57 protein-coding genes (2 of these 57 running past the window's edge) are annotated in these 56,695 nt (G+C 44.7%); 28 read left to right on the top strand and 29 right to left on the bottom strand.

Features of this window, described 5'->3' with window-relative positions:
• The 7 genes from SOI84_RS08035 to SOI84_RS08005 all read left to right on the top strand — a co-directional run.
• A protein-coding gene (locus tag SOI84_RS08035; RefSeq protein ID WP_320674017.1) for an ATPase crosses the window boundary here: on the top strand, window positions 1-578 show its 3' portion. It extends 208 nt beyond the left edge of the window; the window shows 578 of its 786 coding nt (coding positions 209-786); its start codon lies beyond the left edge, outside the window; its stop codon occupies window positions 576-578.
• A 5-nt stretch (window positions 579-583) separates the two neighbouring features.
• Window positions 584-1,399 (top strand): metallophosphoesterase family protein, encoded by an 816-nt coding sequence (locus SOI84_RS08030; RefSeq protein WP_320674016.1) that lies wholly within the window; start codon window positions 584-586, stop codon window positions 1,397-1,399.
• The gene (locus SOI84_RS08025; RefSeq protein WP_320675432.1) at window positions 1,399-2,109 is read left to right on the top strand and encodes a phosphoesterase; all 711 of its coding nucleotides are present in this window, start codon (window positions 1,399-1,401) and stop codon (window positions 2,107-2,109) included. Before SOI84_RS08030 ends, SOI84_RS08025 begins: the two co-directional genes overlap by 1 nt.
• Window positions 2,110-2,269: 160 nt before the next feature.
• Window positions 2,270-2,599, top strand: coding sequence for a c-type cytochrome (locus tag SOI84_RS08020; protein WP_320674015.1), 330 nt, complete (start codon window positions 2,270-2,272; stop codon window positions 2,597-2,599).
• A 287-nt stretch (window positions 2,600-2,886) separates the two neighbouring features.
• Window positions 2,887-4,440, top strand: coding sequence for a hypothetical protein (locus tag SOI84_RS08015; protein WP_320674014.1), 1,554 nt, complete (start codon window positions 2,887-2,889; stop codon window positions 4,438-4,440).
• A 23-nt stretch (window positions 4,441-4,463) separates the two neighbouring features.
• On the top strand, window positions 4,464-5,144 hold the full coding sequence (locus SOI84_RS08010) for a hypothetical protein (RefSeq protein WP_320674013.1): 681 nt from the start codon (window positions 4,464-4,466) through the stop codon (window positions 5,142-5,144).
• Window positions 5,145-5,418: 274 nt separating this feature from the next.
• Window positions 5,419-5,790 (top strand): hypothetical protein, encoded by a 372-nt coding sequence (locus SOI84_RS08005; protein ID WP_320674012.1) that lies wholly within the window; start codon window positions 5,419-5,421, stop codon window positions 5,788-5,790.
• Window positions 5,791-5,801: 11 nt separating this feature from the next.
• Here SOI84_RS08005 and SOI84_RS08000 read toward each other — a convergent pair whose 3' ends face one another.
• Genes SOI84_RS08000 through SOI84_RS07985 form a run of 4 tightly spaced genes read right to left on the bottom strand, consistent with a single transcriptional unit; the run spans window position 5,802 to window position 9,941 of the window.
• Window positions 5,802-6,659 (bottom strand): PD-(D/E)XK nuclease family protein, encoded by an 858-nt coding sequence (locus SOI84_RS08000; protein WP_320674011.1) that lies wholly within the window; start codon window positions 6,657-6,659, stop codon window positions 5,802-5,804.
• A gap of 3 nt (window positions 6,660-6,662) precedes the next feature.
• Entirely contained in the window at window positions 6,663-7,808 is a 1,146-nt protein-coding gene (locus SOI84_RS07995) for a tetratricopeptide repeat protein (RefSeq protein WP_320674010.1), read from the bottom strand.
• 58 nt (window positions 7,809-7,866) lie between these two features.
• On the bottom strand, window positions 7,867-8,979 hold the full coding sequence (locus SOI84_RS07990) for a tetratricopeptide repeat protein (RefSeq protein ID WP_320674009.1): 1,113 nt from the start codon (window positions 8,977-8,979) through the stop codon (window positions 7,867-7,869).
• Complete coding sequence (locus SOI84_RS07985; protein ID WP_320674008.1) at window positions 8,976-9,941, bottom strand: tetratricopeptide repeat protein; 966 nt, start codon at window positions 9,939-9,941, stop codon at window positions 8,976-8,978. The genes SOI84_RS07990 and SOI84_RS07985 overlap by 4 nt, the downstream gene beginning before the upstream one ends.
• Window positions 9,942-10,052: 111 nt before the next feature.
• Between SOI84_RS07985 and SOI84_RS07980 the strand changes: the two genes are divergently transcribed.
• Window positions 10,053-10,223, top strand: a complete 171-nt coding sequence (locus tag SOI84_RS07980) for a hypothetical protein (protein ID WP_320674007.1) — start codon at window positions 10,053-10,055, stop codon at window positions 10,221-10,223.
• Between the two features lie 374 nt (window positions 10,224-10,597).
• Here SOI84_RS07980 and SOI84_RS07975 read toward each other — a convergent pair whose 3' ends face one another.
• The 3 genes from SOI84_RS07975 to SOI84_RS07965 are packed head-to-tail and all read right to left on the bottom strand — an operon-like array spanning window position 10,598 to window position 20,347.
• Complete coding sequence (locus SOI84_RS07975; protein WP_320674006.1) at window positions 10,598-13,891, bottom strand: DUF499 domain-containing protein; 3,294 nt, start codon at window positions 13,889-13,891, stop codon at window positions 10,598-10,600.
• A gap of 7 nt (window positions 13,892-13,898) precedes the next feature.
• Window positions 13,899-16,814, bottom strand: coding sequence for a DUF1156 domain-containing protein (locus tag SOI84_RS07970; RefSeq protein WP_320674005.1), 2,916 nt, complete (start codon window positions 16,812-16,814; stop codon window positions 13,899-13,901).
• Between the two features lie 5 nt (window positions 16,815-16,819).
• Window positions 16,820-20,347 carry a protein NO VEIN domain-containing protein gene (locus tag SOI84_RS07965; protein WP_320674004.1) on the bottom strand — a complete coding sequence of 1,176 codons (3,528 nt, stop codon included), beginning with the start codon at window positions 20,345-20,347 and terminating at the stop codon, window positions 16,820-16,822.
• A gap of 423 nt (window positions 20,348-20,770) precedes the next feature.
• On the opposite strand from SOI84_RS07965, the gene SOI84_RS07960 reads away from it, so the two are divergent.
• On the top strand, window positions 20,771-21,133 hold the full coding sequence (locus SOI84_RS07960) for a hypothetical protein (protein WP_320674003.1): 363 nt from the start codon (window positions 20,771-20,773) through the stop codon (window positions 21,131-21,133).
• Between the two features lie 184 nt (window positions 21,134-21,317).
• Window positions 21,318-21,797, top strand: a complete 480-nt coding sequence (locus tag SOI84_RS07955) for a DUF1810 family protein (RefSeq protein WP_320674002.1) — start codon at window positions 21,318-21,320, stop codon at window positions 21,795-21,797.
• 16 nt (window positions 21,798-21,813) lie between these two features.
• Here the strand turns inward: SOI84_RS07955 and SOI84_RS07950 are convergent, their stop codons facing one another.
• Entirely contained in the window at window positions 21,814-22,155 is a 342-nt protein-coding gene (locus tag SOI84_RS07950; RefSeq protein ID WP_320674001.1) for a hypothetical protein, read from the bottom strand.
• A gap of 72 nt (window positions 22,156-22,227) precedes the next feature.
• On the opposite strand from SOI84_RS07950, the gene SOI84_RS07945 reads away from it, so the two are divergent.
• From SOI84_RS07945 to SOI84_RS07935, 3 genes are all read left to right on the top strand, one after another.
• A complete protein-coding gene (locus SOI84_RS07945; RefSeq protein ID WP_320674000.1) occupies window positions 22,228-22,725 on the top strand; it encodes a hypothetical protein in 498 nt (165 codons plus the stop codon).
• Window positions 22,725-23,342 carry a hypothetical protein gene (locus SOI84_RS07940; protein ID WP_320673999.1) on the top strand — a complete coding sequence of 206 codons (618 nt, stop codon included), beginning with the start codon at window positions 22,725-22,727 and terminating at the stop codon, window positions 23,340-23,342. The genes SOI84_RS07945 and SOI84_RS07940 overlap by 1 nt, the downstream gene beginning before the upstream one ends.
• Window positions 23,343-23,498: 156 nt before the next feature.
• Window positions 23,499-23,969 (top strand): EVE domain-containing protein, encoded by a 471-nt coding sequence (locus SOI84_RS07935; protein ID WP_320673998.1) that lies wholly within the window; start codon window positions 23,499-23,501, stop codon window positions 23,967-23,969.
• Window positions 23,970-24,076: 107 nt separating this feature from the next.
• Here SOI84_RS07935 and SOI84_RS07930 read toward each other — a convergent pair whose 3' ends face one another.
• The 4 genes from SOI84_RS07930 to SOI84_RS07915 form a co-directional block, all read right to left on the bottom strand.
• The gene (locus SOI84_RS07930) at window positions 24,077-24,331 is read right to left on the bottom strand and encodes a DUF2811 domain-containing protein (RefSeq protein ID WP_414153634.1); all 255 of its coding nucleotides are present in this window, start codon (window positions 24,329-24,331) and stop codon (window positions 24,077-24,079) included.
• Between the two features lie 348 nt (window positions 24,332-24,679).
• A complete protein-coding gene (locus SOI84_RS07925) occupies window positions 24,680-25,060 on the bottom strand; it encodes a DUF1818 family protein (protein ID WP_320673996.1) in 381 nt (126 codons plus the stop codon).
• A gap of 4 nt (window positions 25,061-25,064) precedes the next feature.
• A complete protein-coding gene (locus SOI84_RS07920; protein ID WP_320673995.1) occupies window positions 25,065-25,292 on the bottom strand; it encodes a DNA-directed RNA polymerase subunit omega in 228 nt (75 codons plus the stop codon).
• A gap of 47 nt (window positions 25,293-25,339) precedes the next feature.
• Window positions 25,340-25,624: a hypothetical protein gene (locus tag SOI84_RS07915; protein WP_320673994.1), complete on the bottom strand. Its 285-nt coding sequence runs from the start codon at window positions 25,622-25,624 to the stop codon at window positions 25,340-25,342.
• A 47-nt stretch (window positions 25,625-25,671) separates the two neighbouring features.
• On the opposite strand from SOI84_RS07915, the gene SOI84_RS07910 reads away from it, so the two are divergent.
• Entirely contained in the window at window positions 25,672-27,279 is a 1,608-nt protein-coding gene (locus SOI84_RS07910; RefSeq protein WP_320673993.1) for an Hsp70 family protein, read from the top strand.
• Between the two features lie 27 nt (window positions 27,280-27,306).
• Here SOI84_RS07910 and pyrR read toward each other — a convergent pair whose 3' ends face one another.
• Window positions 27,307-27,849, bottom strand: a complete 543-nt coding sequence (pyrR, locus tag SOI84_RS07905) for a bifunctional pyr operon transcriptional regulator/uracil phosphoribosyltransferase PyrR (RefSeq protein ID WP_320673992.1) — start codon at window positions 27,847-27,849, stop codon at window positions 27,307-27,309.
• Window positions 27,850-27,995: 146 nt separating this feature from the next.
• Here pyrR and gpmI point away from each other — a divergent pair, with 146 nt between their 5' ends.
• Window positions 27,996-29,630 carry a 2,3-bisphosphoglycerate-independent phosphoglycerate mutase gene (gene gpmI / locus SOI84_RS07900; RefSeq protein WP_320673991.1) on the top strand — a complete coding sequence of 545 codons (1,635 nt, stop codon included), beginning with the start codon at window positions 27,996-27,998 and terminating at the stop codon, window positions 29,628-29,630.
• Window positions 29,631-29,688: 58 nt separating this feature from the next.
• Window positions 29,689-29,919 carry a preprotein translocase subunit SecG gene (gene secG / locus SOI84_RS07895; protein WP_320673990.1) on the top strand — a complete coding sequence of 77 codons (231 nt, stop codon included), beginning with the start codon at window positions 29,689-29,691 and terminating at the stop codon, window positions 29,917-29,919.
• Window positions 29,920-30,128: 209 nt separating this feature from the next.
• On the opposite strand, the gene groL is transcribed toward secG, so the two are convergent.
• Both groL and groES read right to left on the bottom strand, forming a co-directional pair.
• A complete protein-coding gene (gene groL, locus SOI84_RS07890; protein WP_320673989.1) occupies window positions 30,129-31,763 on the bottom strand; it encodes a chaperonin GroEL in 1,635 nt (544 codons plus the stop codon).
• A gap of 58 nt (window positions 31,764-31,821) precedes the next feature.
• Window positions 31,822-32,133: a co-chaperone GroES gene (gene groES / locus SOI84_RS07885; protein ID WP_320673988.1), complete on the bottom strand. Its 312-nt coding sequence runs from the start codon at window positions 32,131-32,133 to the stop codon at window positions 31,822-31,824.
• A gap of 230 nt (window positions 32,134-32,363) precedes the next feature.
• Here groES and atpD point away from each other — a divergent pair, with 230 nt between their 5' ends.
• The 3 genes from atpD (at window position 32,364) to SOI84_RS07870 (ending at window position 35,038) form a co-directional block, all read left to right on the top strand.
• Entirely contained in the window at window positions 32,364-33,830 is a 1,467-nt protein-coding gene (atpD, locus tag SOI84_RS07880) for a F0F1 ATP synthase subunit beta (RefSeq protein WP_320673987.1), read from the top strand.
• Window positions 33,831-33,914: 84 nt separating this feature from the next.
• Complete coding sequence (atpC, locus tag SOI84_RS07875; RefSeq protein WP_320673986.1) at window positions 33,915-34,328, top strand: ATP synthase F1 subunit epsilon; 414 nt, start codon at window positions 33,915-33,917, stop codon at window positions 34,326-34,328.
• 38 nt (window positions 34,329-34,366) lie between these two features.
• Complete coding sequence (locus tag SOI84_RS07870) at window positions 34,367-35,038, top strand: transaldolase family protein (protein ID WP_320673985.1); 672 nt, start codon at window positions 34,367-34,369, stop codon at window positions 35,036-35,038.
• Window positions 35,039-35,063: 25 nt separating this feature from the next.
• Here SOI84_RS07870 and SOI84_RS07865 read toward each other — a convergent pair whose 3' ends face one another.
• Window positions 35,064-35,573 (bottom strand): 30S ribosomal protein PSRP-3, encoded by a 510-nt coding sequence (locus SOI84_RS07865; RefSeq protein ID WP_320675430.1) that lies wholly within the window; start codon window positions 35,571-35,573, stop codon window positions 35,064-35,066.
• A gap of 63 nt (window positions 35,574-35,636) precedes the next feature.
• Here SOI84_RS07865 and SOI84_RS07860 point away from each other — a divergent pair, with 63 nt between their 5' ends.
• Window positions 35,637-36,425 carry a TIGR01548 family HAD-type hydrolase gene (locus tag SOI84_RS07860; protein ID WP_320675428.1) on the top strand — a complete coding sequence of 263 codons (789 nt, stop codon included), beginning with the start codon at window positions 35,637-35,639 and terminating at the stop codon, window positions 36,423-36,425.
• A 40-nt stretch (window positions 36,426-36,465) separates the two neighbouring features.
• Here SOI84_RS07860 and SOI84_RS07855 read toward each other — a convergent pair whose 3' ends face one another.
• Window positions 36,466-37,779, bottom strand: coding sequence for an aminopeptidase P N-terminal domain-containing protein (locus SOI84_RS07855; RefSeq protein ID WP_320675427.1), 1,314 nt, complete (start codon window positions 37,777-37,779; stop codon window positions 36,466-36,468).
• A gap of 341 nt (window positions 37,780-38,120) precedes the next feature.
• Here SOI84_RS07855 and SOI84_RS07850 point away from each other — a divergent pair, with 341 nt between their 5' ends.
• From SOI84_RS07850 to ald, 5 genes are read left to right on the top strand one after another with little or no spacing between them, the layout of a single operon-like run.
• Complete coding sequence (locus SOI84_RS07850; RefSeq protein WP_320673984.1) at window positions 38,121-39,119, top strand: CNNM domain-containing protein; 999 nt, start codon at window positions 38,121-38,123, stop codon at window positions 39,117-39,119.
• Window positions 39,116-40,438 (top strand): GTP-binding protein, encoded by a 1,323-nt coding sequence (locus SOI84_RS07845; protein ID WP_320673983.1) that lies wholly within the window; start codon window positions 39,116-39,118, stop codon window positions 40,436-40,438. The genes SOI84_RS07850 and SOI84_RS07845 overlap by 4 nt, the downstream gene beginning before the upstream one ends.
• Entirely contained in the window at window positions 40,435-41,025 is a 591-nt protein-coding gene (locus SOI84_RS07840) for a nicotinate-nucleotide adenylyltransferase (RefSeq protein WP_320673982.1), read from the top strand. Before SOI84_RS07845 ends, SOI84_RS07840 begins: the two co-directional genes overlap by 4 nt.
• Window positions 41,025-42,719, top strand: a complete 1,695-nt coding sequence (locus tag SOI84_RS07835; protein ID WP_320673981.1) for an NAD+ synthase — start codon at window positions 41,025-41,027, stop codon at window positions 42,717-42,719. The genes SOI84_RS07840 and SOI84_RS07835 overlap by 1 nt, the downstream gene beginning before the upstream one ends.
• Window positions 42,720-42,779: 60 nt before the next feature.
• Entirely contained in the window at window positions 42,780-43,919 is a 1,140-nt protein-coding gene (ald, locus tag SOI84_RS07830; RefSeq protein WP_320673980.1) for an alanine dehydrogenase, read from the top strand.
• A gap of 86 nt (window positions 43,920-44,005) precedes the next feature.
• On the opposite strand, the gene SOI84_RS07825 is transcribed toward ald, so the two are convergent.
• From SOI84_RS07825 to SOI84_RS07775, 11 genes are all read right to left on the bottom strand, one after another.
• Window positions 44,006-45,133, bottom strand: coding sequence for a DUF3326 domain-containing protein (locus tag SOI84_RS07825; RefSeq protein ID WP_320673979.1), 1,128 nt, complete (start codon window positions 45,131-45,133; stop codon window positions 44,006-44,008).
• A 13-nt stretch (window positions 45,134-45,146) separates the two neighbouring features.
• Complete coding sequence (locus SOI84_RS07820; RefSeq protein WP_320673978.1) at window positions 45,147-45,344, bottom strand: hypothetical protein; 198 nt, start codon at window positions 45,342-45,344, stop codon at window positions 45,147-45,149.
• 209 nt (window positions 45,345-45,553) lie between these two features.
• Window positions 45,554-46,504 (bottom strand): F0F1 ATP synthase subunit gamma, encoded by a 951-nt coding sequence (locus SOI84_RS07815; RefSeq protein WP_320673977.1) that lies wholly within the window; start codon window positions 46,502-46,504, stop codon window positions 45,554-45,556.
• Between the two features lie 29 nt (window positions 46,505-46,533).
• Complete coding sequence (gene atpA, locus SOI84_RS07810; RefSeq protein ID WP_320673976.1) at window positions 46,534-48,051, bottom strand: F0F1 ATP synthase subunit alpha; 1,518 nt, start codon at window positions 48,049-48,051, stop codon at window positions 46,534-46,536.
• 54 nt (window positions 48,052-48,105) lie between these two features.
• Window positions 48,106-48,654: an ATP synthase F1 subunit delta gene (gene atpH, locus SOI84_RS07805; protein WP_320673975.1), complete on the bottom strand. Its 549-nt coding sequence runs from the start codon at window positions 48,652-48,654 to the stop codon at window positions 48,106-48,108.
• A complete protein-coding gene (locus SOI84_RS07800) occupies window positions 48,654-49,169 on the bottom strand; it encodes a F0F1 ATP synthase subunit B (protein ID WP_320673974.1) in 516 nt (171 codons plus the stop codon). Before SOI84_RS07800 ends, atpH begins: the two co-directional genes overlap by 1 nt.
• Window positions 49,166-49,627 carry a F0F1 ATP synthase subunit B' gene (locus SOI84_RS07795; RefSeq protein ID WP_320673973.1) on the bottom strand — a complete coding sequence of 154 codons (462 nt, stop codon included), beginning with the start codon at window positions 49,625-49,627 and terminating at the stop codon, window positions 49,166-49,168. The genes SOI84_RS07800 and SOI84_RS07795 overlap by 4 nt, the downstream gene beginning before the upstream one ends.
• A gap of 138 nt (window positions 49,628-49,765) precedes the next feature.
• A complete protein-coding gene (atpE, locus tag SOI84_RS07790) occupies window positions 49,766-50,014 on the bottom strand; it encodes an ATP synthase F0 subunit C (protein ID WP_011125758.1) in 249 nt (82 codons plus the stop codon).
• Between the two features lie 167 nt (window positions 50,015-50,181).
• Window positions 50,182-50,907 (bottom strand): F0F1 ATP synthase subunit A, encoded by a 726-nt coding sequence (gene atpB / locus SOI84_RS07785; protein WP_320673972.1) that lies wholly within the window; start codon window positions 50,905-50,907, stop codon window positions 50,182-50,184.
• An 85-nt stretch (window positions 50,908-50,992) separates the two neighbouring features.
• Window positions 50,993-51,466 (bottom strand): ATP synthase, encoded by a 474-nt coding sequence (locus SOI84_RS07780; protein ID WP_320673971.1) that lies wholly within the window; start codon window positions 51,464-51,466, stop codon window positions 50,993-50,995.
• A 53-nt stretch (window positions 51,467-51,519) separates the two neighbouring features.
• Complete coding sequence (locus tag SOI84_RS07775) at window positions 51,520-52,710, bottom strand: class I SAM-dependent methyltransferase (protein WP_320673970.1); 1,191 nt, start codon at window positions 52,708-52,710, stop codon at window positions 51,520-51,522.
• Window positions 52,711-53,127: 417 nt separating this feature from the next.
• Here SOI84_RS07775 and SOI84_RS07770 point away from each other — a divergent pair, with 417 nt between their 5' ends.
• From SOI84_RS07770 to SOI84_RS07760, 3 genes are read left to right on the top strand one after another with little or no spacing between them, the layout of a single operon-like run.
• Complete coding sequence (locus SOI84_RS07770; protein WP_320675426.1) at window positions 53,128-54,342, top strand: putative peptidoglycan glycosyltransferase FtsW; 1,215 nt, start codon at window positions 53,128-53,130, stop codon at window positions 54,340-54,342.
• A 39-nt stretch (window positions 54,343-54,381) separates the two neighbouring features.
• Window positions 54,382-55,101, top strand: coding sequence for a cytochrome c biogenesis CcdA family protein (locus SOI84_RS07765; RefSeq protein WP_414153633.1), 720 nt, complete (start codon window positions 54,382-54,384; stop codon window positions 55,099-55,101).
• Between the two features lie 3 nt (window positions 55,102-55,104).
• The gene (locus SOI84_RS07760) at window positions 55,105-56,394 is read left to right on the top strand and encodes a cytochrome c biogenesis protein ResB (RefSeq protein ID WP_320673968.1); all 1,290 of its coding nucleotides are present in this window, start codon (window positions 55,105-55,107) and stop codon (window positions 56,392-56,394) included.
• On the opposite strand, the gene queF is transcribed toward SOI84_RS07760, so the two are convergent.
• Window positions 56,391-56,695 carry the 3' portion of a preQ(1) synthase gene (queF, locus tag SOI84_RS07755; RefSeq protein ID WP_320675425.1) on the bottom strand. It continues 112 nt past the right edge of the window, so only the last 305 of its 417 coding nucleotides appear in the window; its start codon lies beyond the right edge, outside the window; its stop codon occupies window positions 56,391-56,393. The two genes, SOI84_RS07760 and queF, sit on opposite strands and share 4 nt — an antisense overlap.

The following is a 56,695-nucleotide window of genomic DNA, read 5'->3' as shown; positions in this document are numbered from 1 at the left end:
ATCATGCCTCCAGATCGCAACAAGGCGACCTGCTCACATTGATTGAGCTTCCCCAGTTCCAGGCTCCTCAGCATGCAGGCCTAACGGATATGGATCCTCGCGTCAAAAATCAGCTTGAAACCTTGCAACTTCATCCTGACAGGCATCTCCACTTTGGTCGGGATCCTGAATTGCCAAACAAAGACACATTGGAATTCAAAAAACTTGAATCCTTCAGCCTCAGTCTTAATACCAGCGTCTGGGATCCACCCAGCCTGAATACCTTTTGGTTCGAGCTAGTGAACGGAGCATATGGCGACGTCTATCGAGCTAAGGGCTTGATGAACTTGCCAGATGGGCGCTCTATTTTCTTCAACTGGATCGTGAGCCAAGAAAGCTCACAGTTCCTTCCACTTCAAGAAATTTCAGATCCAAATGGGAGACCTCGCAGCTTGTCTGAGCTTGTTGTCCAAGGAAAACATCTTGATTGCCTGCGCATTCAATCAACGATCGACCTCTGCCTACTAAACGATGCCGTACTTGAGATGCATCAAATGCCTCTTAGGGATCGACAAAAAGAAGCTATTCCCTCAACCTAATCGCCATGCATCACGCAATTGTCTCCTGCCTACACGCCAATCTCCCTGCAGTAGAAGCTGTCTTGAATGACATTGATAAGCAGGGGATTGACACCATTACCTGTCTTGGTGATCTAGTTGGCTATGGTCCCCAACCCAACGAAGTGGTTGAGCTGATACGGAAGCGTGGCATCGCGACCTGCCAGGGCTGCTGGGATGAAGATATCATCGATGGTCTTAATGCCTGCGAGTGCAGCTACCCTTCTCAGCTAGCAGAAAGACGCGGGCACCTGGCCCACCAATGGACAGATGATCAGTTAACGGACGAAAACAAAAGTTTTTTAGCCAGCCTCCCAACATCATTACGTCGTGATCGACTCCTCTTCGTGCATGGCAGTCCCAACAGTCAGCATGAGTATCTTCTGCCAGACATGGATGCATTTGCGGCTCTCGAGCGAGTAGAAACAGCGGGGGCCGATATTCTCTTTTGCGGGCATACCCACCAGCCTTATATACGTGAGTTGAGAGATGGATCTATTCGTGTGCGGTTACAGAGTGCCGAGCATGGCAATGATCAGGGCGAAGAACTAACCCTGCCGATGCGCAAAATCGTCAATGCTGGATCAGTGGGCGAGCCACGTCATGGAAGTACCAATGCCACCTATGTAATTCACAACGATGCAACTGATGAAATTGAGATAAAAGAGGTGCCCTATGACGTTGGCCGAACGTGTCAAGCGATTGTCAAGGCGGGGCTACCGAAAGTCTTCGCATGGCGATTGAGTCATGGTTTTGAATTCGCCGAACAGGCTGAAGATGCAAGTCATGTGTGTGAACGATGATTGAAAGATGGGCACTAGTAAGTGGTCTACGCGGAGATCTCGAGACCTATGACCTAATTCAACGGGATCTAAAGAAGACTCGTGGGGTTACAGCCTTATTTGTCCTTGGAGACCTAGTCGGACCCGAACGCAACTGTGACGCACTCTTAGATCGACTAAAAAATCCCCATCGCGGCGATTTAAAACCAGATTGCATCTATGGTTGGTGGGAAGAGCAACTACTTGCAGAGCGTGGGTTTCGTGGTGAACGCAAAGCTGATGCTCTGCGGCTCAGCCAAGGTGAAGACACAGTCAGCGCACTGCTGAATACGGTTAATCCTTCTCACCTGAAATGGCTGGCATCACTGCAATTTGGCTTCATTGAACTTGACTGTGCACTCATCCATGGGAGCTCTTCAGACGTGGGTGACAACCTCACAGCTGAAACATCTCCACTGATCCTCCTTGATCGACTCACCCGTCTCAATGTGAACAGACTGTTCACAGCGCGCAGTACTAAACAATTTCATCTTGAACTGACTGGAGGAGGGATCAATTCACAAGTAAAGGATCTGAACGGTAAACGTGAACAACAACAGGAAGTTCCCAAACGAAGCGTGATTGGAATTGGAGCTGGCTTGAATTACACCCTTTATGACATTGGTAGCGATAAAACGCACTTCCTTACCGCCGGCAGCAAAACAAATCCCAAAGGGAAGGGTTTCGCATAAACCTCGTCATTATTTTGAGAGAGAGAAGGAGTTACCCAAATTCATGCCAAACAAACACTAGTAGAATTTTTTGAAGAGTTTCAAAACATATCTGTATAAGTAGACTCTTTTGAAAATGCTTTTTTTTGCTTCAAAGTAGTAAAAGATATACACGCCTCGGATGAGAATTCTCCTCTCAAGCTTTTTGGCTCTTTGTATAGGGATCTTCGCTCCACAGATGGCAATAGCAGATGGAGCGGGAACTTTTTCGGCGAATTGTGCTGCCTGTCATGCGGCTGGAGGAAATTTAGTCAACCCAGAAAGAACTCTTTCACAAGCTGATTTAAAAAGCTTTTTAGCTAACTACGAATCAGACCATGAAGCTGCGATTGTTGCTCAAGTAACCAATGGTAAAAATGCAATGCCATCTTTCAATGGTGTTTTGACAGCATCCGAGATAAGCGAAGTTGCAGCTTATGTTGAATCCCAGTCTTCCAAAGGATGGGGTTAATTAGACAGTAACAGTTCATTAGCTTGATTTAGTTAAGTCGTTATGGCTCAGCAGAGCAAAAGCCCTATTAATAGGGGGAAACAATCTGGTGCCTTGCTGAGCAGCTTCTGTTCACACTTTGTTCACACCAGGCAATTCCCCGCAATCCCTTGATATGACTGAAATTAACTACTGGCTAATGAAGTACGTAAGATGAGTGAAGGACTGGGTTTTAAAGGAATCGGATAATTTCATTCCAACTCCATTCCAACTTTGAGTTCGTTTCTTCTTTACTCAAACGCCCAGTAATGCCAAAGATTTTAGAGAAAAGAAAAGTCCTGAATGGGCGTGGAATAGTTGGACAGTTTGGTGTTGGAACCAGCGAGGGGAAGTTCTTTTATCGAGAAAAGGTACAAGGACAGAAAGCTTATAAATTCAAAGTTCTTCCTGATGCCAAGAATCTGGATGAGGCTGAATCCTTAGCGGCTGATGCAGCTATCGAACTAAGAGATGAACTCAAGGATGCAGAACGCATAGTCGAGAACTATGACCCGATGAATTTGGTTCAAAGGGAAGAGAAACTGCTCAAGAAAAAAGAGAAGCTTGCACGAGAACAACAGAAGAAAGAGAACCCCAAGATCTCAATCGAGAAAGCAATGGGTCAATGGTTAATGGAACAGCAAAGAAGAGTGGATGCAGGAACCTTTTCTCAGAACAGTTATGAGCACAAGTTGAACTGTTCAAAACACATCATGGACTTCCTCAAGAAAAGGAAAGTTGTTCTGACAAGCCAAATCACCAATACAACCTTTGATCAATACCCTGAGTTCAGGATGCGGCAAACACAAAGACGCATCGTGATTCATAGAGAGCTTGCAGTCTTAGGTGAATTTATAAAGAGCTATTTGGTTAAACATAAATACATCCCTGCTCACCTATGGCTTGATGGTCAGTTCTTACCACGAATCACAGTCAGAGAAACAGATAAGGACGCCAACCCAGCAATTAATCCAGAAGACTGGAGAACAATTATCGATTACGTCAGAGAAGAGTGGAGACCATTGGCATATGAGAAAGATCAGTTCGGAAGACGTTCAGAGAAGTCGATCTATTTCCGCAACATGTTCTGGCATTGGTTATTAATCGCCAAGAGCACTGGCATGTCCCCCGAGGAGATCTGCAAGATGAAATGGAAGAGTGTCGAGATTATTGATGTCGGAAGGATCAGTAAGTCAAAGGCGATAGAAGAGTATGAGCAGATCCTTGATGAGATCAAAGAAGAAGGGAAAGAAGATGAGATCTATATCGAACCTCCAGACTTAGACGTAAACCCTTCTGATTGGGTTCTCAATCACGATGCTTGGGGACGAGAAGAACGACTCATCTCATTCATCACCACTGTTCGAGCCAAGACTTCAAGAGTTAGGGAGATTCCTTGCAACCTTGGTTATGTCTTTAGGAGATGGAAATACTTTCTAGAGAACGAGATGAAGCACACAGTCAGAGGTGATGACTTTGTCTTTGCTCAGATCCATAACGAGATGAAGCAACCGAATCAAAGAAAGATCCAACAGCATTGGAGATGGGCAGTGGATAAGTTGATGGATGAGGGGAAACTAAAAGGTCATAAATTCTCTGATCGTCCTTATACCCTCTACTCACTACGTTCTACTTTCATTGAAAATCACTTAATGAAAGGAACAGACATCTTTTTACTTGCTCGTATTTGCGGCAACAGCGTCAAGACAATCATGGACACCTACGAACGCATAGACATACGAAAGAGAACGAAGGAAATCACGGACATCGAGTACGGAAAGAAAACAAGTAATGCAGCAATAGTTCAGTTATATGCCGATTAAATTCACAACCAATTCACTCATAAATGAAAAAACTAACCAAACACCAAAGACACTACAGAAAGAAGAAAAAAGAAAGCAAAAGAGACTTCACAAAGGTGCCAAGAGAAGATGGGAAAACAGGTGTTCAAGTCACCAAGAGGCAACTCTGTGTAAGGGTCAATGAAGAAGCTTCTCTGCGACTTAAGGAAGAGGCCGAGCAGCGTCAAATCACTCAACAAGACATGTTGACTTGGATGATCTTAAAAGGCTTACCAAGCCAATCTCAAGGCATTAGAGGGATGGGTACTTCCGGCTACAGCTGGCCTAATCATTTAATGAATGCTGAGGACATTTCTAAGAAGAACAAAGGATCTACAGGGACAAAGCAACTTAATCTCGCCATTACAAGTACAGCTTGGAACAAGCTTCATTGTTTTAGTAATGAGATCGGCCTTTCCAAAGCTCGTATCATTCAAGGTCTCATTATTAATTACACCTTCTGCAGTCCAGAAGAATTAGAGAAACAAAAACAATACAGAGAAAAATGCCGTGACAGAGATGACTTATCTCCAAGGACACCAGCAACACAAGAAGAGATAGACGCTGTCTACAGAGAATTGGAACGACTTCAAAAAGAACGTGAGCAGAAACTTGATCAGTTAATTGAAGAAGCCAAAGAAGAATATGAAGGTCGCCTATCAGAATTGGAGGAAGATGATAGTTAAAGAAAGGGAATTAGGTTCAATGCCTCCCGTATACAGGGGGAGAGGAAAGAAAACCTAACTACAACAATTCCCTTTACTGATGGTTCGGTGAGCGAAGCGAACAACCATCACGAAAGCACCGTCTGTATCTCCCAAACACACAAACCCCAACACTTAATATCTAAAGGTTCAACCCTGATGATCAGTCATGTCCCCTCAATGGACATTCAGCATCATCCTTGTTGAGACTGTATGGGTAAAAGAATAGTTAATTAATTCACAATCACTACTAGCTATGAATAAAGCAGATTTATCAAGGCAAGAAAGATCAAGTATCACAAAGAGACTGCTAGATAAAATCAACAAACAGCACGAACCAACACCGAAAGAAAGGTTCGATCAAGCAATGTTCAACAGAACAACGAACCCTGAAACTATGCCAGCAGAACGGCTAAGAGAGTTTCAGTCACATGGATGGTTTATGGGTTATGAGCCAAGAGAACTAACTCCAGAACAAGCCGCTATTGAAGAAGAAGAGTTTCAGGCAATCGTTAAAGAAGCTTTTCCAAATAATCAAAACCCAGCTACAGATAACCCCTTAACCCCCGAAAGAGCTAAGGAAATTGTTGATGAGGTTTGGAGTAAGAAGAGATTCTCTAAAAGTTAGTATTCCTCCTTTTAAGAAAATAGCGTTCTTTGAATACTCTGACCGCCACTGTTACCTGCTAGATGAACTGCTTTTGCATATTGATCTGCATAAGCACAGTTTTTACAACATTCATTAGGTTCAGGAATTTCGTGTTGATTCATCAGAGCAACCATCTCATCAATTTCCTTTTCGAGTCCGTCAATCGTCCAGTTATAGGGAACGAGATACTCATCAAAGTTCATCGTCTTATGAAATCCATCATCATCTCTCTTGGCATTACACACCAAGAAGTAAGACGTTGGATGAACATCAAATCCCATTCCTTTAAGTAGGTAGGCATAGAAGTTCATCTGAAGTTTGTATCCCTCATGATATGGATCATCTAGATATTCCTGTTTGCTTACTAGTCCATTCTTTGCTTGAGATTTGTAGTCGACAACTATCAATTGTTTAGTTCTTGTGTCCTGCCAAATATCGTCTACACCACCCGTCAAAATGATGCTGGTGTCTTTGTGTCTAAGCATCAATCCACGATGGAGAGAGTTCCTCCAGTTGTCCATTTCTGGATGATCAAAAGGAACTACATGACCTAATCCATTAGAAGCAAATAAACGATGTGGTGTCTGGGATTCTCTGCACTCATCAAACTCTTTTTTAAGTAGAAGGTCAGTTGTTTCATTGAGAGTCCAACCTGGCGTTCCAGGCGGATCAAGACCCATGACTCGATCTAGATAGAAGCATCTTTTACAAGTCAGGAAGTTTGAGAAACGACCTCTACTGATCTTGAAATCTGCTGTTTGATTTGGGGTATAAGAAGAAGTCTCTCTGGCACGAACTCCAGTTGCTTTTACAGGTTCTTTTTTGCCGTTTCTTTTGAGCTCGATCATTGATTAACCATCATGCCAACGTGAATCCTCATGGAGGTCTTCAAAGTGAGCACCACACGATTCAATTAAATCATTGTCATCTACAAAGCCATCATCCTCTCCGTTTGCATCTAGATAAGACAACCGCAACACATATGTAGCCATCATTGGCTCGGCTCCAATTCCACCTGTCTTTTTACATTCTTGAACGAAATCTTCCCATGAGTCTTCCTCACTTAGAAGACCAAGGTCTACACAATAATCTTTATCGACTTCTTCCCAAGCTTCAATATCGTAGAAGTCTGGGTCTGCAAGCATGCATCTTTTAGGAACATAGATAGTCCCCCCATGTTGTTCGTCCCAACAACAAAACCTCCCGTCACCAGAAGGGTCATAAATAATTGCTTCTCCATGATCTTTGCCTCCTGCATCATCATTCCAGGCTTTTAAAAATTCTTTAGCCTCATTTGCAAAGGCAGCTTTATAAATATTGAGTTGCCAGTCATTAATTTCAAAATTATATTTTTCTACAACTTTTTTTTGCTTTGAGCTTTCTGTTTCAATTAGAGGTTCGTCCCCCATATGTCTATGCAGACCTTCAATTAAATTAGGGTGTTTATTAAACCAATCGACTTGCGCTGGATCAGCTTCTTTTTCTAATTGAATTAGAAGTATTAGTTCTTCAGGTTCAAATGTTGCAATTTGGGGTTTTGAAACCCAATCAAATCCTTCTTTCTTTGCTTTAGCAACAATCTTTTCACGTTTTTCTCTCGTTAATTCCCGCTCTTGTGTTATTCCAGTTTTATCTTCTACTTCTTTAATCCACTTTGCTGCTTCCTTGTCTCCTAAATCTGCCGCTTTTTTCCAATCAGCCAGTGCTCCTGCTTGATCGCCTAACTCTTCCTTAGCGCATCCTCGATTGGCATATGCTTCGGTATACGTTGGATAGATTTTTATTGCCTTGGTGTAATCCTCAATTGCACCTTGAGAATCTTTCTTCTCATCTTTGTCACAACCACTATCAAGATATTTGGCGGCTTCTTTTTTCTCTGCAAGGAATTTCTCAACTCTTGCTTTTCGCTCAGCATCCAACTTCTTCTCAACTGCTGCTTTTCGTTCAGCATCTAGCGCCTTGGCTTTTTGGAGGTTTTTAAAGAAGTCACTAGTCATTCTTAATGCTCCTTATCACATCCACGATCAAGGTATTCAGCAGCAGTTTTAGGTTCAGTCATTGGCAATGTTCCTGCAACCATTCGGCAGCACGTTTGTTGCCTGACTCTGCTGCTACTTTCCAATCTTCACATGCACCTTTTAGGTCGCCCTGCTCTTTCTTTAAAGCACCGCGAATTGCATAGATGCTCTTGCCCTGCGGATCAAGTTCTATTTTTTTAGTCAAATCATCAATTGCTCCTTTAATATCACCTGTATTCCCTTTTACTCTGGCGCGCTCATAGTAAGTAAAAGCATGATTAGGATTAATTTCTATTGCCTTGCTGTAATCAGATATTGCTCCTTGATGATCACCTAACTCACTCTTAGCACGACCACTTGCATAGTATGTCTCATGATAATTAGGGTTTAAATCTATTGCCTTTTTATGATCAGATACTGCACCTTCAAAATCCTTTAATTTAAATTTAATGGTCGCACGGTAATGATACATAGTGTCTATTCTAGGATCATCTAACCAATCATATCTTGCTTTGTCTTTGTGATTACTAATAATCTCTATTGCCTTGTCATAATCATATAGTGCTCCTTTATTATCTTCTAATTCGATTTTAATTGCACCTCTTTGAATATAATAAAAATAACAAATTGGATCTAACTCTATTAATTTATTGTAGGTAGTTATTGCACCTGAAGGATCACCCATATCATACTTTGCATTAGCACAGTTTCTGTAAGGGACAGTGTCATTTGGATCAACATTTATCGCCTTGTTGTAGTCCTCAACAGCACCTTTATAGTCACCAAGAGTTGATTTCAAATAACCACGACTATTTAAAGCATGTGTATTTTCGGGGTTTATCTCTATCGCCTTGTTGTAGTCCTCAACAGCACCTTTATAGTCACCAGTTATTTCTTTAGCACGCCCTAATTCCCAATATCGTTCGTCGCCTGCATCAATCTCAAGAAGATTAATATTGGCACTTTTTACTCCTTTTGCTTTTAACATTGCGACACGGAAGTCAACAAGATCTAGTCGCTCAGTACCATCTTGAAAAGTTGAAACATATCCGCAGGCACGCACAATATCTGAGTAATTTGAATCGCCAAGTTCTTTGATTTTGTCTAGTAACTCTTGACCAACAAGAGGTTTATCCGTTGGATTAGTCATTCGCAATGCTCCTTCAATAGTTCTGCTGCCTCTTCATCTCCTAATTCTGCTGCTTTCTTCCAATCTTCACATGCTCCTTTGAGATCATTTAATTTCTTCTTTACTACCGCTCGATTAAAATAAGAATCGATATTATCGGGAACCATTTCTATCGCTTGATTGAAGTCCCTAAGAGCACCTTGATAATCGTTTGATTCATTTAAACAAGTACCACGAAAGTAGAAATACAGTCCGTCATCAGATTTGATTTCTATCGCTTTGTTGAAATCCTTAAGTGCACCTACATAATCACCTTTTTCTTGCTTTTCAATACCAAGATTTATAAGGTCAATACAATAATTCTTTAATGACTCAGGAGCATCTTCATTACCTAATCCTGCTGCTTTTATCCAATCTTCGGCAGCGCCATCGCGGTCTTCAAGTAACGATTTGGAAAGTCCTCTGAAGAAATAAGAACTTGGTATTTCTACGCCTGCTTCTAATGCCTCTGTAAAGTCATTTATTGAATCTCGAAATTCTTTGATTGATCCATTTGCCATACCTCGTTTAAAATATATTTCACCTCGATAACTTGATTTACCAACCCAAGAATTACTTATAGTTTCTCCTATTGCTATCGACAAACTAATTGCCTTTGAAAAATCAATTACTGCCTCCTTATTTTGATCTAGCAAGTGCTTTGCATTCCCTCTATTCCCATATAAAAGAGGATCCTTGGGATCAATTTCTATCGCTTGATTGAAATCATCTATTGCTCCATTTTTATCATCTAGATAGAAACACTTTGCATAACCTCGACTATTCCAAGCATATTTATTTCTAGGGTTAATTTCTATTGCTAAAGTATATTGTTCAATCGCTTCAGGTGTATCTCCTGACTCTTCTTTTGCTCTCCCTTCTTTCCAAGCATCGTAGTCTTCTTTCCCCACATAAGTGTTATTGAGCATATCGCCTAAGTACATTGCCTCGATATTGCTGCCCATATTCTGAAAATAGTTTTCTATGCTTAAAGATACCTATAACTCACTGACTCATCAGAAAGCAGTAAATTTTAGTTATGGGTTAAAGCAAAAATGATATTCAAATCAGATGACGGCAAAACCTTTAACCAAGAACAAGCAATAGATCTGTTGGTGTCCTTAGTTGCTACTGATGCCAACTCGGAAAAGAAGTGGAGAGGGTTCTATAACTCCCTATCTAGTACTGAACTTCAAGGAGAGTGGGACTATTACTGGAAGGCTTAGGGAAATAAGTCCCAAAAAAATTTTCACAGATTTGAGAGGTGGTTTAACGATGTAGTAGGGACGCTCATCACCCCCATACGCCCCTCCCCAAAGAAGCTATGAGGATGAATGGATTGATTCATAGGAATGGTCTCTAACATCTTGAAATCGATCCTTGAAGTCGCAGAAAAGCAACCTTGAATACTCCTAGAAGAAAAGCGAACCAGCTTGGTATTACTAACTATTTATTCAAAGTTGGAATGGATTCACAAAAAGGTTGGAATAATTCCTAATAGCTTTCCTCCGAACCAACTGCTATTACTAGACTTCTCAATTAGACGAGAATTATTGAGAGCAAGGGATTTAATTAAAGCTGCCAATACCATCAACTGCAATTAGTAGAGCCCTGGGTTTTCTACCTTCAACGCTACTGAGTTCTCCAGCACGATCCGCGCTGTCTGCTCATCGATACCAGCAGGAGCTCTGACCTGGACTTCCAAAGTCATCTCAACGTCGGCACCATCCAAAGCCTGGAGATGCGACATCACCTCTTCCATGAAGGTGCTCATCTGAAGGCTGGCCCTTGTTGAGTCGAGCTTCACTGATGCGACAAAGCGCGTTGGCAGTTGAGGCTTCGCAGGTGCTTCTGGTTGAGGTGGTGCCACATTCGCGGACGAAGTGTCTGCTGACGTTGCTCTATGTGCAGTCGAAGTGGACGACACGGGTCTAAGAGATACGTCTACGACATCAATGAGAGTCGCAGAAGCAAGTTGCTGCAGGGCCACTTCGTTTTTGACGACCAGGCTGTTCAGCGTTGGCAATTGAGTGCTGGAAGCTTCTTGAGGTCGAAGGCCTGCATAGCGACCCGATGCCTGATCAACGGAATCAGCAAGGTGGAAGGTCTCCTCTCCAGTCATCGCTGCTTGCGGGTTCACCAAGGCATCGAGGATCACCTGATCGGTGCTGATGCGCGGCAGGTAGAGGTACTTTCGGCACCACTCCACCAACTCACGTACCTCGACATGCGGACGGTCACGCCAGAGGAACGCATTGAGCTTCTCTTTGATCGCCCGTGCACCGAGCTGAGCTGCAAGCAGGTCTTCCTGAATGCATTTCTCAGTCGCTCGCTCAGCTAGTGAGCCTTTGCCACCACTCAGGCGCTTTTCATCCCAATCAGCTCCCTGGGGACCGGGCTGACTTTGGTAGGGCACCAAGAGATAAGACCAAGTCTCTGGAATTCGTAGAGCGATTGCCTCCACTGCCTCCTGGATCTTGGTCGCGGCCTGGTTTTCCTGGTTGACGGTGATCTGCAGTAGCAGCTTCTCGTCGATCACCCGTTGCCACGCACGTCTGTCGGCTAGCGCTTGAAAGAGGTTGTCGAGGTTCTGCTCGTCCGGAGCGAGGAACACCAGCGTGTTCTGAAACTGCCTCGGGCTGTTCCCCTTGCTTTGCAGGCAACTGCTGACCCACTCACGTGCAGGGCTGGTGTCCTGATTGCGCTTGTAGGGGTACTGGGCGGCCAGCAGAACCAAACGCGTTGTGGCTTCATCTGGGATGCCGCTGGTTTCGATCTGGGCTGCGTGGACGCCATCAAATCGTCCGCGCTTGGAGGCTTCCTTCGCCAGCAGTTGGTTTAGCTCAGCCAGCAGCTCGTCCTTTTGGCGCAGATAGCTCTCCCTGTAGTCCTCGGCTGTGCGGTTGAGATTGGGGCTGGTGTCGATCCAATAGCGATCGCCGTCTTGCTGGATGTAGCGACCGCGATCTCCAAGACGCCGCAAGGCATCACCGAAAACAGCAATGGGTTCTCCTGGCATGACGCAGGCGAGCTTCACGCGTTGGTCGTTGATGCCTTTGCGCTCACGGTTGGCTCCAGGCGCAGTGCCCATGTACAGGCTTCTGGCGACACGCTTGCAGGCACTCACCCGGCCGAAGTTGGGGTTCTCTGCATCGAGGCGAGTTGGCACTGATTGGCCGCCATCGACGTCTTGGGAAATGATTGGCTCCCACTGGTTATCCAAGAAACGCACCAGCTCGTTCTTGACGTCGTTGTCATCGATCGGCATTGAGCTGGGCATGATCAGCAAGTCCTTGCTGTCGCCGCTCCAAAGACCTTCGATTGTGAGAGCAAGCAAGCGCAAGACACCACGCGTGCGTTGGAAACGATCGAGGGTGCTCCAGTCTTCGTAGAGACGCTCGAACAGTTCTGGGTGAATCGGATAAGCCGAGGTGAGCAGATCTCGGTAGCCGGGCTCTCGCGCCTCGGAAGGGAAGTCGGCCTTATTCACTGCGTAGAGGTCGGTGAACGACCGAACTACTGCATCTCGATTGGCCCCGTCTTCACTGGTCGCGATCGGCTCGAACAGTCGTCGACGGACGATCTCGTAGCTTTCGTTCCCTGTCGCAGGACGCCACTGATAGGCGAGACGCGTGACCACGTTCTTCAAGCCATCACATGCGATCTGACCATCACTGCCACCGATTTCATTGCGGCTTTGAGGAACAGAGATCAACAAGAGAGCGTTCGAGACCTGTTTGGTGGCTTCGGTGAGCTGCTGCGCAAACGACAACTGGGCGTCGAATGTGCCAGCCGGTAAGTCACCCTGCGAGACGAGGTTGCGGGCATAGGCCACCCACTCATCAAGAAGGATCAAACACGGGCCATGGGCCTCGAATAGTGCTGCAAGTGCCCGGGCACCAGGGGGGACCTGACGCTTGTCACTCTCTGCGATCTCGGCATAACCGGAGGCACCTCCAAGCTGCCAAGCGAGTTCACCCCAGAGGGTGTGGACCTCGGTGCCATCGGGCTTGGTATCGGTCTTGGAAGGGTTGAAGGCTGTGCCCACCAAGACGGCTCTTGAAGCCTTAGGAACACTGTTGATCCCAAGCTCACTGCAGACCTGGTCAAGACCAGGGAGGGATGCCAAGGGGACGCCGGAACACAAGTGATAGAGCGCCAACATCGAGTGGGTCTTGCCGCCACCGAAGTTGGTTTGCAGCTCGATTACGGGCTCGCCGCCCTGGCTGTTGAAGCGCTGCAGAGCTATCTTCAGCAGATCCCTAAGGCCATCGGTGATGAAGGTGCGTCGATAAAACTCCTCTGGATCGGTGTACTCCGAGCTGCCCACACCTCTCTGAACAAGATCCAGATCAGCAGCAAATTCGGCCTGCTGGTACTTCCCGCTGATCACATCTGGGTGGGGAGTGATCACCTCACGCCATGGCTTCAGACCTGACTGAACCTGGTTGGCAATGGTGGCTTGATACCGGGTCTTGTTGCGCGCCCGTTCCGTGTAAACCTGCTGTTGGAGCTCTTCTCGCAGAGAACGAATTGTCTCCGCCTGATCGGTGGCGTTGATGTTGCGGCAGAGACGAACAGCGGTGTCGAGATAACGATCGACGTCATCCGAAGACATCGCCTCGGCATGGGCCCACTTATTGCGAGCCTCTAAAAGCTCACTCACATAGGCGCGATCCGAGTTGCTGAGCAACTTCTTGAAGACCAGCCCCCAGTGCTCCATGAAGAGCTTCAGGAGGACTGAGACGTCTTGGAGGTTGTTGGCTTGTGGAGGTAGGCGGTCTTGCCAGTCGCTGCCAACAGAGTTGTAGAGCTGGAGGGAGACATAGGGCAGCAGACCAGCAGCGAGCTGATCAAGGGCCTTGCCGATGCGGTCGCGGTTGGAGAGAGCCATAGGTCGATCAGATCAGGGTGGTCTGAACAGCGGATTCAGAAGATTGAGAAGCTGCTAGCCGTTCAAGTTCTGGCCAAGCGATCACGAGCCCGTTGTAAGCACGAGCTTCCTCTGTTTGCTTTGTCTTCTCGCAGTGGTTGAAGAGGCGGTAAGCAAGAGCACGACAGTTCGCGACCAGCTCTCCTTGCCCAAGAAGATTCTTGAGCTGTGCAAGAAGGGCCGCGGCAGATGCTTCGCCACCTACCTCTAGCTTTTTGATCAAGTGCTGAGTGGCTTCCCATACGCATAGGCGGCCATCACTTGATGGGTCCCAATCGGCATCAAGTTGCTCACGGCGAAGCAATTGAACTTTGCCAGCGATAGCCCTCAGAATCCCCGCATCGGCAACACCCTGAACCGAGACATTCCTCGCTATTGCTAAGCCTTCAGCATCGCCATAAGGGCGTTCTTCGTAGCCATAACTCTCGAAGAAAGTGAGTGCGAAGCATGTGTCTGCGTCAAAGGAGCCTTCATCTTCGGCCAGGTATTCATCGAGCGCCTCGTTGATTTCAATCAGCGCATCCCTGACACTCATTGAGGAGTCGTCAGAGTTAAGAACAGCTTTGGCTTGGCTGAAAATTGCTATGCCAGGCCCAATTGCCGCTTGAGCAACATCTACAGGTGCAATATTGGCGCGTTCTAGCTCTTTGATTGCCTCGGGCAGATGCTTTCGTAGCTCGCGGCGGAAGGCAGTACGAGAAAGTACGTCTGAATCTCTATTCCTGCTGTGGCAAACCAGAACTATACTTGAGGCGAGAGCATTTGTGCCTCTGCCAACATTCCGAGTTGCGAGCTCCGATCGCATCGGCCAAGTACCAGTGATGGCTAGCCCAGCATCAATGACGGCTGCCAAAAATGTTTCCCAGCCAGTACTTGCTGTGCCTTGCAATGCTTTCGTTTCAGATTGCTTAAAGGCGTAATAGATGCTGATTGGGAAGCCTGCATGAGTCTGTATGGCGAGCTTATGCATTGCCTCAGTCATGCCCTTTAGGAAGAACTCTTCGGCTTGCTCCTTGCCGTTGTGGCGATACGGCGTAGCAACTAACTCCTCTGCTTTTGGAACAACAAGTGTGGCGAACAGGTTTGGATGGAGTGTACGGAGTGATTGACGCAGCCAGACATAGAAAAAATCTGAAAGGTCTGCATAGCCAATATTGTCATAATATGGAGGGTCGGTCGACACTATTTTATTTGCGCTAATTTCCTGTCTCTGCGCATCGAACTGATCGACTATTCCTGGCAAAACAGGAACTGTTTGTTTGTCTAAGACCTCTGTGAGAGAGCCGACACATCTTTGGAAGTCACCAGCTGCGTCGCCAAAAACATTGGCCTCCGCATAATCCCAGACCATGGGTAAAGCCTGCCTCCCAAAAGTTGCCCTCAGCCTGGGCGGATTGACCTGCCAGCTGCATAAGCAAGTATTCGTGTCTGTCATTTTGTCAAGACAGAAGGCAAGATAGGTGCAGACTGCTTCCGAGTACCCATCGACGCCAATGCCGCCATCACGCAGAGATGTGGAGTTATCAGATAGTCCCGCTCGAAGAGCATCACTGCGAACTTTTTGTATCGCTTCGCCCACGAGATCGGAGAAGGTGGTGAGTGCCACTAGCTGGCGATCTGTGAAGAGGTCGCAGTAGTTGGTGAGACCGTAGAGCTGAGTGCGGATGTCGCGCGGATTGTGGTTAATCTCGGTCTCAGGTCTCCATGGCGGATTCGCACTATCTGCCGCTGCTTCGTGCTCCGGTGTCGGAGGAAGATAGACGCGTCCGCGCGTACCCTCAGCGACGATTGCCATCAGCCGCGCACCCAAAGTCCCGGCAACACCTTGGTCACGAATAGTTGAAACCTTAATAAGCGTGTTTGACATCAGACATGTGAAGTTTCCTCCTCTGCCAACCTTTGTGCCGTTCTTCGCCCTCTCCGGATTCTGTGGCTTGCCGACCTTCACAGTGAAGCGATAGTCGCCGTCCTCGATCACCGGCTCGACATAGGCCTCCTTGCCGTTCTTGGTGGAGAGCATGAAGGTGGAAGCCAGAGGCACTTCCACATGGGAGAAAGCCGGGTTTGGGCTCTTCACGGTGCGCGCCCAGAGCCAGGCGATCACGGTGAGTTCCTGTCCTTCGTAAGGCTTGAGATCCGGGCGCGGATTCTCCGGATCGTTCACCATCTCCGGGGTGATCAGCACCTTCGGATAGAGGTGACCGATGCGCTTTTCGGCTTCATCGCGCATCCATTTGCCGTAGTAGCGCACGTCTTCCGCCAAGCCCTGGGCGCCCTTCCACTGGTGCACATCAAGGTTGAGCCTCCTCTCCGGGTTCACCGGCGGCATCCCCGCAAACTTCGGCGGTATCTCGATCATTGCTTTGTTGATCAGCACTGCTACCGGGTTCAGATCACTGGCGTAGCTCTCCAGTCCCAGGCGCTGCGCCTCTAGCGGCAAGGCCCCACCCCCCGCGAAGGGATCGTGGAAACCTGGCAGCGTCTCCGGGTTGAACAGCTCAGCTGCCTCAGGGTGCTCGGCGTTATCGGCGCAGCAACGCTTCCAGCTGCGGCTGATCTCTGCCCGCGCCCGGTTCAACACCTCCTCATTGGTGGTGTTCTCCCAGGTGACTAGCTCACTAATCAGAGCAAACAGCCGCAGCCGTTCGTTCTCCTGGTCTTCTTCTGTCGGGAACTCCTCTGGTACTGCCGATGGGTCATCCACCATCTGGCAAAAGATCACTGCCCTTGCTGCTGCCAACGGCCGCCGTGCCCACCACAAGTGCAAAGTGCTCGGATGCCCATGGCGGATGCTTTTCTCTTTCGCTGATGCTGCATTGATCGCCTCCAGAGGGATGGCAACCTCAATCAGTTTCTTGCGGCGTTTTACGGGGTAGTCGGTCATCGTTATCAGTGAGGTGCTTGGCCAGCGGCCTGAATTTGCTCAAGTTTTTTGGTGACTGAAATGTCTCCGAAGCCAGGAATTCCCCAGTCGACGCCACTGACATAGACAGGAGGAGATGCGGCATCACCAGCGACACTCACCAGCGCCAAGCGGAACCGATCCGGTGAGTTGCGCGCCGTATTCACTTCGTTGATCGTGAGCGTCACTGAGTCGGCTCCTTCGATGCGCCCCTTCACTTCGATGAAGAACAGGTTGCCTTGCGCATCCATCGACTCGATGTCGTAACCCAGGCCTCGTTGTGCGCTGACGTCTTTCGGCATGCGGCCCATCGCTTTCTCTGCTTCGAAGACGGCGTTCATGGCTAGTAGCTCCACACGTTTGCGTGCTGCTGAGTCCACCGCATCAGGCTGGCTCTGCCCTTGAAGCCTCAGCAACAATCCAGCAGGGATGACCAGTGCTCCCCCCTTGAGGTTGGGGACCTTGGCCGTGATTTGAGCTTCTGCTTTCAGTTGCGCTAGCCGTTTCTCCAGACGACTCACCAGCACCTCGGCACGTTCTCTAGCCACCTGAGCTGGAAGCCGCGCTTGCTTGCCAGCTTGCTCCTGCAGCTTGAGCTCTTCGTAGCGGCGGCTCCAGTGGTTGATCTCCCGCGTCATCCGCGCATTGATTTCGCGCTCAGCCTTGGCAATCCGCTCGAGCTTCTCTTGCTTCACATCCTCCAGGTGCTGCGGCACGACGGTTGCCATGGCGTGTTGAAGCACAACCGAATCCCAGTCCTGGGCCAACCAGCTCTCCTGCAGCAGCGGTGCTGTCAGATCCAGCTCGCCGTCCTGCAGTGGCCTGTAATCGAGATAGGGAGCAGATCCCGCAGGATTCACATCCCCACTCCGGCTGATCTCCAGGAACTGCAGGCGGTTGGAGATCAATTGCTGGTGACCTGTTCGGGTCTTGCGGCCGTCCTGAAGACCATGCTCCAGGCAAAACAGCAGCCGAGGCTCACTTCCGAGATCCCGCTCGTCCACCAAGACAGCCCCCTGCCCCAGCACTGAGCCATCACGCTCCATCACCAGGGAGATGCAGGCCTCAAGCAATGGATGCCCAGGGCTGACGAGCTCGGCTCGTGGGCTGTCAGAGACGTGCTCCTTTTCAAAGCAGATCCGCTCATAACGAGGCTGAACAGGCAATCCAATACCGATCTCCTGGTTCCGATCCATCAGCAGGGGAGGCACGCAGGTGACTTCGTAGCGGCCCTTCTCCCTGGGGTTCACCTTGCCGCCAAGACGCTTGAAAGCCTCGATGAAAAAGTCATGCACGTAGTGGGGATGAATCCGCCTGGCCATGGCGCGTTCCATTTGCTGCCGCAGCTTTTCGACGTTGGCTGTGTCCATGCCCTGCCGCACCAGAGCCCTCTGCGCGAGGAGGTCCTCTAGGTGGCGTTGGTCGACAGCTCCATCGATCTCCAGCTCAAGCCGAGCCTTCACATCCGCGCGATCGTTGTAGCGAACGGCATCCATCAGCAACTCACGCAGTGATCGGCCAGAAAAAAGTTGGCCCAACACGTCGAAAACCTTGTCTCCAAGTGCTTCTCTCGCTGCTTCCAGCTTGCGCAATAACTGGATGTAGACGTCGCCCTCTCGGGTGTCTTTCGCCAGAAGGTTCCAGAGATGGCACACCTCCTTCTGACCAATCCGGTGGATCCGCCCGAAGCGTTGCTCTAACCGGTTTGGGTTCCAAGGGAGGTCGTAATTCACCATCAGATGCGCTCGCTGAAGGTTCACGCCTTCACCAGCCGCATCGTTGGCCAGCAGCACCACAACTTCAGGATCATTCATGAATGCATGCACGATCTGCCGGCGCCGATCACGAGCAACCCCGCCATGTATCTCCACCACAGCTTCAGGGCGCCCTAAGCGATCGCGGATCTTGCTTGCCAAGTCGGTCAGCGTGTCCTTGAACTCTGTAAAAAGCACCAATTTTCGGCGAGCGCCGTTGGCCTGCTTCATCAACGGGTCATCAAGGATTCGGTCCAGCTCCCGCCACTTGGCATCTGTACGTTGATCGACGACCCGTTTGCTGAGTTTCTCCAGCTCTTGCAGGATTTCGATCTCGAACTGCAGCTCGGCAAGAGTCTTAGCTGATGTGGCGTTGTCGGTGAACTTCTCTTCTTTTCCTTCGATCTCTCCAGCCGTGTCCTCTTCGTAGAGGTCCTCGATGTCTTCATCACTCATCGAGCCAGGCTGGTACTTGGCATCGAGGCCCAGGCGAGCTTCTGCGCCACGTCCTTCAAGCAACAGCCGCTCTTCTTTCAAGCGGCTTTCCAATCGATCACGACGGCGTTCAATCGAGCGGTGGATCGCGAATGGGCTGCTGGCGAGACGACGTTGCAGCGTCATCAACGCAAAGCCCACATTCACGCGTTTTTTGCCTCCGCCTTGCTCGTTGGCATTGCGGTCAGCGCGGTTCATCTCTTCCCGCACGTATTCAGTCACGCGCTCGTAGAGGACCTTCTCTGGATCAGAGAGCTCGTATTCGGCGGTGTAGCTCCTGCGCTCCGGGAAAAGCTTGGTTCCTTGGAAGGTGTAGAGGTCTTCCTTGACCAGTCGCCGCATCAGGTCAGTGGGATCACTGCGGTGGACGGCATCACGCTGGTGGCCAGCAAAACGGTCTTCGTCCAGCAATGCCATGAACAGTTGGAAGTCCTCTTCCTTGCCATTGTGGGGCGTCGCCGTCATCAACAACAGGTTGCGGGCATGGTTTCCCACCCGCTTGCCCATCTCGTAGCGCTTGGTCCGCTTCACCTCGCTGCCGAAGTAGTGGGCGCTCATGCGGTGTGACTCATCGCAAACCACCAGGTCCCATTCGAGGGCCTGCTCAAGCTGGCTCTGCAGTTCTTCGTCCCTGGAGAGCATGTCCATCCGTGCGATCAGAAGTGGTCTCTGCTCAAACGGATTACCCAGGCCTGTGGCATTGATCAGGTCGCGGGTCAGAAGCTCGAACTGGAGTTCGAACTTTTCCTTGAGTTCGTCCTGCCACTGCTCAGTAAGAGAACCCGGCGCCACGATCAGGCAACGCTCCATCTCGCCACGGATCAAGAGCTCCTTGATCAGCAGGCCAGCCATGATTGTTTTGCCGGCTCCAGGGTCGTCTGCCAGCAGGAAGCGCATCGGCTGCCTGGGGAGCATGTGCTCATAAACCGCACTGATCTGGTGGGGCAGCGGATCGATCGTGCTGCTGCTTACCGCCACGTATGGGTCGAACAGGTAAGCCAGCTCAATCCGGGCAGCTTCGCTGATGAGCCGGAAGAGATCACCGCTTCCTTCAAAGCTCCACTTGCGGCCACCACCAACCAATTCCAGCTCAGCTTCATTGCTGCGGAACAGGAGTTGTTCGCCCAGAGCGCCGTCCTGGGACCGGTAGACCACCTTGCAGGCTGCTTCCCCAAGCATCTCCGCAGTGACCACGCGCACGGCTTCCCGACCGACAAGGCCTTGCACCAAGGCTTCTGGCTTGAGGTCCTCGAGGCGGGTTGCCATAGGCTACTGCTGGTCCACACCACAAGAACACTTTATATAGGAACGAATCCTTGGCTTTGAATGCCCATTAAAGAACAGTAAAACCCCCGATTAGCAGGCCATGGGTTCGCCCCTCGGCACTTAACGACAGCAAAAAGCAGAGAGGCAGAAAAGTTTTGGTGTAAGTCTTGTTTTATTAGAGAGATCTCAGAACTGGATTGAGCCATAGACGTCCATCGAAGAACGACTCAAATGGACACCCTCTCCATTAGCCAGTAGCTAGGTTCATGTTTTGCCATGGGATCTCAGCGAGAATGGGTGGTTTGAATAGAGTTTGGATAGACCTTCAATTTCAGGAGACATGATCCAGACTAAGAAGATCGTGCTTACTTTCCTCAAGAAGAATCAAATGTAAATATAGGGACCCTAAGGAGATACTAGAAGATGTGCTTAGAACCCGAAGACTGGGAGAACTGCTATGAAGGGACTTCAGCTCTCTCCTATGAGCAGCTGATTGAACTAGATCAGTATTATCAAGAACGCAGTGAAACTTCTATTGATGATGAGCTTCATCACATCGTGAAGTTGGTCATGAAAGAAAAAAAACCTCAAATAAATGGTCTGGAAAAGTCTCTATTTCTATCAACTTCTAAAAAAAACCTTTTTCTCAAACTTATGAATCTTGCAAAAAGTCTTGTCTGGTTTTTTTCTAGCCATCATCCATATAGGAATGCACAAAGGGATCCAGTGGAAGATGACGCTAACTCTTCCTGCCTTCTCCCTATAGAGGATGTGTGGAATTTATAGGTAACCAGCTGGATCATTTCTTAAACCAATTCTTTATTGATTAACTCACGTCTGCAGCCATGCCTGGGGAAAAACTTATCCGGATCAACTCTTCATACTTTCAATCGCTAATCCAAGCTATTGATTCTTTTTTGAAACCATTCGGAAATACCATGCTCATTTCATTGGCTATTGATTAAATCAAATGAGCAATACTTTGAGCGTACCTGAGAATTTAAAACGTTTTTACTTAGCTCAAAACACTGGCACTCCAAATTTTCATGAGAAAGCTGTAGCTGAATTGTTCTCAGGTTGTAAAAAAAGTCATTGGATTTGGTTTGTACTTCCTCAGCTACTAGGGTTAGGCCATTCAGAAAAATCAAAGAAGTTTGGGATCAATGATTTGTTAGAGGCGCAGGAATATCTCGAGAACAAATTACTGAAGGATCGGTTAGAAGAAATTATTACTGTTATTGCTGAACAACTCAAAATCCCAGAACAAAGCCTTACGAATCTTATGGGCAGTGAATTAGACGCGATCAAAACAATTAGCAGTCTCACGCTTTTTGAAGCTGCTGGACTTGAGATCGCCTCTATGCTGCTAGATCAGTTAGGTACACGCTGCCCAATGACTCAAGAGTTACTCCGATCTAGGGGCAATGTGCTTCCTAGAGCTGATGCATAGATACCAACCGTTTTCCTCATGACCCTGTAAAAAAGGCTTTGACTAGCGAAAAGAAAAGGTTAGATGTTTTTTCTTCCCTTGATTTAGAAGAACTCCAAACTCCCCAACGGACAAGACGACGCTTAATAGCTTCTACTACTTTCCCCCGACGTGTAGACAACCAAAGGTCTCTATTGAGTTTCGACACTTTCTCATTACGTCTATGAAGTATTTCGCCACCAATAATGTTTCGTAGATGCTGATCGGCTGTGGTTCTTTCTCTTCTCATATAAACCCAAGCTAATTGGCGAAGCTCTTGATCATCAAGTCTCTCGAAGAGATTTTCCAGTTGAAGCACTCCTTTTCGGCGGATACACATTGTTTTTATTAGACCTGATTTTCTTGAGCAGGCTTTTTTGGGGACCATCAACTTGCCTTGAATCTCTGGCTTATGCCAGCCATCGCAATATCCTTTGAAAAAGGACCAAGTGATTTCTGGATAATGCTGCGAAGTTTACTGCTTTCAGCTCTAGTCGCCGCTTCGCCTGTAATTGCGTCAAGCAATTCAGGGCCGATGGTTTATGGATGTGACTACAAACTCTCTAAAGAAAAGCCCCAATTGAGCGATGTTTGCCTCTTAAACGCTCATTTCAATATGGGTCAGCAATGGTTTTCGGTAAATCCCATTCGATCAGGCACAGAATTTACCTTTCGGACAAACGATAGTCGGGCTGATGAGTCAATGGATGGAGTTTTTAGAGGAGCAGATGATCGCCCTTTATTCCATGAGGCCACTATCAGTTCTAACGGAAAAGAAATATGGAAAGGTAGTTATAAAGAACTCTCCGAAGGAAGAGAGGCTGCTTGTCGTATCGGTAGTGCTGGAGGGGAAACTAAGTACCTTTTAAGCAACGGTGCCTTTATTTGTATTTGGTATAGATCGAAATAATGATGCGCAGCTTCTTATTCTTAACAGCACTCCTTGTATTTATTCCGTCACCAGCGAAAGCAGGTTGCGGAGATAGCGAAGGCTATATGCAGATTTGCAAAGAGGAGAAATGCTTTGTAGACAAGATTATTCAGACTTGTAGTGGTGCCACATCAGGTAGTCATTGGAGAACTAAAAAAGGTTTTCAGTTTGGATATATTCCTTGGGATTACAAAAAAAATAAACAGAGAAAAGAACCAATACTTTCTGGATCTATTGAAAACATTCTTTTGTATGAGGGTGATCCTAAGAAGTCACCATGGAGCTTTGATATTTGTGGAGGCAGTCGTTTCGAAGGTGGCCCGTGCAATGAGAATCATCCATGGAGCAAAAATGCGATAGAAGAAGATGAAAAACTAAAAGCAGTCAATCAAGCAGTAGAAATTGTCAAAAGAAGGTATAAGAAAAAGTTCGATAGTTGGAGAGACTTCTCAGGCAAAGATCCTTTCTTTAAACTTTTTCGATATACAGATAATTGCAATATGGAATTAAAGGCCGTAAGAGACCTCTCCTCCCATAAATATCAAGATGCATATTTCGAGGTTGATGTATGCCAAAGACGCGCGAAGGAAATCTAATGCGCTACTTCTTACTAGCTTTGTTCTTCTTGTCAATTCCAGGTGCTTACGCTGAGCCACCTAATCCAAATTAGATAGAGTAAAGAAAAGAGATGGAAGAATGAGGCTTCATTCCAACTCCATTCCAACCATCAAGTATCGCTAAGATTACAGACTATGACTGAAATTAACTACTGGCTAATGAAGAGCGAGCCTGAGGTGTATGGCATTAACCATCTAAAAGAAGAAGTTTCAACTCTTTGGGATGGAATTCGTAACTACCAAGCAAGGAATTTTATGAGAAGAATGTCCATAGGGGATAAAGCATTCTTTTATCATTCCAATTGCAAGCCTCCTGGAATAGTTGGGCTTATGGAAGTGTTGGAAACAGGTTTAATTGATCCAACACAATTCGACCCAAATGCAAAATACTATGACCCAAAATCCTCACAAGAAAATCCCCGTTGGGATTGTAATCGCATGGGCTATATTTGCCAATTTGAAAAGAAATTAACCATAGAAGAACTAAGGGCTTCATATTCAGCTGAGCAACTCACTCTTCTCCGCAAAGGTAACAGGCTTTCTATAATGCCAATACATAATAAAATCGCTATAGAAATCATTAGCAGGTTAGGTGGAGTTATATAGAAGCTAATACACTTCAATAGAAAAAGATCAGACTACGCTTAACCAATATCACAATAATTAGAGTGAAAGTATTACTAAATTCTTCATGGTTCCGTTAATAAAAAGGGTTACACCAGAGAATCGCAAGAGAACATTTTACCTACGTACAATCGGGTAATTGACCTGGAGACCGCACCATTTTGAACCAAAAACCCTGCAAGGGCAGCCTGGATTAAACGGTATTGATCCCAATTTGGATAGCGTTCAATAAATGCTGCCATCGCAGACTGCAAAGCAACAGGCAACTCTGTCTGAAAGCTTACAACTCCTTCATTCACTTGCTGATTTGAGTCCTCGCAAACATTTAATGGAGCTTCATTCACTAGTCCATTGGTGAGAGGACTTACATCTGAACTTTGCATCTTCTTTTCTCTTGAAGTCACACTAGTTCCTCACAACTCTTGCCCTCAGTCAAGTAGATGTGATTTTACTGATCTAAGCAATTCTCAAAATGAGAATCCAATGCTGAAAAAGTAATTAGAGCATAGCGCTGCATATCCATCACTAAAGGGATGAATTCATGATTTAAGTCAAGAGGAAAACACTCTCTAGATCCTTTTTCCACATGTTCTAGCCATAAAAAGGCCGCGAAGGTAATAAACTGTGGAAAAGCTGTGCAATAACAAGTAAAAGTCAGGGGAATATCGTTAACAAGCTATTAATAAGTCTCGCTAATCAGTAGGAGAATCCCAAATGGTTCTCACAGCTTCTGCAACTGCTTTTGCCGATGGCTGTGGCCAATGAGCCTCAAAACCTCTAACCCCGGATTCCGTTGACTGAAAAACAATCTGGAGGCTCCAATCATTTGTGTCTCCATCTAAGGAAGCCCACCAGCTTCCCTTCTCAATCTCTAAGGAAACAAGCTCTTCAGGCATTAATTGCTCTTGAAGTTGATTGTGTTGACTCGTTAGCTCGGAAATTATTGCCACCAATACACACCACTCGGGTTCTGTAAGCTCAAACGCCCAACCATTACCTCCAATTAAAAATTGGAACTCCCCTCGCATTGAATCTCGAGATATTCGCCAACCAGGGCCCTCATTTTGAATCACTTATTTAGCCAGGAAGCAAATCTGGCTGATCCTGCTCATCACTTAATTCAACAATGGCTCTATGAACTGGCTTGATACTGGATTCCTCTAAAAGACCATCAAAATCATCAAATCTCCTTTGCTTGGCTCGAAATGCTATCCGAACAGTAGTGAGATAGCGATTAGGAGAATGCCGAATTAGGCTCTCACCTCTGGTTGCTAGATCCTGTGAATCGACACTTGCTTTGAGCACTTAGGAGCACCTGTTTTTAATTATTTTAATTGACAGAGGCTTTCTTTTTAAGCGAGAAGATCACTATGAAAAGGAATTTTGATGGGATAAGACCTTTGAATGGAACCAGGTGACCTCAAAACAATCTTCCTACCAAGACCTAAAGCTGCCAAAGGCGGCCTTATATAGCCCACTAAATCACTTACTACCTCCAAATGCTCAACATCCAAGCATTCAACACGTATAGTTCCCCAACTCCTAGTCATCCTGCAATAACGTAGTGGTTCAAGTTGTTCCTGAATATTTAGATTCTCTCTGTAAAAGGAAAAAACAAGCTGTTGAAGCTTATCCATAATCACAACTAACTTCTTACAAACACAACCTGGCAATACTCGTGAGCATGTCACCAAGGACAGAGGAAAAGCTTCAGATTTCAAAGCAGAGTGGCACTCTTGCGATAGACCTTGGGAATACAACAACAGTTGTCGCATTCCAAGGAGAAAGCGAAAGTCGGCCTCGCCTACTTGACATTCCACCTATTTCTAGAATTAAGGGTGAGATCCCTAGCCTTGTTTGGTACAACCCAAACAGTGTTCCAAACTTATTAGTCGGGAATCAAATCATTTCTTCAGGACTGTATGGGCAAAATGATCCGCATCTTTTTAGAGATTTCAAAAGGTGGATAGGAAAGCCTCATGAAGAATCACAAAAGGAGAAACTGCTTTCTCCAGAACAATCAGGGGAAATACTTTTAAAAGAGATTTGGAAGCATTTACCAAAAAACATTGAGGTTAAAAGGCTCGTTCTTACTACACCCATAGAAAGCTACCGTGCATATAGAACCTGGCTTAACAAAGTATGTTCTCAGCTTCCTGTGAAAGAAATTGCCATTGTTGATGAGCCCACGGCTGCTGCCTTAGGAGCAGGAATGCCTCATGGGTCCAAAATTCTTGTTTGTGATTTTGGCGGAAGCACAATAGACATCTCTCTAGTTGCAATTGAGGGGGGAGAAGGGAAAATCGCACCAATTGCAGAGTTAATTAGATTCAATGGAGAAGATCTCTTTGACAAAAGTCGACAAAATATTCGTACCGCAAAAGTTCTTGGGAAGTCTGGGATTCGTCTGGGAGGTAGAGATCTAGATAGATGGATTGCAAATCACCTATATCCAGACAACATTCTTTCCGAAGACCTGCTAAATGGAGCAGAGAGACTCAAATGCCGTCTAAGCAACTCAAACCTTAAAAATTCGGAAATACTTACTGAAATAGTTATGAACAAAAAAACACTAAAAGGGACTGCTCTAAAGCTCAACATTAATGATCTTAATGAGTTACTAGTCAGAAAAGAATTACTCACTACTTTAAGTAAACTTCTAGAAGAAACACTTGCTGGTGGTAGACGAAATGGATGCAATCTTAATAACATTCATGGGGTGATTGCCGTTGGAGGAGGATCAAGGGTTCTTGTCCTAAAAGAATGGTTAAAAAACACTACAAAGCCAGCCCCATTAATTACCCCTCCACCTATTCAGGCTGTGGCAATTGGAGCCTTGGGACTAACACCAGGTGTTCAAGTAAGAGATGTACTTCAGCGAGGTATTTCACTTCGTATTTGGGAACAACGAAGTGAAAAACATATATGGCATCCTTTATTTGTAAGAGGTCAAACTTGGCCAACCACTAAGAATCTAGAGATAGTTCTTGCGGCGAGCCATCTAAATCAATCAAATCTAGAGATTCTTCTTGGGGAACCCGAGAACCAAGGAAGCCATGAAGTTATTTATAACAAAGGAATGCCAAGAATTAAATCACTCTCAGATGAACCTCTTATTTCTGCTTTGCCAAAAGAAGCAATCTCTCTATCTCTGAACCCTAATGCCCAACCTGGCGAAGATTGCCTAAAGCTTCAGTTCAGAATCAACGAAGAAGCGAAATTAATACTAGAAGGGGAAGACTTACGTACTGGGAAGAAGATTGGCCCCAAATACCTATCTACAGTGCGATGATCTCCAAAACTTCTATAAGTGTTTCTTTCAACAAAGATAGACCCCTTCTTCTTCATCTAAATCTTTAAGGCGCAATTCAATATTTTCGGTCCTACGAGTAGGGACTATTCGACCACAGAAATCCGGCTGAACAGGTACTTCCCTATGGCCCCTATCAACCATTACAAGCAACATAATCCTCTTTGGCCTTCCCCAAGCCTGCAATGCTTCCAAAGATGCTCTTATTGTTCGACCGGTAAAAATCACATCATCTACTAAAACAATCTGCCTACCTTCTATTGTTGGAGGTAAATCATTGGGTTGAGCCATCCTTTTGCCGATTCTGCCAATGTCATCCCGATGAAAAGTTGGATCAACACTACCTTGATCTATCTTATGGCCCGTAAGTTTCTCAAGCTGCAAAGCTAAAACTCTTGAGAGATGAATTCCTCTAGTTGGAATACCCAACAAAATTAGTTCCTTACTATCAGTTACTGTCTCAAAGACTTGGGAAGCAAGACGCGCAAGAGTTCTTCCCAACTCTTCTGAGGAAAGTATCTCGACTCTTGCTTCTCTGTTTTCCTCAGGCATTTTTAGTCCCCTCAAGGAAATTTTATGCGCATCCTTTCTTAGGCAAAAGCAAAGGATGCGCAAAACCTGACAGAAGTGAAAACAATTCCATATCTAAGGCCCCAAAAGAAGTAGTTTGATAATTAGAAACAGCACATCAAGGAAGCTTGGCTGATCAAAATGCCCAAAATCAGCTCAGGAGATCAATAAGTTCCGAGCAAGTAGCGCCTGTTGTATTGGCGATTCTTGATGGCTGGGGTTACAGCGAAAACTCCGATCACAATGCAATTAAGACTGCCAATACTCCAATAATGGATTCCTTGTGGCAGGCCTACCCACACACTCTTATCCAAGCAAGTGGAGAAGACGTAGGCCTGCCAGAAGAACAAATGGGCAACTCTGAGGTAGGGCACTTAACCATCGGGGCTGGGAGAATAATTCAGCAAGAATTGGTAAGAATTACAAAAACTGTAGAAAATCAAAGACTAGGTGAAACGAAAGCACTTTCCAATCTTGCAAGAAAATTAAGGCGATCCGGCAAAACCTTGCATCTTTTAGGACTCTGTTCAGATGGTGGAGTACATAGTCATCTCAATCATCTTTGCGGTCTATTGAAATGGGCTAGTGCAACCGGTCTCCAAAAAGTTATTGTCCATGCCATCACTGATGGCCGCGATACTCCAACAAAAAGTTCTGCCTATTATCTTGAGCAAATTCAAGAAGTAATTGCTCTAACAGGAGTAGGCAAATTAGCAAGCATGTGTGGTAGGTATTGGGCAATGGACCGTGATCATCGATGGGAGAGAACGCAAAAGGCATACAATCTACTCACAAATCCTCAAATAACTGTTAAAGATGAATCTCCTAAAGAATTGCTAGAGAAAAGCTATGCAGAAGGAGTTACAGACGAATTTATTGAGCCTATAAAGCTCTCAAAAGACTCTCTTGAAGATGGAGATGGACTGGTGATATTCAATTTTCGTCCAGATCGTGCTCGACAACTTTTACAAGCCCTAACAGCTGAAAGCTTTTCTGCATTTCCTCGTGATTCCCAACCTGCACTCAACATCGTCACATTCACCCAGTATGAACCAAACCTAAATGTTGATGTCGTATTCCCTCCAGACCCTCTCGAGAACCTTCTCGGTCAAGTCATCTCTGAACATGGGCTTCGTCAATACAGGACAGCAGAAACAGAAAAATACCCGCATGTAACATATTTCTTAAATGGCGGGATCGAACAACCTCTGGAAGGAGAAGACAGACACCTGGTTCCTTCTCCGCGAGTCGCTACATATGACTTATCACCAGCCATGTCTGCAGAAGCCCTTACAGATAGCTGCACCAAAGCAATTGAAAGTGGACTTTATTCTCTAGTGGTGATTAATTATGCAAACCCAGATATGGTTGGACATACAGGCATTATGGGCGCAACACAACAAGCTATCTCTACTGTCGATAAATGTCTTGGAAGACTATTGGATTCAACGGGGAAAATGAGTGGAGCATTATTAATTACTGCTGACCATGGAAATGCAGAGCTTATGGAAGGGCCTGACGGTCAAGCATGGACTGCACATACTACAAATCCTGTTCCAGCAATCCTTATTGAAGGAGAAAAAAGAAAAGTCATAGGGCAAGGCAATTCAATTCAATTAAGGACCGGTGGAGGGTTAGCAGATATTGCTCCAACAATCCTTCAACTTCTAGGACTACCAAAACCAGTTGAGATGACAGGACTCTCACTAATTGAAATTAGTCCTACAGTAACAATTAACCCTAAATTAGCTCAGCCAGTCTGAATAAAACATGTTTGTCTCTCAGGCAAAGCAAACCAATGATTGATAAAATTAATTCATTATGATTACTTCAATTCTTACCTGGGTATGGGCAGCATCTGGAGTGCTCCTAATCTTATTAGTTTTACTTCACAGCCCAAAAGGTGATGGCATGGGCGGACTAGCTGCTAGTGGAAGTACAATGTTTACAAGCGCCAGCAGTGCGGAAGCAACCCTAAATAGAGTCACCTGGATATTTTTGGCTATTTTCCTGAGCCTAGCAATAATCCTCAGCGCAGGATGGCTAAGCTAGAAAACCCTTTACGACTCATAATGCTTAAAAAATCCTCACTTAAATCTTAGAAAGAAATATACTTTTTCTGTAAACTTAATAGCTTAGCTAAAAAAATACCCAGCAAACATTTGACTCCTGATTTTCCTAATTGAGGGTGAATGAATAAAAAAGGACCGGCGAAAAACCGGTCCTTATATTTTTTATCTTTTATTGATGAGAGAAACTCATCAATAATCAAAATCGCCTCCCATACCTGCTCCTCCAGCAGGAGCAGCTTCTTTCTTCTCAGGCAAATCAGCAACTATGCACTCGGTAGTAAGAACCATACCGGCTATTGATGATGCATTTTGAAGTCCAGAACGTGTCACCTTTGCGGGATCAACTATTCCCGCAACAAGCATATCTACATAGTCACCTGTCGCAGCGTTATAGCCATCACTTACAGGCTTACTTTTTACATTCTCAGCAACAACAGCACCGTTTGCACCAGCATTCTCTGCGATACGCATTAATGGAGCAGTAAGCGCAGCTTCAACAATATTTGCCCCTATCAACTCTTCGCCAGAAAGAGATTTTTCAGACCATTTCTGGAGCTCTGGAGCTAAATGCGCAAGGGTAGTACCACCTCCAGGAACAATGCCTTCTTCAACAGCAGCCTTTGTAGCGTTAATAGCATCTTCAAGACGAAGCTTCTTATCCTTCATTTCTGTTTCAGTTGCAGCTCCGACTTTGACGACAGCCACTCCTCCAGCAAGCTTTGCTAAACGTTCCTGAAGCTTCTCTTTGTCATAAGTAGAGTCAGTCTCATCCATCTGTTTTTTTATCTGCTCACAACGAGCATTAACTGCAACCTCATTACCCTCAGCAACAATAGTTGTGGTGTCTTTATTAATGGTTACACGCCTAGCTGTGCCCATCATCTCCAACTTGGCATTTTCAAGTTTAAGGCCAGCATCTTCAGTAATGAGTTGACCATTTGTTAAGACTGCCATGTCTTCCAGCATTGCCTTACGACGATCTCCAAAACCTGGGGCCTTAACTGCAGCAACATTCAGGACGCCTCGTAAACGATTAACTACCAAGGTAGCTAAAGCCTCCTTCTCAATATCTTCAGCAATAATCAGAAGTGGTTTACCAGTACGCGCAATTTGCTCAAGGACTGGGACCAGGTCCTGAACTAAACCAATTTTCTTATCAGTAAGAAGGATGTATGGCTCATCAAGAACTGCTTCCATTCTTTCAGTATCAGTTGCGAAATAAGGTGAGATATAACCCTTATCAAATCTCATACCCTCAGTAACTTCTAATTCAGTTGTCATCGACTTACCCTCTTCAAGAGAAATCACACCCTCTTTCCCCACCTTATCCATAGCGTCAGCAATCATCTTGCCAACTTCTTCATCATTACCTGCAGCAATAGTTCCACATTGTGCGATTGCGTTGCTATCACTGATTGGTTTTGAATTCTCTTCTATCTTTTTAACCAAAAATTCAGTTGCCTTATCAATACCTTTCTTCAAGGTGATTGCATTAGCGCCAGCAGCAACATTTCTCAGTCCTGCCTTAACCATTGCATGAGCTAAAACTGTTGCAGTAGTCGTTCCATCTCCTGCAGCATCATTGGTCTTAGAAGCAGCCTGGCGAATCAAAGCCACACCAGTATTTTCAATGTGATCTTCTAGCTCAATTTCTTTGGCAATGGTTACACCATCATTAATAATTTGAGGAGCACCAAATTTCTTTTCTAAGACAACATTCCTCCCCTTAGGGCCAAGGGTAACTGCTACCGATTCAGCAAGAATGTCAATACCTCGCTCAAGTGCGCGACGGGCTTGCTCGTTGTAAATAATGCGTTTAGCCATAGTTAGGCAATTGTTTAAGTAAAGGGAAAAAGTTTAAAAGTTAAGTGAAGTCAGAAGATCAATTAACTACAGCCAAGATGTCTTTTTCTGACAAAAGAACATACTCATCACGACCAAGCTTGATGTCAGTTCCTGCATACTTGCTGTAAAGAACCTTGTCGCCAATTCCAACCTCTGGAGACTGGCGAGAACCATCATCATTTCTTTTGCCTGGACCAACCTGTGCAACCTCACCAACCTGAGGCTTTTCCTTAGCAGTATCAGGCAAAAGAATGCCTCCAGCAGTCTTCTCCTCAGATTCAGATACTTTTACAAAAATGCGGTCTCCAAGTGGCTTAACAGTGGAGACGCTGAGAGAAACAGCAGCCATAGGGGGGGATTAAAGAGCAACAACTTGGGCGCTTAAACGCCGCCAACGGGAGCGAGTTAGCACTCAACACCGAAGACCGCCAACCTATGTCCTACAACAGCTGGGCGACCATAGCCGACCTGTGCGGGTGACCGTACCTTTAGCAAGCTTGTACCTTGCGGTGGTAATCTTGCGCGGCTCTTGAAAGGCATGCGCTAATTAAGCGCAATCTATCGTTTTTTAATTTTCTTATGGCTGCTGCTGCTACCGCTTCCGCCGGCACAAAGGGTGTTGTTCGCCAGGTGATTGGCCCGGTTCTGGACGTGGAATTCCCTGCAGGCAAGCTTCCTCAGATCCTAAATGCACTACGAATAGAAGGTACTAATCCAGCAGGGCAAAACGTTGCACTAACTGCTGAAGTCCAACAATTACTAGGTGATCACAGAGTCCGTGCCGTAGCCATGAGCGGAACTGACGGATTAGTACGAGGTATGGAAGCTCTTGATACTGGCGCTCCAATATCCGTCCCTGTAGGAGAAGCAACACTAGGGCGAATCTTCAATGTCCTTGGCGAACCTGTTGATGAGCAGGGACCTGTAACCACATCTTCTACTGCCCCAATTCATCGCCCAGCACCTAAACTTACTGAACTGGAAACTAAGCCCAAAGTCTTTGAAACTGGCATCAAGGTCATTGACCTCTTAGCTCCCTATCGACAGGGAGGCAAAGTAGGACTCTTTGGAGGAGCTGGTGTTGGGAAAACTGTATTAATTCAAGAACTAATTAACAATATTGCGAAAGAGCATGGTGGTGTTTCGGTATTTGGAGGGGTTGGTGAACGCACCAGGGAAGGAAATGATTTATATGAAGAATTCAAAGAATCTGGTGTTATTAATGCTGACGACCTAACTAAATCAAAAGTTGCTCTTTGCTTTGGCCAAATGAATGAGCCTCCAGGAGCACGTATGCGAGTAGGGCTATCAGCTCTCACAATGGCTGAGCACTTCAGAGATGTGAACAAGCAAGATGTTTTGCTTTTTGTCGACAATATTTTCCGCTTTGTTCAGGCTGGTTCAGAGGTATCCGCTCTCTTAGGGAGGATGCCATCAGCAGTTGGTTATCAGCCAACCTTAGGTACAGATGTAGGGGAACTCCAAGAAAGGATCACATCAACCCTTGAAGGATCAATTACATCTATCCAAGCTGTATACGTTCCTGCAGATGACTTGACGGACCCTGCTCCAGCAACAACTTTTGCTCACTTAGACGCAACAACAGTGCTTGCTCGAGCCTTAGCCGCCAAGGGGATATATCCAGCCGTGGATCCACTGGACTCAACAAGCACCATGCTTCAACCCTCTGTGGTTGGAGATGAGCATTATCGGACAGCTAGAGCTGTTCAATCGACACTGCAACGCTACAAAGAGCTTCAAGACATCATTGCGATCCTTGGTCTTGATGAACTTTCCGAGGAAGACCGAAAAACAGTAGATAGAGCTCGGAAAATCGAGAAATTCCTTTCTCAACCATTCTTTGTAGCTGAGATCTTCACTGGCATGGCTGGTAAATACGTAAAACTAGAAGACACAATTGCAGGCTTCAACATGATCCTGGCAGGAGAGCTTGATCATCTTCCAGAGCAAGCTTTCTATCTCGTTGGGAATATCGATGAAGTAAAAGCAAAAGCTGAAAAAATGAATGCCGAGGCCAAAAGCTAAAGGTCTAAACTCCAAATTAAAAGCATCTTTCCTAGAAAAGATGCTCCATCAAGCTTCTCCAATTCCACTTAAATCTTTTTCAAAATGACCCTCACCCTCAGAGTGCTGGCGCCCGACAAGAGCGTTTTCGACGGCACTGCCGACGAGGTGATTCTTCCTAGCACCACTGGTTTAATAGGAATCCTTCCAGGGCATATCTCTTTGGTTACTGCTATTGATATAGGGGTTTTAAGGGTGCTGGCCAATGGCAAGTGGGATTCAATAGCGTTAATGGGTGGTTTTGCTGAAGTAGAGAATGATGATGTAACGGTTTTAGTTAATGGAGCAGAGCTAGGAAGTGATATAGATACAAACTCTGCTGATTTGGAGCTAGAAAAAGCCAAAGCTGAATTCAATAAACAGGCAGACCAACCAACATCAACGGACAAATTAAAGGCACAACAAAATCTCAACAGGGCCCGTGCAAGAGCTCAAGCAACAAGAAACGAACGCCAATAAACAACAAAAGAGAGTTCCTCAAAAATTGTTTTCAATAAATGAGTTTGCAGCTGCTTATAGATAATGGAGACCCAAAAGTTTGGGAAGAACTAACATCAACAGGGCTGTTTTCGGGGATCACAACAAATCCCTCTCTACTCCGTCGTGCAAAACAGTCATGTCGAATTGAACAATTAAAGAAACTAGCTAAGCATGCGGAATCATTAGGATATAAAGAGCTTCATCTACAAGCCTGGGGAAGAAGTCAAAGGGAACTTGTCCTCTGCGGATCCCAATTAGACCTCTTAAAAACAAAACAACTAAAAATATACGTCAAAATTCCTGTAACTTTTACTGGCAGTCAAGCCGCAAAGGTACTAATCGAAAAAGGTATCTCAGTCACTCTGACAGCGTGCTACGACGCTAAACAAATAATTATTGCATCAGGGCTTGGGGCAAGTTACATAGCTCCTTACCTAGGTCGAATAAACGATCTTGGCGTTGATGGGATTCAAGAACTCAAAAGAATGCAAAAAGTATTAGATGGCCTAGGGAGCACATGCAAACTTTTAGTAGCAAGCATACGCAACCCAAAAGAAATCATTGAACTGGCTTCAGAGGGAATCAATACATTCACAATCAGCCACAAAATTGCAAAGGAACTCTATGAAGTCTCTGCAACAATCATTGCTGAACAGCAATTCAATAATGATGCTATGTCCACTCAGTAGTAGTTGGAAATACCAAATCTTAACCTTAAGCAGTTCCGCAAAAAGTAACCTCTGGAAATTTTAACTTTGCTTCCTCAAGGCTTTTACCTTTACCCTCTTCCTGCCAGTAATTAATTACCTCAGTGGCTTGATTTAAAACCTCAACCCTTTCATTATCTGTAATCCAACTCTTGCCCTCTAAGGCTGTTTTCAAAGTTTCCCAAGCATCCTCTCTTGGCCAAAAGAAATATGCAGTTAATGGGCTAGGCCCGCCTCCAACAATTTGATCCACCGCCAAGGCGACGTTATCTGGCAGCCAAAGGATCTTCAAGAGAAATCTTCCTTCATCAGCCTTAGGTGTATGGCCTGAAGGAACACCATCAGCATCAATAGTCGCCGTAGCAAGAGCTGCTGCTGCACCAAGGATCGGTCGGCCTTCCTTAGGGGCCTTGTTGTTGTTTTCAACTGCTGATTTAGCCTCTAAGGCAGCTGCATCTTGGTCTCCTGAGGCATTAACAGCCTCCTGCTCAGCAGCAGCGCCTTCTGGAACAGTCATGTTGACAGTAATCAAAGTCCGGACAAGGGACTAACCTAACAGCCCTGCAACACCTTTTTCACTCTGGACCCTAAAGGCATACTGCTATTTGACATCGATGGCGTGATCCGTGATGTATCCAGAAGCTATCGGCTAGCAATAAAGGAAACGGTTTATCACTTTGTTCGATATAAGCCCACAACTAACGAAATCGATGTTTTAAAAGCAGAGGGGACTTGGAATAATGACTGGGATGCAAGCATGGAATTAATAAAACGGCATAAAAAGAAAGAGGCTTTAGATAAAGAATTACCAATTCAATCTGAACTTGTAAGGGTGTTTAGCAATTTCTACTTCGGTGGCGACCCGAATGGAAACAGCAAGAATTGGAAAGGCTATATATGTAACGAACCACTATTGATAAAAAATAATTTTTTTAATTCTCTAACTCAAAAAGGATTTTCATGGGGATTCCTAAGCGGGGCTGAAAGGCCATCTGCAAAGTTTATTTTGGAAGATCGACTTGGGCTCAAAGACCCTCCTTTAATTGCCATGGAAGACGCCCCAAGCAAACCTGATCCAACTGGATTATTAAGGATAGCCCAGTCACTTTTAAAGCAAGAATTAGGCAAAGAAGCTCCAGTTATTGCTTATTTAGGAGATACCGTTGCTGATGTTTTAACAGTTAAAAATGCTCAGAAACGAATTCCTAATCAACTATTTAAAAGCCTTGCTGTCGCACCACCACATCTTCATGGGGAAAGCAAAAAAGAAGAAAGAAAAGCTTATGAAAGGCAACTAAAATGTGCTGGCACAGACATAATCCTAAGCTGTACCGAAGATCTAATTCAATATTCAGAGCTTATTAGCTAAAACTATGACTAAAATAAAAATTTAGCTTTCAAAAAAAAAATTAGCATCTCTCTACATCCTCGACCTTAGAAACAGCGCTCTCAGTAAAAACTTCAGACCCATCATCTGTAACAAGCACATCATCTTCTATTCTTATTCCAATTCCTTTCCAACAGTCATCTATTTCTGGTTGCCCCTCTGGCACTGGAAGACGCTCACTAATATAAAGGCCTGGTTCAACTGTTAAAACCATACCCGACTGAAGATCTACAGGATATTCTCCTAAACGATATGCACCTACGTCATGAACGTCTAATCCCAACCAATGCCCTGTACGGTGCATATAAAAATGTCGATAAAACCCTTTCTCAATAACTTCATCCACACTCCCAACCAGAAGGCCAATCTCTAAAAGCCCCTCAACTAAAACCTTTAGAGCAGCTTGGTGAACTCCTTCTGCATTTTGTCCAGGGCAAATAGTCTCAATAGCAGCTTGCTGTGCCGCAAAAACAATTTCATATAAAGCTCGCTGCTCAGAGTTGAATTTACCGTTAACAGGGAAGGTCCTTGTGATATCAGCGTTGTAATAATCCTCCAAAGAGCAGCCAGCATCTATCAATAACAAGTCTCCATCTCTCAAAGGTGCGTTATTAGCCGTGTAATGCAAAATGCATGCATTATCTCCAGTCGCAACAATTGATCCATATGCAGGGCCTCTGGCACCTTTTTCTAAAAAGTGTTTTTCAATAACAGCTTGTAGCTCTCGCTCATTCATCCCAGGTCTAGCTACTTTTCTTGCCAATTCGTGAGCTTCAACAGATATTCGAGCCGCCTCTCTCATTCTCTCTAACTCCTCTGGATCCTTTCTCAAACGTAATTGATGTATGAAAGGGCACGGTGCAATAAGCGAATAAGGCGCCAAACCCCTTCTGGATGCCATGTCAAGTTGAGCAGACCAAACTCCCAAAACAATCTCCTCAACTTTGGAATGCTTTCCTACTCGAAATGCAATGGATTCAGCTCCAACAAGATAATCACCTAAACGCTGCGAAAACTCGTCTAAAGGATGCGCAAGATCTGCCCCAAAATATTTAACTGCATCTTTTATTCCGCATCGCGAACCTTGCCATACCTCTAATGCTGGATCCTTAGGGTGAACAAAGAGAATAAATCTCTCCCCTAGTGGCCTAAATGGCAAAAGGAGAGCTATAGCATCAGGCTCATCAAAGCCCGTGAGATACCAAAAATCACTATCTTGCCTAAAACGATGCTCACAATCTGCATGATGGGTCACCAACGATGCAGCAGGAATAATTGCCGCCACATCTCCCAATTGAGCTAAAAAGCGTTCACGCCGTTTGTTAAAAGTAGTCAAATCAATCACAGCTGAGGTTTAAAGCAAACGAGACACATCCGAATAGAAAAAGACTTTAAGAAGCAAACTCCATAAACCACACCCTTAATAGCGCATCTAGGACAAGACTAAACTCCATTCCCTAAATGCGATATAACCTTCGTAGGGATATCGGAACTTGCCGAGAAAACTGCAACTTGCTTTATTCAAAGCAAAAGGTCTACTCAAAACACTACGTTTCCCTTTCAGGCTTAACCTCTAATTTTTCGCCTCTGTCCTGAGTTATTTCTACCACAATGCAGAAATGCAGAACTAATGGAAAAATTCATCAGGATGCTTGCCTTTCAACTCACACCTAAAGCATGAGCTCCGACTTATTTGTACTAGCCCTGCTTGTGATCATCGTGCTCACCGGCTCCGCGCTATGTTCAGGAGTAGAAGCAGCCCTACTTACTGTTAACCCTTTTAGAGTGCATGAGCTTGCCGCACGGCCTAATGCATTAAAAGGGTCTAGAAAACTTGCAAAATTACGTCAAAGGTTGGGTCGCACTCTTACGATTTTAGTAATTGCAAACAACGGATTTAATATTTTCGGCAGCCTCATGCTCGGAGGTTATGCAGCGGTTATTTTTGAGACCAGACAAATAAGCAGCGTTGCCTTACCACTTTTCTCAATAAGCCTCACGATTTTGGTAATACTATTCGGAGAAATATTGCCGAAAGCCCTTGGAAGCCGGCTTGCACTGCAAGTGTCATTAGCAAGCGCACCTATTTTAGATTTGCTGGGATTAATAATGCGTCCACTTTTATTGCTTTTAGAAAGAATAATGCCTGCAATAAGAGCGGAAAACGAATTAAGTACTGACGAAGAAGAAATCCGTCAACTAGCAAGACTTGGATCTCAAAAAGGACAAATAGAAGCAGATGAAGCCGCCATGATTTCCAAAGTCTTTCAGCTCAACGACATCACTGCTCGAGACCTGATGACCCCAAGAGTTGCAGCACCAACCCTTGATGGTTCTGCAAGCCTATCCTCCCTTCGGAGTACTCTCTTGAGTAACGATGCCCGGTGGTGGGTGGTCTTGGGAGAAGAAGTTGACAAAGTTCTAGGGATGGCAAATCGAGAATGTCTCCTAAAAGCTTTGCTTGAAGGTCGAGGCAACATGACGCCTGTCGAACTTAGTCACAGCGTTGAATTTGTACCAGAAATGATCCGTGCCGATAGGCTTCTTGAAGGTTTTAGGACCGATAAAGGTGGTGTCAGAGTAGTTGTAGATGAATTTGGTGGATTTGTTGGTTTAATTCGAGCCGACGCTGTACTAGCAGTGCTAGCTGGTTGGTGGAGAAAATCAAATCCATGAAAGAATTCCAACCAACAGCTCTAAACTGCCATCAATTGTTATCCAAATGGAGAGAAAATTTACAGATCAGTTACCGAGAAAAAAGCCTTCTAAAAGGAGAGCTCATCAATCTCGATAAACACATACACCGACTTAATGAGAGACGCTTAAGAATATCTGTCTTTGGACGAGTAGGTGTTGGAAAATCAAGTCTTCTAAATGCTCTACTAAGCGAAGAAATATTCGCAACGGATGTTGCTCATGGGTGTACTCGTCATATCCAAACTATCCAATGGGAGATGAATATTAATCAACTCAAAACTGTTGAGCTCCTAGATACGCCCGGCATAGATGAGATCTCAGCAGCAGGACGAGGTCGCCTTGCTGCTCGCATCGCTCTGCAATCTGATCTAATCCTTCTTGTGTTAGATGGAGACATTAACCATGTCGAACTCAATGCTCTCCAAGCACTACTCCGGAGTGGAAAACCAATTGTTGTTGTTTTAAATCGATGCGACCAATGGACACCTAAAGAAAAAAATGAGCTTATTAAAAGTATTCGAAACCGACTACCAAAAGCAGCTCAACAAATCCAAATAGAAGCAGTTTCAGCTGCACCACGTGAGGTTCACCTTACAACTAATCAGAAAGTCAGAAGTCATAGATGTAAGCCAAAAGTAGAGGGACTGCGCAAGTATCTCATTCAGATACTTGCGCAACAGGGGGAACTGCTTCTTGCCTTAAATACACTTCAACTGGCCGACCATTTCCAAAACCAACTTAAACAAGTGAGACTTAAGCAAAATAAAACAGCAGCTCAAGGTCTTATAGGCCGCTTTGCCGCGATAAAGGCATCGGGAATAGCAGCCAATCCACTATTACTATTTGATTTGGCAGCAGGTATAGCCTTTGATACGGCTCTAGTGATGCAGCTCTGCAAAATATATGGGATACAGATGGGAGGTCCTGCTGCAAGACGAATGCTCACAAGACTATCTGGTCATAGCATCCTCCTAGGCAGCGCCCAGTTAGGTATCCAACTAGCTTTAAGCAGTTTGAGGCAACTACTTCTCATCGCCGCCCCATTCTCGGGAGGGATAACACTTGCACCCGCTGCACCTGTAGCAATTGTCCAGGCTGTTATCGCTGTTCACACAACCAAGTTGACCGGTCGAATGGCAGCAACAGAACTTATGAGAGGAAGTAATCGACGAATGGCAATTCCAAAAACAATGCTCAAGTATTTAGCAAACAGCGATCCACAAGCAAAGAACTGGTTAGGCGAATGGCCTATTGCTTCACAAAACGAACGTCACTATCTGAAAGCTTTTTTACCATGAAAAGGGAGAAAAAAGAAAACGAAATTGCTCTGTTTGGAACAAGCGCAGATCCTCCAACCTATGGACACCAAGCTCTATTGAAGGGGTTGCTAACTCTTTTCCCAAAAGTTAAGACTTGGGCCAGTGACAACCCAATTAAGCAACACGGAGCACCAATCCTGAAACGCCGGGAAATGTTAAACGCTCTAGTGAAAACCATCTCCAACCCTCACTTGGAGCTAATGCAAGAACTGAGTAGCCCTTGGACTATTACTACCTTGGAGCGCGCAAAAGAATTATGGCCTACTAAAGATTTGATATTTGTAATTGGGAGTGATCTTACTAGTCAAATTCCTACCTGGGTTCAAGCAAAAGACATTCTTCAGAAAGCGCGAATAGGAATTGCACCTCGTGAAGGGTGGCCAATGGATCCCTTGGCAATAGAGACTTTGAAGTCTCTAGGTGGTCATATCGAATTATTGCCTCTTAAGATTCCAGGTGCCGCGAGTTCAAAAGTTCGCAATAATACATCCCCAAATGACATCCCCAGGGAAATTTTGCCAATGTTGTTTGAGCAAAATCTCTACGGCTTAAGTGCAAAAAAATAATGCGTGTAGCCCTTGCTCAACTTAATCCCTTAGTTGGAGACCTCCTGGGAAACGCTGCACTTATCGAAGCTGCATGCATAGAAGCTGATTCTTACTCTGCAGACCTACTAGTTACTCCTGAATTATCGCTTTGGGGATATCCCCCGAAAGACTTGCTTCTAAATGAACAATATATAAAGCTCCAAGAAAGGATTCTCCAATCCCTTTGTGAAATCATTGCGACTAAAGTTCCCAAAATAAGTATTTTAGTTGGTATCGCTGAAGGTATATCTGATCAAAGAATCCCAAAATTATTTAATTCAATAGCCCTAATCAATGCTGAAACATGGAGAGTCGTAGCGCGCAAACAACTTCTTCCTAGCTACGACGTCTTCGACGAAACGCGTTATTTTCGAGCTGCAAACTCTCCAGGAATGATTCATTTCAAAAAAAATGGCGAAACCTGGAAAATTGGAATAACTATCTGCGAAGACCTTTGGGTCGAAGAAGAGCTGCAAGCACAACGCATAAGCGGTCCTGACCCAATCAAAAAACTCATTAATGAAAAAATCAATTTATTAATAAACCTCTCTGCATCACCATTCAATACCTCAAAACAACAATTAAGAGTAGACATTGCAAATAAAGCCAGCCAAAGACTTAATTGTCCCGTGATCTATTTAAATCAAGTAGGTGCTAATGATGAACTGATTTTTGATGGTGCAAGCTTTGTCCTGAAACATCCGAAAGGGATGGTTCTACAGCTACCAAGCTATCGTGAGAGTTTAGAGATTTGGGATACAAACCACATCCAAGCACTAAAAAATGAAATGGATAACAATTACATGGAAGATGTCTTACATGCACTGGTTCTAGGTGTACGTGACTATGCTAAAAAGTGTGGTTTCAAGAAAGCTCTATTAGGCCTTAGTGGGGGTATTGACTCTGCTTTAGTAGCCGTTGTTGCTTCTGCTGCGTTAGGAGCAGAAAATGTAACTGCTCTGCTAATGCCTTCCCCTTGGAGCTCGCAAGGATCAATTACTGACTCAAAGGAACTTGCAGAACGATTAGAAATTTCAACGAAAACGATCCCAATAACTCAACTAATGGAATGCTTTGACACTTCCTTAAAGAAATCCCTTGGGGAATCTCCAAAAGGTGTAACTGCTGAAAACTTGCAATCACGTATACGCGGTACTCTCCTCATGGCAGTAGCGAACCAAAACAGTCAGCTTTTACTCTCCACAGGCAATAAATCTGAACTAGCCGTTGGTTACTGCACTCTCTATGGAGACATGAATGGAGGATTGGCTGTGATAGGAGATCTCTATAAAACGAATGTCTTTGAACTTTGCCATTGGCTGGATAACCAATCACCCGAAAACTTTCGTAAAAACATTGGACTGCACGTTAAAGGCGATGTGATTGGGAAAAAAATACTTGAGAAATTGCCAAGTGCAGAATTACGTGAGAATCAACTAGACAGCGACTCTCTACCTGCTTATTCCATTCTGGACCCAATTCTTAGAGGCTTTATAGAAGAACGACTTACCACAAAAGCATTAATAACCAAGGGATACGATCCAGAACTAATCAAGAAAATAAGTATGCTTTTGAAAAAAGGTGAATTTAAGCGGAGGCAAGCTCCGCCAGTCTTAAAGATTAGTCCTCAAGCCTTTGGTACAGGTTGGAGAATACCTATAGCAGCCTCATAATGCCAATATCTGGTCAGTCTGTTTGTGTTTAGCCAACCTATAAAAAAGCAGTTATAGCTCATGGGATCTTCCGTTCTCTCTAAACCAATGGCCACCATTGGGATTCCAAAAGAAATCAAAGCTGATGAACTCCGTGTTGCTTTAACCCCAGACGGAGTAAAAGAGCTTGTTACACAAGGCTTAGAGGTACGAGTTCAATCTGGTGCAGGCGAAGGCGCAGGGATCTCGGATGATTACTTTGCCCAGGCAGGCGCACAAATCGTGAGCAAGGAAGAGGCTTGGTGCACACATCTTGTTGTGAAGGTTAAAGAGCCCCAAAAAGAAGAATTCTGTTTTCTACGGGAAGACATGGTCCTTTTCACCTATTTACACCTAGCCGCCTATCCGAAAGTTGGCGAAGCACTGCTGAAATCTAAAGCAACTGGGATTGGCTACGAAACAGTACAAATGCAAACTGGCTTTTTGCCACTATTAGCACCTATGAGTGAAATAGCTGGCCGATTAGCTGCTCAGACAGGTGCGAACCTTCTTGAACGTCCAAAAGGGGGTAGAGGGGTTCTGATTGGTGGGTGCACAGGTGTTAGTCCCGCGAAAGTTGCCGTGCTAGGAGCTGGCACTGTTGGGTGGAATGCTGCAAGGGTTGCAGCTGCGATGGATGCCGAAGTAATTCTGCTAGACCGATCGCCAGAGAGACTTCGTAAACTTGAAACAAACAGAAACGGGAGGCTTGTCAGTTTGGTCAGCAGTAGAGGGCTTCTTGAAAGAATTGTCCCTACAGTTGATCTATTAATTGGAGCAGTGCTTACGCCCGGAGGTCGAGCACCAACATTAATCACAGAAAAAATGGTTCAGCAAATGAAGTCCAATTCGGTAATAGTCGACGTTGCAATTGACCAAGGTGGATGCGTTTCAACAAGCAAAGAAACAACACATACTCAACCCACTGTGAATATTCATGGTGTTCAGCACTATGCTGTTGGGAACATGCCAGGTGCTGTTCCTTTTACATCTACCGAAGCACTGACAAGTGTTACGCTCCCCTATATTCTTGGCATTGCTGGAAGGGGTCTCGAGAAAGCAATTACTGAAAGGCCAGAACTTCTGTCTGGATTAAACACGGTCAATGGCTCAATCTGTCATCCAGGCGTAGCGAAGGCGCTTGGGGTTGCTCCAAGACATCCAATGGCTTGCCTTAGGTGACATTATTAAGTTATTAACTTCCAAGCGAAGGCGAAGTCCTTATATACAGCTTACAAAAGTAGTTAATCTTTAATACTTCCAAAATATCAAGTAGCTTCTCTGACTGACTTGACTGGTCTTCGTAATGCCTCTATAGATATCCCTTCCCTTAAAAGAGTTACCAACCCAGCTGCCTCAAGATAACTTTCCGCAGTTAAAACTTGATTGGAATCTAAAGCACTACCTTCGTTCTCGAAGCCAAGGGCAGCCTTAGTCACACGAAGTACGGATTGATTCGTAACAGCAATTACCGGAATTTTTCGTTCTAAGCATGCAAGAGTAGATTCTCCTCCTAAGGCTCCGTCAGGAACAACCAGCGCACCAATATCCTTAGCAGACAACAAGTGATGCGCATGAGGCAAGGCCTCTGCTAAGACCTTTGCAGGAATTAAATCAGGGGCTCGACTCAACCCAACCAGAACGGAAGATAAAAAAGTATGTCCAATCTCCTCTCCTGCGACCCTAGGATCAATCGAAACCTCTAAAGGCAATGAATTAAGTGCGGGAGAATGAGCGCAAGGTATGCCTAAATGACGAACAAGAAGGTGACTTATCAATGCCTCAGCACCAGCTAATAAGTCAACACCATGTCCTTCCCGGTAATCCTTAAGATCATCAGAGCCAAAGTCATCAGGAAATCTAGACACCACAGCAATAGCAGTTGCCCCATGCTTCTTCAAAACCTCACCACCCCTAAGAAGTGACGCTGGGCACTCCAGATCACCCCAACTACTTCCACTGGAACCCTTCCTAAGAGTTATCCCCAATGAGGTATCAGTTATAACCACAGGGCCAATATTTAATCCAAGACTGGCTTTACATCCATCTGCTACCTGCATATGCCTCTCTCGTAACTCTGTCTCAATTCCCGCATCTAGAAGTAAGCCAATTCGTTGCTGCCGCACTGGTTCTAACAGTATCTCTCCAGCAGTAAAGCGATCCAAGCTATATCCTTCAACGTAAAATATGCGAGGATCATTCCAGTAAAGAGAGCCTCCATTCATTACGTTTGGATGGGTTATCAAACATCCTGCAGCTGCAGCTAATAAGCGTGCTATTGGCATTGCATCACCTGCATAGCCACCAAAAGAACATCCAATGCCTGATGGAATCACTAACAGGGTTGGCAAGGGAGCTGACTGAATTAAATTGTTTCGCGAAAAAGATAATTTCATTGATTATTCAGAATTATTTTTCTCCCTTGATTACAACCGCCTCAACAATTATCAGTCGACAACTTCCTGACTCGCAAGGCCTAATTAAGGTAATCGCCCAACGCAAAGGTTTTCCAAGACTCTTCAATTCCCTTAACAGCCACGGCCGCAAATGCTCTGGAGGCAATTCATCTGGCCAAGTCAATTGAAGTTTATGAGTATTTAACTTCATGTGTGATATGACCCAAAAAGAAAACTAAATGACCCCTTATGTTTACAAAAGGGGATAAATACAATCTTAATATTATCAGTCCTAAAGAACAGGTAGAGATTCCGCAAAAGACAAAATCAAATATTCTCTGTTTGAAAAATAAACTATTGTGATACCTATAAAGAAATAGCGCTATGTAGGAAAAAGTAAATAAATACCCTTATTAACCTCTAGCTGCAAGAACCTCCAACAACCTCAAGAATCTCTTGAGTAATAGCAGCCTGACGAGCCTTATTGTAATCAAGGGTCAAAGTCTTTGCTAATTCCTTTGCATTATCACTTGCATTATTCATCGCAGTCATTCTGCTGGCTAATTCAGAAGCAGCTGACTCTTGCAATGCTCTCAAGAGTTGGTTTTGCAAGTAAAGAGGAAGTAATGAGTTAAGCAATTGCTCAGGACTTTGCTCAAAAACAATATCTGAGGGAAGACTTGGTTGCTCATTTGCAGGTCCAGAACCTTTTTCAACAGTCAAACGACTCTCTTTGGTTGTAAGCCTAAAGATCTCATCTTCTTCTGCTGCTATTCCCTGAGGGTCTAATGGCAAAAGTGTTTGTACGACAGGCATACAACTTACCAAATTAATGAACTTGGTATAAATCATCTCTACTCTGTCAGTGCTCTCAGAAAGGAATTCCGCCAAAACCTCACTGGTAATTGACTCAGCATCTTGAGCAGTTGGGACTTGCTCAAGATCAGCGAAAGTTGAACGAATTTTATAAGTGCTTGATCTGTTTTGAAAATATGTAATTGCTTTACGACCAATTAAGACTAAGTCAGGATCAAAACCCTGGGACTTCAACTCTGCAAATCGCTGCTCAGTTCGTTTAATAATATTGGAGTTATACCCTCCACATAAACCTCTATCACCAGTTACTGCTACTAGCGTGATTTGTTTTAGGTCACGAGTCTTTAGTAATGGTGCATCAGCAAGTTCGAAGCGAATACGAGATTGAATATTTTCCAAAACACGTGCTAAACGATCTGCAAAGGGACGACTCCTGAGAACCTGTTCCTGAGCACGACGAACCTTGGCTGCGGCTACTAACCTCATTGCCTCAGTGATTTTTCGTGTGTTTTTAACTGAGACAATCCGGTCCCTAATGTCCTTTAAATTAGCCATAGTTAATTCCTCCTAGATATCTAAAAGGATTAAACCGAAGCTAGCATTGAGGTTTTCACCTCATTTATAGCCTCTTTCAACATGTTCTCAGTATCTTCTGAAAGCACCTTCTCTTGTTGAACTTTAGAAATAAACTCGGCCTTATTAGTTTTTAAATATTCTCGGAGTTCCCTAGCAAAATGTGTAACCTCTTCCTCTGGGACTTCATCAATAAGCCCTTTGACACCTGCATAAACAATCGCCACCTGCTCCGCGAGATTCAATGGAGCAAACTGTGGCTGCTTGAGCAATTCGCGCAAGCGCTTACCTCTGCCAAGTTGATTCTGAGTAGCCTCATCGAGATCAGAGGCAAACTGAGAAAAGGCTGCTAGTTCATCAAACTGGGCCAGTTCTAATTTTAATGTTCCTGCAATTTTCTTAATTGCTTTTGTTTGGGCAGCACCTCCAACTCTGCTAACCGAAATACCAACGTTGATAGCTGGACGCAGTCCAGAATTAAAAAGATCAGAGCTTAGAAAGATTTGGCCATCAGTAATAGATATAACGTTTGTAGGAATGTATGCAGAAACATCACCAGCTTGTGTCTCGATGATTGGCAAGGCTGTCATTGAGCCTTTTCCCATTGAATCTGATAATTTTGCTGCTCTTTCAAGTAAGCGACTATGAAGATAGAAAACATCTCCTGGATAGGCCTCACGCCCAGGAGGACGACGAAGCAATAAAGACATCTGGCGATAAGCCTGGGCCTGCTTTGTTAAATCATCATAAATAACCAAAGTTGCTTTGCCTTTATACATGAAATACTCAGCGATTGCGGCGCCGGTATATGGAGCCAAGTACTGCAAAGCAGCTGGGTCAGATGCACTTGCATTAACTACCACCGTGTAATCAAGGGCTCCCTTCTCACGCAAAACCTCAACAACGTTTGCAACTGATGCGGACTTCTGGCCTATAGCTACATAAACACAGACGACATCTTCACCTTTCTGATTGATAATCGTATCTAGAGCGATTGCTGTTTTGCCTGTCTGACGATCCCCAATTATGAGCTCACGCTGGCCACGTCCGATTGGAATCATGGCATCAATCGATGTGATCCCTGTTTGCATCGGCTCGTGTACTGACTTTCTCTTAATAATTCCAGGAGCAACAGATTCAATAAGACGAGATTCAGTTGAAGATATTTCGCCATTCCCATCAACTGGTTGTCCCAACGGGTTAACAACCCGTCCCAAAGTACCTTCCCCTACCGGAACTGAAGCAATTTTTCCTGTCGCTTTAACAGTGCTTCCTTCCTGAATCCCAAGGCCTTCTCCCATTAGCACCGCTCCTACATTGTCGTCTTCAAGATTCAGAGCAATCCCCTCAGTTCCATCCTCAAACTCCACCAATTCGCCTGCCATGACCTCCTCAAGGCCATATATGCGTGCGATGCCATCTCCTACTTGGAGAACACTACCAACATTGCTAACGGAAACTGACTTGTCATAGTCAGCGATCTGCTTCTTAAGGATTGAGCTGATCTCGTCGGGACGAATGGAAACCATGAGGGTATTGAGGTGTTTGGGTGAAAAACTTGTTTAGGGGGTGGTGAAGGAGAGCTAGCTCACTTTGGCCAGCGCCAATCCAAGGCGGCGAACTTGACCAGAGACGCTTGCATCAATGACCTTGGAGCCTACGCTAACGACGAAGCCACCAATCAAATTCGGATCAACCTTGAGATTGATCTCAAGCTTTTTAGTACCTGCTACTAGCTGAATCTTCTTTAAAAGTTCTGCTTGTTGACTTTCTGTAAGCTCAGAGGCTGACGTGACTGTTGCAAGCGCAATATTGCGCTGATCACGATAGATCTCGAGTAGTCGCTCAAGAACTGAATCAAGCAAACCAATGCGTTGGCGATCAGCCAAAAGCTTTAGAAAATTAAGAAAGGATGGGGTCAACTGCTTCGCAAAAAGCTTTTCAAGTGCATCCTTCTTAGATTGAACTTCCAAAACTGGAGAGGCCATCGCATCACTTAGCTCCGGGGTCTCATTCCATAGTTCAAGCAAGGACTTTGCCTGAGTCACGACCTTATCAACCTCTTTACGGCTCTCTGCCACCTGCAGAAAAGCCTCTGCATAAGGGGTTGTAATGGTATTTAGAAGTGGCATCAGGAAGCTCCCATGTTATTAATTGACTGGGTTACAAAATCTGCCTTAGCTTTCTCATCGAGCTTTCTAGGCAATGTCTCCAAAGCCTTCTCAATGGCCAAACGAGCAGCCTCTCGACGCAACTGAGAGCTAACTCGAACAGCTTCTGCATTCAGATCAGATACGGCCCCTTGCTTAATTCGAGCCATTTCTTCAACAGTGCGCTTTTCACTTTCTAAGCGAATAGCTTCAGCTCTAAGCTTGCAATCTGAACGTATCTGTTGAGCTTTCTGCTCAGCAGCAGCAAGCTCTTTCTGAGCCTCTTGAAGTGCTCTTGATGAATTAGCAAGACGTTCTTCAGCATCTGTAAGGTCAACCAAGATTGCTTCTCTTCGGCGTTTTAAAATCCCCCCTAGAAAATTAGGCAAGAACTTATAAAGTCCAAAAATAACAACCGAAAGATTGATGATATTGGTCTCAAACAAATTGAGATTGAGACCAAATCCCCCAGAAGCAAAAATCAAAGAAAAGTTCATTTGGCTCCCAAAAGTCGTTCAACTATTAGATCTCCAAGCTTCTCTGAGTCCACTTTGAGCTGATTTAAAGCAGACTCTCTTTGTGAGTCAATCTCACGGCGAGCCTCCTCTCGAGAAGCATTTGCCTCAGCTGTGGCCAATGCCAATGCTTCTCGATAGAGTCTGTCTGAGTCTTGTTCAGCATCATTGATGAGCTTTTGAGCAGCTTGACGAGCTCCTTTGAGCTGTTCAAGAAGTTCTGCCTCAAGCTTCTCTACTTTAAGCAATTTCTCCTTGGCCTCTGCTCTTGTTGTTGTGACATAACCTTCACGCTCTTCTACAACACGACCAACAGGCCTGAAGAAAAGAGAATTAAGTATGAAAGTTAGAAGTACAACCTGAACTGCCATTAAAGGCAAAGTGGCGTCGAAGTCGAATAGACCTCCCTCAGTTGCACCTAACAAAAACAAACTGATCATAGAGAATGGCTCTAAGTGGTTTGAGAAAATCGGTAATGCGGCGAAAAGCTTTTGAGAATCCCTTTAGCGGTTTAAAACAACGCTTCAATTGAGCCCTTATGAGGTGAATTGAAGAGAGGAATTATCCGAATTAAAGGATCAACCTGCAAAGGGATTGGCAAAAAGAAGCACAAGGGCAACAACTAGGCCATAAATGGTTAGCGATTCCATGAAGGCGAAGGAAAGCAATAGTGTGCCGCGGATTTTGCCCTCAGCTTCAGGCTGACGAGCAATACCCTCAACAGCGCCCTGTGCAGCACTGCCTTGTCCGATGCCAGGGCCAATGGCACCTAGACCTACAGCAAGTCCAGCAGCAACAACAGAAGCGGCGGTGGTAATGGAATCCATGTTTGAGCTAAGGATGTGATGCGCTAGTTACGCGCGAAGGGGACCGGGAGTTTATACCTGCGAGGGGACATCTCAAAATTTTTTTGAGATGGGTCTGTTTTTTTCAGACCTCTGCGCAAGAAAATTTGCTAGGTAAATGGAATTTTGACCTAGAAAAAATTTTGATCTCAATGATGCTCTTCGACCGCCTCACCGATGTAATAAGCGGCAAGAGTGGCGAAAATCAAAGCCTGAATTGCACTAGTGAACAAGCCCAGAAACATCACTGGAATTGGAAGAATGAGAGGAACTAGAAAAACCAAAACAGCCACAACCAATTCATCTGCAAGGATGTTTCCAAAAAGACGAAACGAAAGTGAAAGAGGCTTTGTGAAATCCTCAACAATCTTGAAAGGGAGCATGATTGGAGTCGGGTGAACGTAGTACTCGAAGTACCGCAAACCCTTTCGACTCAAACCTGCATAGAAGTAAGAGAGTGAGACGAGCAAAGCAAGCGCAACAGTTGTGTTGATATCAGCTGTAGGCGCACCTAGTTCACCACTAGGAAGCTTTATCAATCTCCAAGGGACGAGAGCTCCTCCCCAATTACTTACAAAGATGAAAAGAAACAATGTTCCTATGAAGGGCATCCAATCGCGATATGCCTTTTCCCCAATTTGGGTTCTCGCAAGATCACGAATGTAATCCCAAAGGAATTCAAGGAGGTTTTGCACCCCTCTTGGATCCCTATCCATCTTTCTAGTGCCAACAACCACAAGAGTTAACAAGGCACCTATCACTATCCAGGAAGTCATAAAAACCTGGCCGTGAAGCCTAAGGTTCCCTATTTGCCAATAAAGATGTTGGCCAACCTCTAGTTCGGCAAAGGGAAAAATAAATGGCAAGGTACCCATTTAGAGTTTAAGTGTGGTTAGTTAAAACAATTGTGTTTTGAGAAGCCTTTAAAAAAGTCCAACAGGCATTGATTTTGACTCAAGTTTAATCACTCAAGAAAACCTTAAGAAGGACTGCTGGCTTATAAAGGAAAAAGCCAACGATTGCTGGAAAAAGTTCCAAAAATGGCAACTTTGTAGATGCCAGAAAAAGAACTACTGGAACAAGAAGTTGCGTTTTGGCCAAGTTCTGTGAATCTTTCCCAAGCTTTTGAACACTGCGAGACAAAAGCCACAGGTATAAAGCTCCTGAGAAACCACCAACAAGCAAGCTGCTGGCGATATGAAAATCAGAGAAAACCGCAGTAATTGCGGCCGCCAAGGCAGCAAGAACCAAAGTTGAAAAAATTGAACCACTCTGAAAGTTTTGAAATTCCTCTAGCGAAGAATTGTCTACATCCGAGGGCAAATTTGACTCTAGGTTCTCGCCGGCAACGCCTTCTACCCCAACTGTTTCCAGTGAAGTCTGATCTCCTTTCAAGGGATCGGGTTCAGGAATAGTCCGAGAAGATGCCAGCAAATGAGCCGAGGCTCTTTCTATAAAGGCCCGCGGAATCTACCATGTTGCGGGCTTCAGCCTGGAGAGATCAAAATTACATGCCGTAACAACAAATCCCTTGCTGTAGAAGCGATCTGACTTGATGACCATCCAAGAGGCAACTCGCTTAATGGCGTTCCAGGACGTGATGAATGCAATACATTCAAAAACTCGAAAGACTCAGAACTCAACTTCAAGGGCGCCATATCTCTATCAAGCAAATCTTTAGTCGGCCATCCCCATAAACAAGGACTTATCTTTCCAGAAGCAGAAAGTAAACTGGAATCATCTACCCAGTCCAAAATAGGAAAAGGTTTCTTAGCGAGAAAGAATTCAAAATGACTTATGCTTAAATCCAAGTCTTCAATAAGCTTCCACTGCTTCATTAATGACATCTCCTTAGCAATTGCAAGAAGTTCTCCCTTCAACAACCTAGCAATATTCCAAGTCTCAGGGTTAGAAAATCCCACAAAAATCAGGTCAGTATTCTCAATCAACTGAAACAAAGTATCAAGATTATAATTAACCTCTTGAGGGTGTAAATACATATCTGCAAAATTCACATCTGCTCTACATTCATCAGACCATTTCTCCTCATAATTCCTACGTAATTGGCTGCAGCAAGGCAACTCTGATAGCATTTTGCGCCCTAATCTAACTCCCTGATCATTTGGGACTAATCCAAGAGAAGTTAATGATCTCTGAACACTTCTTATTTCCCTGCGCCCAACTTCTGCATACAAAAAAATATGCAAAATACCTCCGGGTTTCATACATGAAGCTAGTTTTTTTAAACCAGAGGATGGATCAGTCAAATGATGCAAAACCCCTACGGAGTTAACGAAATCAAAATAGTTTATATGAGGTAAATCATATAAACTAGTCTTCTCAAAAGAGACTTTCGCAATATCAAATGCTTTAGAGCGAGATAAACGTTTTGATGCAATTTTCAAAGCATTCTTAGAGATGTCTATGGCAAATATTTCCGACCCAGGATTCAAATGAGCTAGATAATCTGTGCTAACTCCAGTCCCACAACCTGCATCAAGAATCTTTGGCGTAAATTGTTCATGCTTTGAACCAAACAAAGTGCCGGAACATGAAGCATAGGCTGCCTCAAAACACCAACGCCAATTGTATCCAGGGGGAGGGCCATCTATCAGCACATCACCAGGGTATGGGAAACGATCATAGAAATCGCTAACAGCGCACGAAGTCTGACTCAATTGAGACTGCTCCAGAATCTATGAATACAAAACAAATCATAGCTTTTATAAACAGCTATATGATCAGAGTAAAAAAAAATATAACTTTACCACTGCATTCTCTTACACCTAAGAAGTACAATACAAACGATATCTTAAGGTCAGGTAAATGTTAGAATTCCCTAATTAAATCAAGCAAAAGATAATAAAATTCAACTTATAAGCATACGATTAAGAGCATTCATTTTCATCTCCTATGTGAAATGAGCTTATAGCCTTATATCAAAAAATCTATTTTATTAAAAACTCGACAAAATCTACCTCTTGTATTTATTTGTTTGCGCTCAGACTTGGCAAAACACTCTATAGACGTATCAATAGAGTCAAATGCTCTCTTTTCATCTCTTGGGTTACCCCTCAAAGCCAATAAAAAGAGAGATGCCTTATAGAAATGCAAAGGGCAAGGAAAGCTTTCTAAGATATCCAAAAGAAATTTCTTTCTGGCAAAAACAACTTCCTCTCCCTTGGAGCCTCTGGCCTGCAGAAACAAGGCTTTTACTAAGTCTTTTAGGGTTTTGGAGCCTGGCAGGGCTGTTAGTTCTCGGTTCAGCCAGTTGGTGGGTAGCTGCTAGAGAAATGAGTGATGGATCCTATTACATAAAAAGACAGATTCTCTGGCTTCTATCTAGCTGGAGTCTTCTTTTTCTGGTCATCTCAACAAGTCTGAGGCGCTGGCTCAAGCTTGCTGGAACTGGTGTGATAATTGGATGTGTTCTGGTTGGTGCAACCCTGCTCATAGGGAGCACAGTTAATGGAGCTAGTAGATGGTTAATTCTTGGGCCAATACAGATACAGCCATCAGAGATAATTAAGCCCTTTGTTGTTCTCCAGGCAGCTAGCACTTTTGCACATTGGAAAAGAATTAGTTCAGATCAGAAACTACTCTGGCTGGGAGTTTTCGCGACATTACTTTTACTTATTTTAAAACAACCAAACTTAAGCACTGCTGGACTAATAGGCATCCTCATTTGGCTGATTGCCTTAGCCTCTGGAGTACGTTTAAGGAGCCTATTCTCTACTGCAATTGCAGGAAGCTTATTGGGCACAGCAAGTATTTTTTTGAATGAATACCAAAGACTAAGAGTAACTTCGTTTCTTGATCCCTGGCAGGACCCCCAAGGCACGGGATATCAACTCATCCAAAGTCTTTTGGCGATAGGTTCAGGTGGCTGGTTTGGTGAGGGTTATGGACTCTCTACTCAAAAATTGCAATATCTTCCTATACAAAGTACAGACTTTATTTTTGCTGTTTTCGCAGAAGAATTTGGCTTCATCGGGTCTCTAATGCTTTTATTTTTTCTCCTACTAATTGCGTTTCTAGGTCTAAGGGTTGCACTTAGATGCAGAAACAATCAAGCAAAATTAGTGGCCATTGGTTCAACAACAATTCTTGTTGGTCAATCAATAATGAATATTGCTGTAGCTTCTGGAGCAATGCCAACAACTGGCTTACCTTTACCACTAGTTAGCTACGGAGGAAATTCTCTAATCTCAAGTTTATTTCTAGCAGGTTTACTGATTAGATGCTCACTTGAATCAACAGGATTCCTTCCAGACAGAAGACCCAATAAAGTTCAAAAATCGATAAGATAGTAAACAAATCAACCTCACCCGGCATAGCCGACCAAAGCCATACATTCCCTTGAATTAGCCATTTCTGATCTTGCAAGTACTAGTCAAGAGTTGCTGAAGCATGGTCTTGAGCACCTGGGACCCCTCACTATTGCAATTGTCTTTTTAGGAGGATTGTTAACTAGCCTTGGTCCCTGCTCGTTATCACTCCTTCCTGTCACTGTTGCCTATCTTGCAGGATTTGATAATCAGGCAGCTCCTTGGCGCAGAAGTGTTTCTTTCTGTAGTGGGATTATTTTCTCTTTAATTTTCCTCGGAAGTCTAAGCGGATTAGTAGGTCGAATCTATGGACAAGTGCCGCCATTAATTCCAACAATAGTTTCAATCCTGGCAATTTTAATGGGGCTAAATTTGCTTGGGCTCATCAAATTACCTTTTCCTGAAGGACCAGACCCTAAAGCATGGCAAGAACGAGTTCCCACAGCCTATGCACCTGTAGCTGCAGGAATGGCTTTTGGCTTCGCATCATCACCCTGTTCCACTCCTGTGTTAGCTGTGTTGCTTGGCTGGATAGCTCAGCATGGGAATCCATTTATTGGGTCCATATTCCTAGCAGCGTTTGGTATCGGCCAAGTGATCCCTCTTATGCTGGCAGGCACTGCAGCAGCAACGATCCCTAACCTGCTAGCAATTAGGCCAATAACAAAGTGGATTCCGGCCTTAAGTGGGATCTTTTTTCTAAGTACTGGCTTGCTAAGTCTTCTAAGTCGTTGGATATAAACCATGAAAACTATCAATCGACTACTTTTCTGGATCTCAAATTTAAAAATTGCAATAGCTCTTCTTTTCATCATCGCGATTGCCAGTGCTCTGGGAACAACAATTCCACAAAATCAAGCAAAAGATGTTTATCTAAATACCTATAACCAGCAACCATGGCTCGGATTAATTAAAGGAGAATTACTTTTATCCCTTCAATTGGACCACGTCTACACAAGTGCGTGGTTTTTGACTTTATTAATATGGCTTGGTTTATCACTTATCACCTGTAGCTGGAGGAGACAGATCCCAACCCTCCGAGCGAACTTAAAATGGGTTGATTATTTACAGCCTCAGCAGCTCGGGAAGTTAGCTCTTGCAGAAACTTTTTCTATACCCAAACAAACTGAAAAGCTTAATTACCTAACCAAACATTTAAAAAAACAAGGTTGGCAAGTCAAAAACAACCAAGATCGTCTAGCAGCTCGCAAAGGTGTAATTGGCCGAGTTGGTCCTCCTCTTATACATCTTGGCATTGTTCTATTGATGATTGGAGCAGTTTGGGGTTCACTACAAGGTGAAAAAATCGAAAGATTCCTAGCCCCCGGGAGATCATTTGACCTCCTAAATCGAAATGGTATAAATCAGCTAACAATCAATCTTGACAAATTTCAAATTGATCGTGATCAGACTGGTCGTCCAGAACAATTTCGTTCAAAACTAGAACTAATTGAACCAGGAGCCTCTAAAAGTTCCTTTTGGGAAATAAGTGTTAATCATCCATTAAGAATCCATGGAATGACCATTTATCAAGCGGACTGGTCTTTGGCCGCATTAACAGTACGGATTGGGAATAGCCCTAAGCTCCAACTCCCTCTAAAAAGTTTTCCCGAATTAGGAGAACAAATTTGGGGATTAGTACTTCCAACTAGCCCTAGTGGCGAGAACCCATTACTCCTCACAATTTCTAATGAAAAAGGTCCCATAGAAGTCTTCGATGAAGAAGGAAATTTCATCAATAATCTTCGCCCTGGATCTGAGAAGATTGAAATAAATGGTCTATCCCTTCAGGTATTAGACGTCCTAGCAGCAAGCGGAATACTTTTAAAACGTGATCCAGGGGTACCAATGGTATATACAGGTTTTGCGGTTATCCTCTTAGGCGGAAGTTTAAGCATGATTGCGACCAAGCAGCTTTGGGTAATAAAAGATCCAAATGAATCTGTTATTCATGTGGGTGGACTATCAAATAGAAACCTAATTGGGCTGGCGAATGAATTACCAATCCTTCTTTCCCAAGCTATAAAAAACTAATCAAACATCTCTTTTTTTCCATGTGTAACTCTTACTACCATGTGAACATTTCCTCTAGGATTAAAGTCTGCTTCTAATTCGACCCACTTAGGATTGCAAGCCTCCACAATATCATCAAGAATCCTATTGACGACCTCTTCATGGGAAATGGTTCTGTTCCGATAACTATTTACATAGAGCTTAAGAGCCTTAAGCTCTAAAACTTTTAATTCAGGCTGGTAAATGAGACGAATTATTGCAAAGTCAGGGTAACCAGAAAAAGGACATAAGCATGTAAACTCGGGCAACTCAATAGAAATCT

Origin of the sequence: Prochlorococcus sp. MIT 1341, from assembly GCF_034092415.1 — a bacterium.
Lineage (GTDB): Bacteria > Cyanobacteriota > Cyanobacteriia > PCC-6307 > Cyanobiaceae > AG-363-P08.
Note: the sequence above shows the minus strand (reverse complement) of the source record. Positions and strands in the feature narration are given on the sequence as shown.

Excerpts from the sequence above, each read along its gene's own strand:
- SOI84_RS08030 (WP_320674016.1), top strand. The coding sequence starts at position 584 with ATGCATCACGCAATTGTCTCCTGCCTACACGCCAATCTCCCTGCAGTA.
- SOI84_RS08020 (WP_320674015.1), top strand. The coding sequence starts at position 2,270 with ATGAGAATTCTCCTCTCAAGCTTTTTGGCTCTTTGTATAGGGATCTTC.
- SOI84_RS08015 (WP_320674014.1), top strand. The coding sequence starts at position 2,887 with ATGCCAAAGATTTTAGAGAAAAGAAAAGTCCTGAATGGGCGTGGAATA.
- SOI84_RS08010 (WP_320674013.1), top strand. The coding sequence starts at position 4,464 with ATGAAAAAACTAACCAAACACCAAAGACACTACAGAAAGAAGAAAAAA.
- SOI84_RS08005 (WP_320674012.1), top strand. The coding sequence starts at position 5,419 with ATGAATAAAGCAGATTTATCAAGGCAAGAAAGATCAAGTATCACAAAG.
- SOI84_RS08000 (WP_320674011.1), bottom strand. The coding sequence starts at position 6,659 with ATGATCGAGCTCAAAAGAAACGGCAAAAAAGAACCTGTAAAAGCAACT.
- SOI84_RS07995 (WP_320674010.1), bottom strand. The coding sequence starts at position 7,808 with ATGACTAGTGACTTCTTTAAAAACCTCCAAAAAGCCAAGGCGCTAGAT.
- SOI84_RS07990 (WP_320674009.1), bottom strand. The coding sequence starts at position 8,979 with ATGACTAATCCAACGGATAAACCTCTTGTTGGTCAAGAGTTACTAGAC.
- SOI84_RS07985 (WP_320674008.1), bottom strand. The coding sequence starts at position 9,941 with ATGTACTTAGGCGATATGCTCAATAACACTTATGTGGGGAAAGAAGAC.
- SOI84_RS07980 (WP_320674007.1), top strand. The coding sequence starts at position 10,053 with ATGATATTCAAATCAGATGACGGCAAAACCTTTAACCAAGAACAAGCA.
- SOI84_RS07975 (WP_320674006.1), bottom strand. The coding sequence starts at position 13,891 with ATGGCTCTCTCCAACCGCGACCGCATCGGCAAGGCCCTTGATCAGCTC.
- SOI84_RS07970 (WP_320674005.1), bottom strand. The coding sequence starts at position 16,814 with ATGACCGACTACCCCGTAAAACGCCGCAAGAAACTGATTGAGGTTGCC.
- SOI84_RS07965 (WP_320674004.1), bottom strand. The coding sequence starts at position 20,347 with ATGGCAACCCGCCTCGAGGACCTCAAGCCAGAAGCCTTGGTGCAAGGC.
- SOI84_RS07960 (WP_320674003.1), top strand. The coding sequence starts at position 20,771 with ATGTGCTTAGAACCCGAAGACTGGGAGAACTGCTATGAAGGGACTTCA.
- SOI84_RS07955 (WP_320674002.1), top strand. The coding sequence starts at position 21,318 with ATGAGCAATACTTTGAGCGTACCTGAGAATTTAAAACGTTTTTACTTA.
- SOI84_RS07950 (WP_320674001.1), bottom strand. The coding sequence starts at position 22,155 with ATGTGTATCCGCCGAAAAGGAGTGCTTCAACTGGAAAATCTCTTCGAG.
- SOI84_RS07945 (WP_320674000.1), top strand. The coding sequence starts at position 22,228 with ATGCCAGCCATCGCAATATCCTTTGAAAAAGGACCAAGTGATTTCTGG.
- SOI84_RS07940 (WP_320673999.1), top strand. The coding sequence starts at position 22,725 with ATGATGCGCAGCTTCTTATTCTTAACAGCACTCCTTGTATTTATTCCG.
- SOI84_RS07935 (WP_320673998.1), top strand. The coding sequence starts at position 23,499 with ATGACTGAAATTAACTACTGGCTAATGAAGAGCGAGCCTGAGGTGTAT.
- SOI84_RS07915 (WP_320673994.1), bottom strand. The coding sequence starts at position 25,624 with ATGGATAAGCTTCAACAGCTTGTTTTTTCCTTTTACAGAGAGAATCTA.
- SOI84_RS07910 (WP_320673993.1), top strand. The coding sequence starts at position 25,672 with ATGTCACCAAGGACAGAGGAAAAGCTTCAGATTTCAAAGCAGAGTGGC.
- pyrR (WP_320673992.1), bottom strand. The coding sequence starts at position 27,849 with ATGCCTGAGGAAAACAGAGAAGCAAGAGTCGAGATACTTTCCTCAGAA.
- secG (WP_320673990.1), top strand. The coding sequence starts at position 29,689 with ATGATTACTTCAATTCTTACCTGGGTATGGGCAGCATCTGGAGTGCTC.
- groL (WP_320673989.1), bottom strand. The coding sequence starts at position 31,763 with ATGGCTAAACGCATTATTTACAACGAGCAAGCCCGTCGCGCACTTGAG.
- groES (WP_320673988.1), bottom strand. The coding sequence starts at position 32,133 with ATGGCTGCTGTTTCTCTCAGCGTCTCCACTGTTAAGCCACTTGGAGAC.
- atpD (WP_320673987.1), top strand. The coding sequence starts at position 32,364 with ATGGCTGCTGCTGCTACCGCTTCCGCCGGCACAAAGGGTGTTGTTCGC.
- atpC (WP_320673986.1), top strand. The coding sequence starts at position 33,915 with ATGACCCTCACCCTCAGAGTGCTGGCGCCCGACAAGAGCGTTTTCGAC.
- SOI84_RS07870 (WP_320673985.1), top strand. The coding sequence starts at position 34,367 with ATGAGTTTGCAGCTGCTTATAGATAATGGAGACCCAAAAGTTTGGGAA.
- SOI84_RS07865 (WP_320675430.1), bottom strand. The coding sequence starts at position 35,573 with ATGACTGTTCCAGAAGGCGCTGCTGCTGAGCAGGAGGCTGTTAATGCC.
- SOI84_RS07850 (WP_320673984.1), top strand. The coding sequence starts at position 38,121 with ATGAGCTCCGACTTATTTGTACTAGCCCTGCTTGTGATCATCGTGCTC.
- SOI84_RS07845 (WP_320673983.1), top strand. The coding sequence starts at position 39,116 with ATGAAAGAATTCCAACCAACAGCTCTAAACTGCCATCAATTGTTATCC.
- SOI84_RS07840 (WP_320673982.1), top strand. The coding sequence starts at position 40,435 with ATGAAAAGGGAGAAAAAAGAAAACGAAATTGCTCTGTTTGGAACAAGC.
- SOI84_RS07835 (WP_320673981.1), top strand. The coding sequence starts at position 41,025 with ATGCGTGTAGCCCTTGCTCAACTTAATCCCTTAGTTGGAGACCTCCTG.
- ald (WP_320673980.1), top strand. The coding sequence starts at position 42,780 with ATGGGATCTTCCGTTCTCTCTAAACCAATGGCCACCATTGGGATTCCA.
- SOI84_RS07825 (WP_320673979.1), bottom strand. The coding sequence starts at position 45,133 with ATGAAATTATCTTTTTCGCGAAACAATTTAATTCAGTCAGCTCCCTTG.
- SOI84_RS07820 (WP_320673978.1), bottom strand. The coding sequence starts at position 45,344 with ATGAAGTTAAATACTCATAAACTTCAATTGACTTGGCCAGATGAATTG.
- SOI84_RS07815 (WP_320673977.1), bottom strand. The coding sequence starts at position 46,504 with ATGGCTAATTTAAAGGACATTAGGGACCGGATTGTCTCAGTTAAAAAC.
- atpA (WP_320673976.1), bottom strand. The coding sequence starts at position 48,051 with ATGGTTTCCATTCGTCCCGACGAGATCAGCTCAATCCTTAAGAAGCAG.
- atpH (WP_320673975.1), bottom strand. The coding sequence starts at position 48,654 with ATGCCACTTCTAAATACCATTACAACCCCTTATGCAGAGGCTTTTCTG.
- SOI84_RS07800 (WP_320673974.1), bottom strand. The coding sequence starts at position 49,169 with ATGAACTTTTCTTTGATTTTTGCTTCTGGGGGATTTGGTCTCAATCTC.
- SOI84_RS07795 (WP_320673973.1), bottom strand. The coding sequence starts at position 49,627 with ATGATCAGTTTGTTTTTGTTAGGTGCAACTGAGGGAGGTCTATTCGAC.
- atpE (WP_011125758.1), bottom strand. The coding sequence starts at position 50,014 with ATGGATTCCATTACCACCGCCGCTTCTGTTGTTGCTGCTGGACTTGCT.
- atpB (WP_320673972.1), bottom strand. The coding sequence starts at position 50,907 with ATGGGTACCTTGCCATTTATTTTTCCCTTTGCCGAACTAGAGGTTGGC.
- SOI84_RS07770 (WP_320675426.1), top strand. The coding sequence starts at position 53,128 with ATGCCTTATAGAAATGCAAAGGGCAAGGAAAGCTTTCTAAGATATCCA.
- SOI84_RS07760 (WP_320673968.1), top strand. The coding sequence starts at position 55,105 with ATGAAAACTATCAATCGACTACTTTTCTGGATCTCAAATTTAAAAATT.